Below are 57,179 nucleotides of genomic sequence, written 5' to 3'. Positions count from 1 at the left end.
GATCGACCTCGCGGCGGAGGCCATCCGGCTGACCCGCGCCCTGCACACGCTGCTGCCCAACGACAGCGAATCGGCCGGGCTGCTGGCGTTGATGCTGCTCACCGAGGCACGCGGCCCGGCGCGGACCGGGCCCTCCGGCGAGCTGATCTCACTGGCCGATCAGGATCGCAGCCGCTGGGACGCGGCCGCGATCGCCGAGGGCATCGCACTGGTCACCCGGGCCCTGCCACGTGGACCGGTCGGCCCGTACCAGGTGCAGGCCGCCATCGCCGCCCTGCACGACGAGGCGCCGAGCACCGAACAGACCGACTGGCCGCAGATCCTGGCGCTCTACGAGGTGCTGGAACGCGTGGCCGGCAGCCCGGTGGTGGCCCTCAACCGGGCCGTGGCGACGGCCATGGTGCACGGACCGGCCGCCGGTCTGGCCGCTCTCGACGCGTTGACCCACGACCCGCAGCTGGCCGGACACCACCGGCTGGCCGCCGCCCGCGCCCACCTGCACGAGATGGCCGGTGACCAGGCTCGGGCGGTCGCCGACTACCGGACCGCCGCCGCCCGCACGAGCAGCCGCCCCGAACAGCTCTACCTGACCATGCGAGCGGCCCGACTCGCCTCCGAGCCCGTCGATCTCCCGTAACGACAGGGTTCCCGACTGGTCTTCGCGCGCGGCGCGACCCCGGCGGCTGCTGGCGACGGCGGCGGCGCGGCCCGCAGCGGTGGGCGGGCGGGTGTGCCGGGCTGCCTTTGGAGCTGATGCCGTAAACGATTCATCCACCAGGACTGGTGCCGGAGGCACGGCCGATCCGCTGAGGAAGTCAGATTCGTCGCCACATCCGAATCGTTTGTGGCATCAGCTCCAAAGGCGTTCTGTGACAGATGCCGGGGCCACACGGACGTCACCGACGGCCGCACGGACGCCACGCGACGGTTTGGCTGAACGTCGACCGGAGGCGGGCGGGTCGGCTGGGCGTGGAGACCACCGGCACTAGCCTGGGCAGCGACGGGTTCATCGACCACGAAGGACCGAGGGGACGCATGGCGTACGTGCTGCTGGGGATCGCCATCCTCGCCGAGGTGGTGGCGACCAGCCTGATCAAGAGCACCGCCGGGTTCAGCCGTCTCTGGCCGACGGTGGCGTGCCTCGGCGGCTACGCGCTGGCCTTCCTCCTGCTGGCCCAGGCCGTCAAGGAGATCCCGGTGGGTGTCGCGTACGCCCTCTGGTCGGGTCTGGGCACCGCGGCGATCGTGGCGATCGGGGCGGTGTTCCTGGGTGAGTCGGTGGGGCTCGCCAAGCTCACCGGCATCGCGCTGATCATCGCCGGGGTGGTCGTCGTGAACCTGGCCGGGGAGCACTGACCAGGACGAGCTCCGGTGGCCGGGTCCGACGCGGACCCGACCACCGGGCCGACGGTCAGCTCGCCGTGCAGCTCAGCACGGGCAGGCTGTTGGCGCCGGTCCAACTGCCGAGGAACCCGAAGCTGGCACTGGCCCCGGCGGCCAGCCGCCCGTTGTAGTCGGTGTTGCGTGCGGTCACAGTGATTCCGCTGCTGGTGAGGGCCACATTCCAGGACTGGGTGACGCGCTGGCCGTTGGCGAAGGTCCACCCGGCGGTCCAGCCGGTGATCGCCCTCGCGCCGGCGGTCACCCGCACCTCACCCTGGAAGCCGCCCTGCCACTGGTTGGTGACCGTGTACGTCGCCGTGCACCCACCGTTCGGCGGGGGCGTCGTCGGCGGGGGCGTCGTGGGCGGGGGCGTGGTGGGCGGGGGCGTCGTCGGGGGTGGGGTGCCGCCGAAGACGCTGGCCTCGCGGGCGGTCTGCCGGATGCCGTTGACGCCGTTGAAGAGGCGCTGACCCCAGTCGGTCAGGCTCGCCGGGTTGAAGTTGGTGGCCAGGTCGAGATATTCGACGCCGCCGCCGTTGCCACTCCACGACCAGCCCAGCCAACCGATCCCGTTGGCCTGGCTGTACGCGAGGATGGCGTCCTCGTCGGGGTTGCCGTCGGAGTGGTTGAAGCCGAACTCGCCGACCACGATGGGCAGCCCTGCGGTGCGGAACCGGCCCAGGTAATCGCTGATCTCCGCGGCGGTGTCGAACACCCCGTACATGTGGACGGAGAACACGGTGTTGCGCGCCGGGTCGGCGGCGAAGACCGACGCAGCGTTGTCGCGCATGGTGAACGACCAGTCCTGCCCCCAGTTCGGCGCGTCCACCATGATCGTGTGGGTCAACCCGCCGGCCCGCAGACGCTTGATCGCATCGGCGTTGTCGGTGGCCCACGAGGCGTAGTTCTGGTTGCCGTACGGCTCGTTGCCGATGTTGACGATGACGTACCTCTCCTGGCCGGAGAGGACGTCGGCGAGGCTGAGCCAGTAGTCGACGGCGCGGGCGAGGGTGATCGCGCCGCTCTGCTCGCCGTACCCGGTGGTGTCGTGCACCTCCAGCACGCAGATCAGCCGGTTGGCCTTGCAGAGCGAGATGACGTTGGCGACGTCGGCACCTGTGTTGCGGGTCCACCGGTCGCCGCTGGAGAGCACCACCCGTACGGTGTTCGCGCCGAGCGCCTTGACGTCGGCGAACGAGCTGGTCTGCTGCGGGTACCAGGTGTGCGCGTGGTTGACGCCGCGCATGATGAATTCGGCGCCGTTGGCGTCGTACAACTTGCCGTCGGCGACGGAGAAACCGGCCGCGGCGTGCGCCGGCTGGCCGAACGCCAGCACGGTGACGAGCAACGCGAGCACTGTCGCGCCGGCGGCGGAGAGTCGAGTCTTCATGGCCTTCCTCAGGGAGGACCCCCGGTGCCCGACAGGGGTGGGGACGTGACAGGGAAGGCGGCTGCAGCCCGGCAGCCGCGCCCGGCTCCCGGCGCACGCATCAGCGTAGGACGATGGAATGGTCCTCGCAACCGGTTCAGTTGGCGACCCCGATGCCCGGACAGCCGCAACGGCCCACGCGAACGCGGGCCGTCACGGGGCGGTCATCCCCACCACAGGATGTGCGCCACACCCAGCTCTTAACCGGTTAAGAGCGACGGTAGGCAGGGGACCTCGATCCGTCAAGCGCCGCCGCAGTCGAACCGGACGAGAGGGTTGACCGTCGTGCACCGGGGTATCTCGGGAACGATCCGTCAGTGAGAGGGGATACCAGGATGGTCAGCGTCGGCTACACCCTGATGAGCGAGCAGGCCGGGCCCAAGCAACTGGTGGACCATGCGGTACGGGCCGAGGCGGCTGGTTTCGACCAACTGGTGGTGTCCGATCACTACTACCCCTGGCTGGACTCCCAGGGCCACTCCCCGTACGCCTGGTCCGTGCTCGGCGCGGTCGCGCACGCCACCTCCCGCGCGGAGCTGATGTCCTTCGTGACCTGCCCGATCCGCCGCTACCACCCGGCCGTGGTCGCGCAGAAGGCCAGCACGATCGGGGCGCTCTCGGACGGCCGGTTCACCCTCGGCCTGGGCGCCGGGGAGAACCTGAACGAGCACGTGGTCGGCGGTTGGCCGCACGTCCAGCAGCGGCACGAGATGTTCGAGGAGGCGTTGCAGATCATCCGGCCGTTGCTCAACGGGGAGACGCTGACCTTCTCCGGCAACCACTTCGACGTGCCCGACGCCTACGTCTGGGACCGCCCCGAACGGCCGGTGCCGATGGCCGTCGCCGCGTCCGGTCGACAGTCCGCGACGCTGGCCGCCGAGTACGGCAGCGGCCTCATCTCCACCGAACCCGACCGGCACATCATCGAGATGTACGACGACGCCGGGGGTGCCGGCCAGCCCCGCTACGGCCAGGTGGCCATCTGTTACGGCCCCGACGAGGCGGAGTGCCGCAAGATCGTGCACGACCAGTTCCGCTGGTTCGGGATGGGTTGGAAGGTCAACGCCGACCTGCCCGGCCCGGACTCCTTCGCCGCCGCCACCCAGTTCGTCCGCGAGGAGGACGTCGCCGAGGGCATCTCCTGCGGTCCGGACGTGGACGCGCACGTCGAGGCGTTCCGCAAGTTCGTCGACGCCGGCTTCACCCACGTGGCGATCATCCAGGTCGGTGGGGAGACCCAGCCGATGTTCCTGGACTGGGCGCAGGAGCAACTGCTGCCCCGCCTGCGCCAACTATGAACACGGACAGGTGAACGTCATGCGCTTCGGCAACACGGAGATCCGCCCGCTCGGCGGTGGCCTCGGCTGCCTCCTGACGATCCTCTTCTCGATCGTGGCCTCGGTGGTGCTGACCGTACTGCTGAATCTGGTGCTCTGAGCACTCGGACGGCTCAGCCGGGAGACAAATCCAGCGTGGCGAGCAGTGGATAGTGGTCGGAGGCCGTAGCCGTCGCACCGCCGCGGATCACCCGACAGTCTTGCGTCCGCTGCGCCACCACGGTGCTGCCGAGCAGGTAGTCCAGCCGCATCCCGGCAAACTCGGCCCCGCCGAGTCGGGTGGGCACGGTGTGACCGGCGGCCTCCGGTGCGTCGACGTTGCCCGACGGCCAGAGGTCGACAAGGCCGGCGGCGAGCAGCCGGGCGATCGCGCGGGTGTCCACGGCGTCGCCGGAGCGACGCAGGTGCCGCCGCCGGTAGAGGGTGGGCATGCCAGCCAGGCGCGCGGTGTGGTCGACGGTCGGGTCGAGCGAGTTGAGGTCACCGGTGACCAGCGTCAGCGGCCCCTGGTCGCGGCGCATCGCGGCCACCAGCCAGTCGACCTCCATCCGCCGCCGGCCCCCGGAGTACGGGTACAGGTGGGTGCCCAGCACGGTGAACGGGCCGGCGGACGTGGCCACCACGACACGGGCGGCGGCGTGGTGGAACGGTCGGCGCACCGACCCCGCGTCGACGACCCGGTACGGCGGCCGGACCAGCACCGCCACCGGCTGCCCGAAGCAGGACCGGGCCAGGTGGGGCGTCATCCCCACCCGGCCCGCCACGGTGGCCATCAGCCCGTCCCGGTCGAAGCCGCGCAACTCCTGCAGGGCCAGCACGTCCGGTGCCTGCTCGTCGACGACCTCGACCACCTGATCCAGCCGGTCGGGGCCGCCACGATCCCGACCGCCGGTGCGGATGTTCCAGGTCATCACCCGCAGCACGACGGCGACGCCTAGCCGGCTCGGCCGGCCCGCGCCAGCTCGTCGTCGAGGGTGTCCACGTCCTCCGACTCGATGGCCGGCTGGTTGCCTTCCTTCAGGTCCTCGTTCGGGCGGACCACCAGGTAGAGCAGCCCGATCCAGAGCGCGGAGAGCAGGATCGCGCCCATGAAGTCGGTCGGGTGGTGCATCCCCCGGTACATCCGAGAGGTGGCCACCCCGACCGGCATGAGCACGGCCAGCGCCACGAAGATCCAGCGCCACCACCTGTCGGTACGCGGGAAGACGATCAGGGTGATCGCCAGCCAGACGCAGATGGTGGCCGCGATGTGCCCGGACGGGAACGACGAGGTGGGCATCTGCCCGTCCAGGTTCTCCACCGGTGGACGCGGCCGGTCGATCGCGCGGGCCGACGCGAGGAAGAGGGTCAACTCCCCCACCATCGCCAGCGCCACGAAGAGCACCGGGCGCCAGCGCCGCCACACCGCCAACACCAGCGGGCAGAACACCAGCGAGATCAGCAGGATGGCATGGGTGTCACCGAACTTGCTCCACCACCAGCTGACGTCGGTCAGCACCTCGGTGTGCCGCTCGGCGAACCACTGCGGCACCTTCGTGTCGAGGGTGTCGAAGAAGGTGCCCTTGGCGTGGTAGCTGACGTAGGTGCCGAAGGCGTACAGCGCTCCGAACACGATCACCCAGCCGACCAGCAGCTCGGCCACCGCCGAGCGAGGGTGGGCCAACACGTGTTCCTCGGCCGGGGCGGGGGCGATGTCGTGCCCCGCCTCCGGCTCCAGGCCCTCGGACAGCGGCGGCACCGGCCTCCCCCGCTCCCGCCGCCAGAGTCGGAAGGCGTACGCGGTGACGCCCAGCCAGGCGGCCCCGAGCAGCCAGGCGGCCAGCACGTCGGAGACGAAGTGCACGCCCAGCGCGATCCGGGTCAGGCCGACCAGTGCCACCAGCACACCGACCCCGACGATGGCCGGCTTGCGCCAGCGGGGCGCCATCGCCGGTAGGAACACCAGCAGCAGCGCCCCGTACGCGACGAACGAGCCGAGCGCGTGCCCGCTCGGGAAGCTGTTGCCGGGCGCGCTGGCGATCGGCACGTCCACGACCGGGCGGAGCCGGCCGACAAGCGTCTTCAGGGACGGGTCGAGGATCAGGCCACCGACCCCCGTGATGATCAGGTAGACGGCGAGTCGGGGCTGCCGCCGGATCAGCAGCCCGACCACGGCGATGGTGACCAGCCAGATGAGAATCGGTCGGCCGCCCAGGTCCGTCACCGCCTGGAGCACCGTGACCAGCGCGTGGTGCGGTGCGACGAGGCCGTTGAACCACTCGGCGAGCCCGTGGTCGACATCCTGCAGCGGGCTCCACTGCACCCGGACGAGCAACAACAGCAGCCCGAAGGCCACCCCGGCGCCGATGACGGCCACCAGACCGGCAATGCTCCGCTCGGCGAAATGACCGATCGGACGGCGCGCCACCTCTTTGACCGCGGTCACCCCGCACCTCCCTTGTCTGTCTGGCGAGGCGTTTTACCCGATCCGCGTCCGTCGTACACGCCGCTGGCGTCAGAGCGCCGACATGTCCCCGGTGTCGTACAGCTCGGCGCGGTCCGGGTCGGGCTCCCAGAGGTCCGGTTGGGCGGGCTCCCGCGCACCGATGCGCAGCGCCTCCAGTTGGGCGGCGAAGGCCAGCCCGCCGAAGAGCGCCATCCCGGTCAGGTTGGCCCAGAGCAGCAGCGCCATCATGCCGGTCAGGGCGCCGTAGGTCTGCCCGAAACCGTCACTGAAGCGCACGTACGCGGCGAGCAGCAGGCTGGCCAGCCACCACAGCGCCGTGGCGATGCCGGCGCCGAACAACAGCCAGGACAGGCCGGGCTGGTTGCGGCGTGGCGCGTGTCGGAACAGCACGGCGACGGCGACGACGGTCAGCCCGAGGCTCAGCGGAAAGCGGATCACGTCCCAGATGCCGTTGGCGAGCGCGCCCCACTCGTAGTGTTTGTGGACCGAGTCGCCGATCGCCCCGCCGCCGACCAGGATCAGGAAGCCGGCGAGCGCGGGCAGACCGGCGGTGACGGCCAGGACGGCGGCACGCAGATATTTCCGCAGCGCCGGGCGGTCCCGCTCGACGCCGTAGATGCGGTTGGCGCCCCGCTCGATCTGGGCCATCGTGGTGGTGAGCGTGAACAGGCCGGTGAGCAGACCGAGGGTGAGCGCCAGCTCTCCCGCGTCCTCGACGCGTTCGCCCTCCCCGAGCAGCTCGGCGACCATCTGCGCGCTCTGGCCGGGGGTGAGCGCCAGGACGGTGTCGGCGACCACCTGGCCGCCCTCCTCGACGCCCAGCTCGCTGATCAGGCCGGTGAGGGCGATCAGGAACGGCACCACGGCGAGGCAGAGTTGCAGCGCGAAGGCGCGGGAGTGGCTGAACCCGTCGCCGTAGCGGAACCGGATGAACGCGTCCCGCAGCAGGTGCCAGCCACCCTGCCGGCGCAGTGTGTGCCAGGCGTCGTCGGCGGACAACTCCTCGTCGGCCATGAGCCGGGTCTCCGGCACGATCCGGGTGCTACTCACGGCGTGCTTCCTCGATCAGCTGCTCGCCCCGCTCCCCGACACTCTGCGCGTCGACGGCCAGGTCGGGGGCGTCCTGGGGCTGGGGGACGCAGAGCCAGAGCGCCTGGGGTCGGACCTCCGCCCGCAGCTGCCGGCCCGGGGAGATCAGGTCGCCGTCCAACTCCCGGGGCTGCGCCCGGTTGCTGGTGACCACGACCCGCCGCCCCCGGAACACCTCCAGCTGTGGCACCTGGCCGCTGCGGCGGATCACCGCCCAGCCGAGCGCGAGCCAGTGCCGCAGGTTGCGCGGGGTGAGCACTGCGACGTCGAGCCAGCCGTCGTCCGGCTCGGCCTCGGTCAGCAGGGTCACGCCGCCCTGCAGCCGGCCGACGTTGGCGATCAGGACCGAGCGGGCCCGGCGGCGCAACGGCGGGCGGTCGTCGACGCGGATCTGCACCCGCATCGGCCGGTCCCGTAGGTGACGGGCGGCACCCACCACGTACGCCGGCCAGCCGATGCGGGCCTTGGTGGTCTCGTTTGTGGCTTCGAGCATCTGGGCGTCGAAGCCCATGCCGGCCATCACTGTGAAGTATCGATCCTCGACGGCGCCGACGTCGAGCAGCCGTCGACCGCGTTCGACGGCGACCTGCAGCCCGGCGGCCAGGTCGGTGGAGAGCCCCAGGTTGGCGGCGAGCAGGTTGCCGGTGCCCTGCGGCAGCACGGCGAGGGCCACGTCGGTGCCGACCAGCCCGCTGACGCAGGACATCACGGTGCCGTCGCCCCCGCAGGCGAAGACCAGGTCGACGCCGGCCTTGACGGCCTGCTCGGTCTGACCGCGACCCGGGTCGTCGACTGTCGTCTCGTACCACTGCGGCGCGGGCCAGCCGGCCGCGGTCAGGGCGTCGTCGACGGTACGGCGCAACTCGTCGAGATCGTCGATCTTGACCGGGTTGACCACCACGGCGGAGCGCAACCCGCCGTTACCGCCCGAGGGCCGCCTGTCCTGTCCAGCATCCACGGCGCCAGTGTGCAGCACCCGGACGGCTTCAGCGACCCGGCGACCGGCACGCGTCGGAAGTGCCACAGACAGGTTTCAAGACGGCCCACCCGTCAGGCCGCCGCCCGCAGCGCGAGCTCCACCCGCCGGCGCAGATCGTCGAGGTCGACACCGGACTCGGTGAGCACCAAGGCCCCCAGTCCGTTCCCCTCGCGGAGCACCCCGAGCAGGATGTGCTCGGTGCCGATGTGGCGGTGGCGCAGGCGCAGGGCCTCCCGCAGGGACAGCTCCAGCGCCTTCTTCGAGCGGGGCGAGAACGGGCCGCCGAGGTAGCGCTTACGCCCCCAGCGGCGGCGCGGCGCCGGGACCGCCTCCCGTAGCGCGTCCGGGCCGAAGGACTGCTCGATGCGGGCCACGATCGCGGCCAGGTCGATGCCGATCTCCCGCAGGGCCGCCGCGTCCGCGTCGCCGAGGCCGGCGCCGCCGCTGGCGGTGTGCCGGCGGACGCGTTCGCGGAGGTCGTCGGCGCGTACCCCCGCGTCGGCGAGCACGCGGCTGGCCAGCCCGGCGTCGTCGGCGAGCAGGGCGAGCAGCAGGTGCTCGGTGCCGACCGGCCGCTGGCCCTCGACCCGCGCCTCCTCCAGCGCCCGGCGCACCACGTCGCGCGCCCGGTCGGTGAACCGTTCGAACATCACGCCTCCCAGGATGAGTTGACCGCCGGTCGCCCGGCGTGCTTCTTGTGCACTGCCTGCCGACTGACCTCGAGCGCGTCGGCGATCTCCTGCCAGGACCAGCCCTGTCGTCGGGCGTTGTCCACCTGGACCACCTCGAGCCGCTCGAGCAGCCGGCGTAGCGCTCGGACGGCGCGCAGCCCGACCCGGGGGTCGGTGCTGCCGGCTGCCGCCGCGAGTTCTGTCGCCTGACTCATGCCGTCAACATACGTTGACAGCACCTCTCCTGTCAACCCTGGTTGACGAGGGCCGACCGCAGCCGATCGCACCCGCCATCGTGCTCATCCGACTACCCTCGGTCAGGGACAGCTTGGTCGTGCCGGGCGCGACGCCCGGGAGGTGATATCGGATGGCCGCAGCCGCCGACGCAGCGGTGCTGGTCGGCCTCGGGTCGGAACTCGACCTCCCGGTCGTCGAACAGGCCGCGCAGGAGGCGGCCGGACACGGCCGGCCACTGCACCTGTTGCACATGTTCGACTGGCGGGCGGCCTTCGCCGCGGACACCGTCGCCGCACCCCGCGACCAGGCCGAGGAGCTGATCACCCGCGCCGCCCAGCTCGCCCACCAGACCGAGCCGGGCCTGACCGTACGCGGCGAGATCGTCGAAGGCGCCACGCTGCCCACCCTCATCCGCCGCTCGGAGGGCACCTTCCTGTTGGCCGTCGGTGACAGCGGCATGGCGGGCAGCGGCCAGTGCGTCCCGGCCGAGACGACCGCCGTGCAGTTGGCCGCGCGGGCCGGCTGCCCTCTGTTGGTGGTCCGGCGTGAGCCCCCGCCGCAGGGCCCGGTGCTTGTGGGCGTGGACGGTTCGCCCAGCTCACACCTCGCCCTGCAGTGGGCCGTGGAGTGCGCGGCCCGCCGGGGCGCCCGACTGCTGGTCCTGCGCGTGGTCGAGCACGACGAGGACACCGACGCGGTCGCCGAGCAGCTCAGCGAAGCACTGGCCCGGCACACCGGCCGACACGGCGCGGTGCCGACCGAGTGTCGAGTCGTTCGCGGCGATCCCGCCGACGTGCTGATCGACACGTCCCGCGACGCGCAGGTGGCGCTGGTCGCCGCCCGCGGTGACGAACCGGGCCGGGCCATGCTCGGCGCGGTCGCCCAGTCCCTGCTCTACCACTCCCCGGCCCCGGTGGTCGTCGTCCGCGGCCTGGCCGAGGCGCCGCTGACCGGGCCTGGTGCCCGCCCGGCGCGGGACCAACGGCCCTGACCCCGGGGCGTCCGCAGCGGCCAGGCTGGACACCGGACGCCCCACTCCTACCCGCGAGAGGCAGCATGATGGACACCGCTCTCGACGTGCACAGCGCCCTCACCGACGACGAGCTGCGCCGGCTGGACGCCTACTGGCGCGCCGCGAACTACCTCACCGTCGGGCAGATCTACCTTCTGGACAATCCGCTGCTGCGCGAGCCGCTGACCCCCGACGACATCAAACCTCGACTGCTCGGGCACTGGGGCACCAGCCCCGGCCTCAACCTGATCTACGCCCACCTCAACCGGATGATCGTGGCACGCGACCTCAACGCCATGCTGGTCACCGGCCCCGGCCACGGAGGCCCGGCCATCGTGGCCAACACCTGGCTGGAGGGCACCTGGTCGGAGCGCTACCACGACGTGGCGCGCGACGAGGCCGGGATGTCCCGGCTCTTCCGCCAGTTCTCCTTCCCGGGCGGCATCCCCAGCCATGTGGCGGCGGACGTCCCGGGTTCAATCCACGAGGGCGGCGAGCTGGGGTACGCGTTGAGCCACGCCTACGGCGCCGCGTTCGACAACCCGGACCTGCTGGTGGCCTGCGTGATCGGCGACGGTGAGGCGGAGACCGGGCCGCTGGCCGGCAGTTGGCTCTCCAACGTGTTCCTCAACCCGGCGCGCGACGGCGCGGTGCTGCCCATCCTGCACCTCAACGGCTACAAGATCGCCAACCCGACCGTGCTGGCCCGGATCCCCGAGAGCGACCTGCTCGACCTCCTGCGCGGGTCGGGCTACCAGCCGTACGTGGTGGCCGGCGACGACCCCGCCCAGGTCCATCGGACCCTCGCGGCGACGCTGGACCGCGTGTTGGACGAGATCGCCGAGATCCAGCGGCGGGCCCGCTCCGGGGGCGTCGTCGAACGTCCCCGCTGGCCGATGATCATTCTGCGGACGCCGAAGGGCTGGACCGGCCCGCGTGAGGTCGACGGCACCCAGGTGGAGGGCACCTACCGCGCCCACCAGGTGCCGCTGTCGGGCGTCCGCGACAACCCGGCGCACCGGGCCGAGTTGGAGCACTGGCTGCGCAGCTACCGGCCGGAGGAGCTGTTCGACGCGACCGGCGCGCCGGTCGACGAGCTCCTGACGCTGCCGCCGCGCGGTGACCGACGGATGAGTGCCAACCCGGTCACCAACGGCGGCGTGGTGCTGCGCGACCTGACCCTGCCGGACTTCCGCGACTACGGCGTGGAGGTTCCCGAACCGGGTACGCCGATCGCCGGCGCGACAGGGGTGCTCGGCCCGTGGATCCGTGACGTCATCAGCGCCAACCCGCAGACGTTCCGGCTGTTCGGCCCGGACGAGGTCGCGTCCAACCGGCTGGGCGCCGCGTTCGAGGTGACCGACCGGGTCTGGGTGGCCGCCACCGTGCCCGGCGACGACCACCTCTCCCCGGACGGGCGGGTCATGGAGGTGCTCTCCGAGCACCTCTGCCAGGGCTGGCTGGAGGGCTACCTGTTGACCGGCCGGCACGGTGTGTTCACCAGCTACGAGGCGTTCATCCACATCGTCGACTCGATGCTCAACCAGCACGCCAAATGGCTGAAGGTGACGCGGGCCATCCCCTGGCGGCAGCCGATCGCCTCGCTGAACTACCTGCTCTCCAGCCACGTCTGGCGGCAGGACCACAACGGCTTCTCCCACCAGGACCCGGGCTTCATCGACCACGTCGTGAACAAGAAGGCCGAGGTGGTGCGGGTCTATCTGCCACCGGACGCGAACACGCTGCTCGCCACGATGGACCACTGCCTGCGCAGCCGGCACTACATCAACGTGGTGGTGGCCGGTAAGCAGGCGGCGCCGAACTGGCTGACGATGACCGAGGCGATCCAGCACACCCGGCGTGGCCTGGGCATCTGGGAGTGGGCCAGCAACGACGGCGGCACCGAGCCGGACGTGGTGCTCGCCTGCTGCGGAGACGTGCCCACGCTGGAGACGTTGGGCGCCGTCGAGCTGCTGCGCCAGAACATCCCGGAGCTGAAGGTGCGGCTGGTCAACGTGGTCGACCTGATGCGACTCCAGCCGGACACCGAGCATCCACACGGCCTCACCGACAACGAGTTCGACACCATTTTCACCGAGGACCGGCCGATCATCTTCGCGTACCACGGTTACCCGTGGCTGATCCACCGACTCACCTACCGGCGCACCAACCACGAGAACCTGCACGTGCGCGGTTACAAAGAGGAGGGCACCACCACCACCCCGTTCGACATGGTGATGCTCAACGACCTGGACCGTTTCCACCTGGTCATCGACGTCATCGACCGGGTGCCCGGTCTGGCCTCCCGCGCCGCGCACCTGCGCCAACGGATGGCCGACGCCCGGCAGGCGGCCCGCGACTACACCCGCCAGTACGGCGAGGACGACCCCCAGGTCGCCGAATGGCGCTGGGTCCGCGACACCGACCCGACCGCCCCCTGAAGGAGGACGACGTGCGCGACGCGGAGATCCTGGTCGGCTACGACGGCTCCACCGACGCCTCGGTGGCCCTGGACTGGGCGGTGGAGGAGGCGCGGCACAGCGGCCAGCCGGTGCGGCTGGCGTACGTCTTCGAATGGCTGACAGTGGCCAGTTGGGTCGGCCCGGGCGTGGCACCCGGCGTGTGGCCGGACGACACCGCCCGCCGGCAGGTCGACGACCTGGTCCGCAAGGCCGCGGCGGACGCCGCCGCGGCCAACCCCGGGCTGCGGATCACCGGCGAGGTGTACGACGGGCCGCCCGCTCTGGTGTTGCAGGAACGCTCCGCCGAGGCCGGGATGCTGGTGCTCGGCAGCCGAGGCCACGGCGGATTCGGCGGCCTGCTGGCCGGGTCGACTGCGGTGTCGGTCGCCGCGCACGCCCACTGCCCGGTCGTGGTGGTCCGGGACGGGGTCGGCAGCACCGCGACCGACACGTCGAACCGCCCGGTGGCGGTAGGGGTGGACGGCTCGGACCCGTCGCTGGTGGCGCTCGGCTTCGCCGCCGAACGGGCGGCGCAGCGGCAGCTGCCACTGCGCGTCCTGCACGCCTGGACACCGGGCCCCGGCGGGGCGGCCGGGGTGCCCGACGAGCGGGCCGCCGTGGAGCAGGCGCTGGAGCCGTGGCGGCGAACGTTCCCCGAGCTGGCGGTGACCGTCGACCTGGAGTCGACAAGCCCGTCGGCGATGCTGATCGAGGCGAGTCGGGACGCGAAGCTGGTCGTGGTGGGCAGCCGGGGCCGGGGCGGGCTGGCCGGCATGCTGCTCGGCTCGGTCAGCCAACAGCTCATCCAACATGCCAACTGCCTGGTAGCGGTGGTCCGCGAACGCTGACCACCGCAGGCACAACGACCCAACGGGGTCGGGACCTGTGGCCCTGCGGACACAGCGCCGGAGGCCACAGGATGAGGCGGCGAGCCGCTGTACGGCTCGCCGAGCAGAGACGGAAAGGTCGTGACCATGAGTCAGGAAAGCCAGCCGACCACCGCGCTGGCGGAGGCCGCCGCCACCGCCGGCCACGCCCCCTCGGTGCACAACACCCAGCCGTGGCGCTGGCGGGTGCTGCCCGACGCGTTGGAGCTGCGCTCCGTCGCCGACCGGCAGCTCGCCGCCAGCGACCCCGAGGGGCGACTGCTCGCGATCAGCTGCGGCACCGCCCTGCACCACGCCCGGTTGGCGTTGGCCGCCCAGGGGTGGCGCGTCGTGGTGGAACGGCTGCCCGACCCGGACGACACCGAGCTGTTGGCCCGGCTGACCGACCTGAGCCACACCTCGGCCGACCCGGACGCCATGCGGATGGTGCAGTGCATGCAGGTGCGGCACACCGACCGGCGGCCGGTCAGCGACGAGCCGGTTCCGCCCACGGCGATCGAGGAGATCACCCGGGCGGTCGGCGCGGAGGGCTGCCGGTTGCAGGTCCTCGACCGCGACCAGGTGCTGGAGCTGGCCGCCACCGCCGGGCACGCCGACACGGTCGAGGCCGAAGATCCGGAGCTGCGCACCGAGCTGGCGTACTGGACCAGCCGGGCCGGCTCGGGCACCGGCCTGCCGGCGGAGGTGCTGCCCGAGCAGCCTGCGCAGACCACGGTCCCGGGCCGCGACTTCGGCCGTCCCGGCAGCCTGCCGGTGGGTCCCGGCCACGACCGGATGGCGGTGTACGCGATGCTGCACGGCGACGAGGACGAACGGGACAGCTGGTTGCGTGCCGGCGAGGCGCTCTCCGCGGGTTGGCTGACCGCCACCCGGCTCGGCGTGTCCGTGGTGCCGCTCAGCGCGGTGGTGGAGGTGCCGGGCACCCGGCAGACCCTGCGGCAACTGCTCTCGGGGATCGGCTTCCCGTACCTCGTGCTGCGGTTGGGCATCGCGGACCCGGCGCACTCCGGCCCGCCGCACACGCCGCGGCTGACCACTGCGCAGGTGGTGGACACCTCCGCCGTCCGTTGACGGGTCGGGCGACGAGCGGCACCGGCGCTACCATGCCCCGGTGACCAGCAGCGCGCCGTCGCCCCGCCAGGAACCTTCCCCGGCACCGTCGCTCGGGCTGACGCCGCTGTCCCGGGTCCGTCTCGACGAGCTGTTGCAGGAGATGCTGGTCCGGGTCGGTGAGGTGGTGACCAGCCGGGAGCGCCTGCGGGCCCTGCTCGACGCGGTCGTCGGCATCGGCACCAACCTGGATCTGCGCACCACCCTGCAACGCATCGTGCAGGCGGCCTGCGAGCTGGTCGGCGCCCGGTACGGCGCGCTCGGCGTGGTCGGCCCGGACCGGCTGCTGCACGACTTCATCGTCCACGGCATCACGCCCGAGCAGCATGAGCAGATCGGCGACCTGCCGCACGGGCGGGGCGTGCTCGGCCTGCTCATCGCCGATCCCCGGCCGCTGCGGATGCCGGACATCACCCAGCACCCCCGCTCCTACGGCTTCCCGGCCAACCACCCGCCCATGCACAGCTTCCTGGGCGTGCCGGTCCTCATCCGCGACCAGATCTTCGGCAATCTCTACCTGGCGGAGAAGCAGGGCGGCGCGGAGTTCACCGAGGACGACGAGGAAATCGTCGTCGCGCTCGCCGCCGCGGCCGGCGTGGCCATCGAGAACGCCCGCCTGTACGCCCTGGCACACCGGCGGGAACGCTGGCTCGCCGCAACCGCCGAGATCACCACGGTGCTGCTCGGCGAGGTACGCCGTACCGACGCGTTGGCGTTGGTGGCCCGCCGGGCCCGGGAGGTCGCCGAGGCCGACCTGGCGCTGGTGCTGCTCTACGACAGCGACACCGAGGAGTTCACCGTGGAGGTGGTCGACGGCGCCGACGGGACGGCCCGCGCGCTCGTCGGCGTGGTCCTGCCCGCCGTCGACACCAGCTTCGGCGCGGCGGTCGCCGAGGGTCGGCACGACCAGGTCGACGATCTGGCGCACGCCGCGCCGTGGCCGGCGTTGCTGCACACCGGCCCGGCGATGATCTCACCGCTCACCACCGCCGAGACCCTGCACGGCGTGCTGATCGTGGCACACCCGCCGGAGCGCGGTGGTGGCGCCAGTGAGGAGGACCTGGCGCTGTTGGGCAGCTTCGCCGGGCAGGCCGCGCTGGCCATGGAACGGGCGCGCGGCCAGGAGGAACGGGAACTGCTGGTGGTCCTGGAGGACCGCGAGCGGATCGCCCGCGACCTGCACGACGTGGTGATCCAACGGCTCTTCGCCACCGGCCTGCAACTACAGAGCGCCGCACCGATGGCCCGCCCGGAGGTGGCCAAGCGGATCAACGCGGCCGTCGACGATCTGGACGCCACCATCCGCGACATCCGCCGGACCATCTTCGAGCTGCGCACGCCGATGACCTCGGCGCTGCGTACCGAGATCCGCGCGGCGGTCGAGGCGGCCGCCGAATCGCTGGGTTTCAAGCCGCACCTGGAGCTGACCGGGCCGGTGGACAGCGCCGTGCCGGACGCCATCCGCCCGGACCTCACCGCCGTGCTGCGCGAGGCCCTGTCGAACGTGGTCCGCCACGCGCAGTGCACCCGCGTCGACGTCGCCGTACGCGTCGACGCCAGCCAGGTCGCCGTGACCGTCACCGACGACGGGGTGGGCTGCGACCCGGCCGCCGCCCGGGGTGGTCTCGTCAACCTGCGCGAACGCGCCAGTCGCCTCGACGGCACCTTCACGATCGTCGCGGCCGAGCCGCACGGCACCGAGGTGCGTTGGGCCGTGCCGCTGCGCGACTGACCCCGGCGACCCGGGTCAGGGCGTTTTGCCGAGCAGCCGCGTGGCCAGGACGGCGGCCTGCGTGCGGCGCTCCAGGCCCAGCTTTGCCAGCACGCTGGACACGTAGTTCTTCACGGTCTTCTCCGCCAGGAACATCCGCCCGGCGATCTCCCGGTTGGTCAGCCCCTCCGCCACGTACTCCAGGATCCGCCGCTCCTGCTCGGTGAGCGACCTCAGTTCGCGCGGCTGCTCGACGCCGTTGCGGATGCGCTCCAGCACGCGGGCGGTGATCGCCGGGTCGAGCAGCGACTGCCCGGCCGCGACGCGGCGCACCGCGTCCACCAGGTCGGTGCCACGGATCTGCTTGAGCACGTACCCGGCGGCGCCCGCCATGATCGCCGCGAACAGCGCCTCGTCGTCCTCGTACGAGGTGAGGATCAGTCCCTTGATGGACGAGTCGACGGCGCGCACGTCACGGCACACGTCGATGCCGTTGCCGTCGGGCAGCCGCGCGTCGAGGATCGCCACGTCGGGCCGCAACGCCGGGATGCGGCGGGCCGCCTCCTGCGCCGAGCCGGACTCGCCGACCACCTCGATGTCGCCGCTGCTCTGCAACAGGTCGGCCAGGCCACGGCGGACGACCTCATGGTCGTCGAGGAGGAACACACGGATCATCCTTCGTTTCTACCCGGTGCACACGGCCCGCCGCACGGGCCGAAGGTCCCGACCGGCACGCGGCGAGCGGGCGTTCGGACCCGACTGGTCGGGACGTCCGGCCCTGCGCGACGGGCCATCGAACGATGGATCGTGATGGTGCGCCGGGCGCCGCGGCACCACCCGCGACCGGCCCCAGCGGGAGAGGAGCACCGCCATGGACATCGGCTACACCGCAGCCCAGCTGCGGGCCGCCGCCGTGGACGCGGTCCGGGCACCGTCGTTGCACAACACCCAGCCGTGGCGGCTACGGCTGCGCGCCGGCGGCATCGAGGTGCTGGCCGACCCCGGCCGTCGGCTGCCGGCGACCGACCCGAGCGGGTGGGGTGTCCGGATCGCCTGCGGCGCGGCGCTGTTCAACCTGCGGATCGCCCTGGCCGTCGCCGGTCTCCCGCCCCGGGTGCGACTACGCCCCGACCCGGCCGAGCCGGACCTGCTGGCCCGGCTGGTGCCGGACACCCCGCGCCGGCCCACCCCCACCGAACAGAGCCTGTACGCGGCCATCCCCCGCCGGTTCAGCAACCGCCTGCCGTTCTGGCCGGACCCGGTGCCGGCCGACGCCCGGTGGCTCCTCGGCGAGGCGGCCCGTATCGAGCAGTGCTGGTTGGAGCTGCTGATCGGGGTGAGCGCGGTCTCGGCGTTCGGCGAGATCGCCCGCAGCGCGCACCGGGTGCTGGAGCGGGACCCCGCGTACCGGGCCGAACGGGAAGGCTGGCTGCGCCGGGAGTTCACCCCGGACGGCGTACCCGCGTCGGCCGGGGGTCCGCAGGGCGAGCCGCAGGATGTCCTCCCGACCCGCGGCTACGGTGGGCGCGACCGTGCCCCCGGGCGGGACTTCGAACCGGAACCCCTGGTGGGGGTGCTGGGCTCGGTGGGCAACACCGCAGTGGACCAGGTGATCGCCGGGCAGGCCCTGCAACGGCTGCTGCTCACCGCAACGGACGCCGGTCTCAGCGTGTCGATGCTCTCCCAGCCGATCGAGGTGGCCCCGGCGCGGGAGCAACTGCGGCTGTCGCTGGGGCGATTCGGCACACCGCAGATGGTGTTGCGGATCGGGTACGGCCAACCGGGCCGACCGACCCCCCGACGCAGCGTCGACGAGGTGCTGGACCTGCCGGTGGTGCCCGCCTGACCGGGTCGCCGGCGGGCCCGCTCAGGCGGCGAGCACGGCGGCCTCCACGGTCGGGTGGCAGAACTCCGGGGGTCCGGTGGTCGGGAGTTTCCCGCCAGGTCCTCACCAGCGGGCCCTTGTCCAGGATGCAGGAAAGCCGCCCAGGGCATGGTCAACTGAGCCGCCGATTGCGAAACTGCTTCAATCTGCGTGGGCCCGACCACTACCCGAGGCTGGCTCGACGTCGGCACGACCCGGACGGAGAAGGGGATGACCAGCACACCGCTTTCCCTGCCACAGCCATCCGCGCGGGCGCCCGAGTTCGGCCGGGACGCGCTCATCGTCTGCGAGAACCTGGTGCGGATCTACCAGACCGGTTCGATCGAGGTGCAGGCACTGCAGGGACTGGACCTGGCCGTGGAGAGCGGTGAACTGGTCGCCGTCGTCGGCGCCTCCGGGTCGGGCAAGTCGACGCTGCTCTCCATCCTGGCCGGCATCGACGCCCCCACCGCCGGGCGGGTCCGGGTCGACAGGTGGAATCTGCTGGCGATGTCCCGCGCGGACCGGGTGAACTACCGGCGGCACACCGTCGGGTTCGTGCGGCAGCAGACGGCGAGCAACCTGATCCCCTACCTGACCGCACGGGAGATGGTGGACCTGCCGATGACGGCGGCCCGGACCGCGAAGGAGGAGCGCCGGGAACGCGCGGCCGAGCTGCTGGACAGCCTCGGTGTCGCCGACTGCGCCGATCGGCGCCCCGGGCAACTCTCCGGAGGGCAGCAGATGCGGGTCGCGATCGCTGTGGCGCTGGCCAACCAGCCGCGCGTCCTGCTCGCCGACGAGCCGACCGGCGAGCTGGACGCCGCCACGTCCGCGGAGGTCTTCGGCGTGCTGCGGGACGTCAACCGGCGGTACGGCGTCACGGTTGTCGTGGTGACCCACGATCCGGAGGTCAGCGGCCAGGTCGAACGGACCGTCGCGATCCGGGATGGGCGCACCAGCAGCGAGGTGCTGCGCCGCGCCACCACCGACGCGGAGGGCGACACGCACATGATCGCCGAGGAGTACGCCGTGATGGACCGGGCCGGGCGGGTCCAGGTGCCCCGCGAGTTCCGCCAGGCGCTGGCGCTGACCCGACGGGTCCGGCTGGCCCTGGAACCCGACCACATCACGATCCGCCCCGACTCGGGAAGCGGCGAATGACCAGCGAGCCGCTGCTCAGCGTGCGCGGCCTACACCGGCGCTTCCGCACTGGGCCGACCGTCGTACACGCCCTGCGCGGCGTGTCGTTCGATGTGGCCGCCGGTTCGATGGTGGCGCTCGTCGGCCGGTCCGGCTCGGGCAAGACCACACTGCTCAACGTCATCGGCGGCCTGGACCGCCCGGACGCCGGCACCGTGCACGTCGACGGCACCGACGTCACCGCGCTCGACGAGGACGGCCTGTCCCGGCTGCGGCGCGAGAAGGTGTCGTACGTCTTCCAGAGCTTCGGGTTGATCCCGGTGCTGTCGGCCGCGGAGAACGTCGCGGCCCCGCTGCGGATGGCCCGGGTCGCCCCGACCGAGCGTGAACGGCGGGTCGAGTTGCTGCTGGAGCTGATCGGCCTGGCCGACCACGCCCGGCAGCGGCCGGCCGAGCTGTCCGGCGGCCAGCAGCAGCGGGTGGCGATCGCCCGCGCGCTGGCCGCCTCGCCCCAGCTTCTGCTCGCCGACGAGCCCACCGGGCAACTGGACGCCGAGACGGGGCTGTCGGTGATGGCCCTGCTGCGCGGGATAGTGGAATCCGAGGGCGTCACAGTGGTGGTGTCGACGCACGACGCGGTGATGATGGCCCTGGCCGACCGGGTGATCCGCATCCACGACGGGCACCTCGACGAACAGGTGGCCGGGCAGCCGTACGCGCCCGTGCCGGACGCCGGGTGACGCGACGATGAGGCTGGTCAGCCGGCGCGCCCGCGCGCAGTGGCCGTTGCTGGCAACCCTCCTCGGGGTCGTCACGATCGGCGCGACAGTGCTGGGTACCTGCACCCTGCTGGTCACCCGCACCGCCGAGCGGGCGCTCGAGGTCGCCATGGCCCACGCCGCCCCCGCCGCCGTCGACGTGACCGTCTACACCGGCGCCGTCGAGGGCCGGGACACGCCGTCCGTCGCCGCCGACACCCGCAGCGTGGTGACCTCCGCCCTCGTACCCTTTCCGGCGACGACAACCGCGCGGGCGTCGACGGTGCTGCGGGCGCTGCCGCCCGCGCTCGCCAAGGGCACCACCGTCGGAGCCCAGGCGTACCTGTCGGGGCTGGACGACCTGCCGACCCGAGGCGAGCTGGTCACCGGACGCTGGCCACAGGACCCCGGCGACGCGGTGCTGCTGGAGTCCACCGCACAACTGCTCGGCCTCACCCCCGGTCGCCGGGTGCGCCTCGGCGCCGAGCTGGCCCACGCGCCCGTCCCGGCCATCGACGTGCTCGTCGTCGGTGTGGTACGCCCGCTGCCGGCGCGCGGCTGGGACCGCGACCCGCTGGCCGCGGCGGGCTCCGCCACCGGCTACCGGGACGGCCGCTTCATGCAGCCGGTCAACGCCTACGGCCCGTTCCTCGTCGACCTCGCCGACCTGGTCACCACAGGTGCCACCGTCGACCGGATGGAGGTCACCGCCCATCCGGACCTGTCCCACCCCAACCGTCACGACCTGGAGACCGTGGCCGGGGCCGTCCGCAACGCCGACCGCCGGCTGGCCGGCACCCTCGGCGACCGCGTCCAACTCGCACGTGTCTCCTCCGAGCTGCCGGCGACCCTGCGGTCCGCCGACGACCAACGGCACGTCACCGCCGCCGTCGTGCTCGCCATCGCCGTGCTCGGCGGTGTCCTGGCCGCGACGGCACTCGTCCTCGCCGGCCGGCTGACCACGGGCATCCGCGCCGACGAGACCGCCCTGCGGTCCGCCCTGGGTACCAGCCGTCGTCAACTCGCCTCCACCGCGACACTCGAGGCCGGGCTCCTCGCCGCCGTCGCGGCCGCGCTCGCGATACCGGCCTCGTCGGCCCTGCACGCCGGCCTGACCCACCTGCCACCGCTGGACGGCGCCGGCCTGACCGTCCGGCCAGCCGTCACCGGTGCCCAGGTCCTCGCGGTCGTCGGCGGCGCGCTGGTGCTCGCCGCCGTACTCACCGTCCTGGCGATCCGACCCGTCCCGGCAGCCGGCGACCAGCGCACCCGCCGCGAACTGCTGGCCCGTTCCGGCACCGACCTGCTGCTCGCGGCATTCGCCGCCGCCGGATGGTGGCAGCTGTACGCGCAGCCCACCGCCGCCAGCCCACGCGCCGACGCGGTCCGGGTGCTCGCGCCGGCGCTGCTGCTCACCGCGGGCGCCGCCCTGGCTCTCCGGGTGGTACTGCCGGCCCTTCGCGGCGCGGACCGGCTGGCGTACCGCGCCCGCGGGCTGGCACTTCCGCTGGCGGTCTCCGAGGCCGCCCGCCGGCCCCAGGCGGTCGCCGCCGGGCTGCTCGTCGGCCTGGCCTGCGCGGCCGGAACCTTCGGCCTCGCCTTCGACAACACGTGGCACCAGTCGCAGCGCGACCAGGCCGCGCTCTCCGTCGGCACCGACCTGGCACTCACCGTCAGCACGGCGCCGGTGGCCGGAGAGGGCGCGGTCGTCAGCGCGGCCACCGCGGGGACCGTGAGCCCGGTCCTCCACCGCGGTACCGCCGTCGGTCAGTGGCTCGGCAACGCCGGCGATGCGCCGCGCCTGATCGCCGTCGACACCACCCGCGCCGACGCGCTGCTGCGCGGGCGGCTGGACAGCGACCGCGGATGGGCGGACGTGGGCGCCGCGCTGGCGCCACGCACCCGGGTCACCGGCCTCGCCATTCCGGCCGGCGCCCCGCTCGTCCTGAGCGGGACCGCCGCCGGCGACACCCCGCTCGCCGTGACGCCCCGGCTGCTGCTGCAGGACGCCAGCGGCCTACGCACGTCCTGCACCGGTCCCGCCGTACCGCTCGACGGCCAGGAGTTTCGGCTGCCCGCCTGCGCGACCGCTGACGGGCTGCGCCTCGTCGCGGTCGCCCTGCCGGTCACCACCGACGAGGTCGGCGGACCCGTCGCCGTAGCCGTCACACTCACCGTGCCGCCCGCCGGATCGGCGGAGAGGCCGACTGACGGATCCGATTGGACCGCCACGTCGGCGCCGCCGATCCCGAGCAAGTTGAGCGACCTGACCGTCGGGGTGTCCGCCACACCGTCGGGAACCGCGCTGCGGATGGCCGCGACCGTCGAGCTCAGTGGCGCCGAGGACGCCGCCCGGACCCTCGTCGCCACCGCCTTCCCGGACCCCGGCCCGGTGCCCGTAGCCGTCTCCGCCCGCTTTGCCAGCGAGGTCGGTGCCGAGAGCGGCAGCCAGCTCAGCGTCACCGTCGGCATCACGCCCGTCCCGGTCGTCGTCACCGAGGTCGTGCCGTCCGTGCCGTCCGCCCCCGGCGCCGTCGCCGTCCTGGCCGACCTGGACACGCTGTCCCGCGCGCGCGCCGTCACCGGCGACCTGACGTTCCCGGTCGACGCCTGGTGGGTCGGCCACCCAGCCGGTCCCGATGCCGCCGAGCGGGCCACCGCCCTGCACCTGGGCACCGTCGCGACCCGGGAGGCGGAGACCGCCCGCCTCATCGGCGGTCCGCTGAGCGCCGGGCTGCCGGCCGCGCTCCGGCTCATCGTCCCGGCCGCGGCCCTGCTGCTGCTCGCCGGCGTCGTCCTGCACGTCACCTGTGATCTACAGGTCCGCGCCGTCGAGGTGGCGCGGCTGCGCGGCCTGGGAATGTCCCGGCGCGACATCCGGGCCGTGCTGCTCGGCCAGCACGCCGGCGTTCTGCTGCCCCTACTCGCGTCGGGCGCGGCCGTCGGCGCGCTCGCCACCCGCATCGTCGCCCCCCTGCTCGTGCGCTCCGACACCGGCGCCACACCCGTCCCCGCCACCCAGCCACACTGGCCGTGGCCAGCCGAGGCGGCACTCCTCGCCGTACTGCTGGCCGGATGCGTGCTGGCGGTCACCGTTGTGGTCACCGTCCAGGTCCGCCGGGCCGACGCCGCGCACCTGCGGGTGGCGCCGTGAACCGGTGGCTGACCCGCCGGCTGCCGGCGCTGCACTGGCCCAGCATCCGCGGCCGTGGCCGTACCGACTCCGGACCGCTGCTGCTCACCGCCGCCGTCATCGCGGCCGTCGCGCTGCTCGCCGGGGCCGCGCCGGTGCTGCTCCGCGCCGCCGCCGACAACGCCGTCCAGGACACGGTCCGCCGCGCCGGCACCGACTCGAACGTCCTCGTAGACGCCAACTGGGAACGCGACGACGGGCCGACCGGCGGGCGGGTCCGGATGCCCAGCCTCGCCGAGGCCCTCGACACCTTCCGTGCCCGGGCGACCGACGCGCTCGGGCCCGACCTGGACGCCGCGCTGCTCCCGCCCATCGCCGCTGTCAACGGCCCGATCCTCAACATCACCGACGGCAGCGTGCCGCGTACCTTCCAGTTCACCTACCTGGCCGGCGACCTCGGCGGCCCGGACGTGGCCTGGATCGCCGGCAGCCCGCCCGGCCCCGCCGTCTCCGACGAGTACGTCGAGACCCCCTACGACGGACCGCCCTGGCCGGTGCAGGTCGGCCTCTCCGAGGCGGACGCCGCCGCGCTCAACCTCGGCCCCGGCGATCGAATCTCGGTCAAGGACGGCCACGGTCGTGACCGAGACGTCCGGATCAGCGGGATCTACCGACCCGCGGACAGCGCCGACCCGGCCTGGCGACTCGCCCCGGCGCTACTGCGCCCCGTGCCCGGCGCCGACGGCGTGGGAACCACCCGGTTCGCCGGCCTGCTGTCGCGCGAGTCGTTACCGGACGCCCGGCTCGCCGTCGACGAGGACGAACTGCGACGCACCGTCCACTTCGCACCCGTTCCCGACGCGCTCACCTGGGACGCCACCGCCGCGCTCGCCAGCCAGGTGGTCAAGCTCAAGGCAGCCTCCGGCTCCTCGATCGACCGCGACGAGTCCCTGAAGTGGGAGTCGCAGCTCGACACCGTTCTGCGCGACGCCAGTACACGGAACAGCGCCGCTTTCGCACAGGCCGCCGTCCTGCTCGCCGGGGTGCTGACCGCCACGGTACTGGTCCTGCTGCTCGCCGCCTACCTGCTGGTCGGCCGCCGCACCCCGGCGCTGAGCGCCGCCCGGCAGCGTGGGGCGGCGCTCCCCGACCTCGGTGCGGAACTGATCATCGAGTCCACACTCGTGTCCCTGTCGGCCGCCGCCGTCGGGCTCGCGCTCGCCCGCGCGGCCGCTCCGGGCGTCTCCTGGACCTGGGCCGTCCCCGTGGTCCTGGCCGGTGCCGTCGCCGGGCCGGCGTTCGGCACCCTCGCCGCCGCCCGCGCCAGCCGCGACCGGCGCCAACCCGCCAACCAGGCCGCTCGGCGCTGGATCCGGGCCACCGGCCAGCTGCGCCGCGCCGCAGTGGAGGCCGCTGTCCTGATCGCCGCGGTCGCCGCCTTCGTCACACTGCACCAGCGCGGGCTCCTGCCCGTCGCCTCCGACGGCGACACCGGTGAGCTGAGCGGCGACCTGATCCTGCCGATCAGCGCCGTCGCCCTGGGCGCGCTCGTCGGCGCGCTCGTCCTGCTCCGGCTGGTGCCCCTCGGGGCACGGTTCGCACTCCGACAGGCCCTGCGCTCGCGCCGCCCGCTGGCCGTGTTCGGTGCCGCCCAGGCGGCCACGACTGCCGGGCGCGCGCTGCCGCTGCTGGTTCTGGTCAGCACCACGGCGCTCGCGTCGTTCGCGCTCATCCTCGGCGCCACCGTCACCCGGGGTATGGCCGACGGCGCGTGGAGCACCGTCGGCGCCGACGCCCGCCTCGACGTCGGCGCCGACGCCGACACCGCCACGCCCGCACTCGCCGAGCGCATCGCCGCCGCACCCGGGGTAGGGCAGGTCGTCGTCGCGCAGGTGACAGACTCGGCCCGCGTCTTCAGCGAAACGACACTGCTCACCCCGCGCCTGGTCATCGTGGACACTGCCGCGTTCCAGCGCCTGCTGGCCAGCACTCCGCTGCCCGACGCGCCGGCGCTGGCCCGGCTCACGGCACCCGGTCCCGGCACCGGGGACGTCCCAGCGCTGGTCCGATCGGGCGACGGCGAACTGCGCACCGGCACGCGGCTGCAGCTACCCCGGGAGGACGCCCCGGCGATCCGTCTCGCCGCGGTCGGTACCGCTCCCTCCGTCGACGGCGCCACCGACGTCGTCATCGTGGACGCCGCGGCCCTCGCCGACGCCGGGCTGCCCACCGTTCCGAACACCGTCTGGGTGACCGGCCCCGGCGCGGCGCGGGCCGTGGCGAACACCGGTGTCGCCGCCGACGTCGTGCTGCGGGCGGACGTCCTGCGGGCGCAGCGAGTGGCTCCGCTGACCGCAGGGCTCCTACGGCTGGCGTGGACGGCCGCCGCGGTGCTGCTGGCGCTGGGGTTGCTCGGCCTCACGCTCGCCGCCGCCGCCGGTGCGTCGCAACGGTGGCAGACCCTGACCCGGCTGCGGACCCTCGGCCTGCGGCCACGCGACGTCCGCTGGGTCGCCGCCGGAGAGCTGCTGCCGCCGGTAGTGGTCGCCGCGGTGTGCGGCCCGCTACTCGGTGCCCTGCTCGCACGCCTGACGCTCGGCCCGCTCGACCTGCGGCTGCTCACCGGCCAAGCCGCCGACCCGACGGCGGTCCTGCCGTGGTGGCTGCTGGGCCTGGTGAGCGTGGCGCTGCTGGCGGTGGCCGCCACGGTCGTACCTGTCGAGTCGGCGCTGCGGCGACGCGACCGGCTGAGCGAGGTACTCCGCGCCGGGGAGTAACCGGCTACTGGCAGGTGCCTGGCGACCAGGTCGCGCTCGGCCGAATCACCTCGGACGAAGCAGAAACATCGAGACCCGTTACCGATTTCCGGTAACGGGTCCGCTGATCTGTGGATGAAGCTGGTGGGCGATACTGGGTTTGAACCAGTGACCTCTTCCGTGTCAAGGAAGCGCGCTCCCACTGCGCCAATCGCCCGTGGCGGCCCCGTGGGGCACATCGCGAGCGGACGACGGGATTCGAACCCGCGACCCTCACCTTGGCAAGGTGATGCGCTACCAGCTGCGCTACGTCCGCACGTCCCCGACAACCGCCGGCGACAGGTGAACTCTACCCGATGCCAAGATCGCTTGGCGCGGCACCCTTGGGCGGTCGCGATTGCAGCGGTCGGCAGTGGGGTACTAAAGACCCTCGACAGCGCACCACACCCCCTTAAGGAGGCTGTCGTGGGTATCGGCACCAGCATCTTTCTGATCGCGCTCGGCGCGATCCTCACCTTCGCCCTCGACGCCAGCGTCGGCGGCATCAACCTCGACGTGGTCGGCTGGATCCTGATGGGCGCCGGCGTGCTCGGCCTGATCATGACCACGCTGATCTGGAGTCGCCGCCGCCAGGTCGTCACCACCACCGAGCAGCCGGTGGAGTACCAGCGGGTCGAGGAGCGGCGGGACATCGCGCCTCCGATGTGACCCGACCATTTTTCACCGCTGGCGGAGCCGGCACATCAACGTGGTTCCGGGCCGGCCGCCGCGCCAGAGGCGGCCGGCCCGTCCGCTCGAGCCGTTTCCGCTGGCCGAGAGGGGTGCTGGCCCCGCGTTACGATCCGGATCATGGAGTCTCTCGACACGGTGCTGGCCGCGCACCGCGCGTACCTGCTCGGCTGGAACATCGGCGTCGCCGGAGGGCCGGACCTCCCGACCTACCGCAGCGAGGTGCCGCACGCACCCCTCAACGGCGTGTTGCGGGTGGTCGGGCGCACACCGCAGGACGCGCTGGCCGAGGCCCGGGAGCGGCTGCACGGCGTACCCCGGATCTGGTGGGTTGGCCCGGACAGCGACGCCGGCACCGCGGCCGGCCTGACCTCCCTCGGCGCGGTGGAGGTCGCCCGCATGCCGATCATGACGGTGGGGATCGGGGAGGCGGCCGATGTTCCGGCTCCCGCCGGCGTGCACATCGCCGAGACCACCGACCTCGCCGCGTTCGTTCCGGCCTATGCCCGGGTGTCCGGAATCCCGGCGGACGGCGTGGCGGCGACGATCGAACGGGAGAAGGCGTTCACCGGCGACGGCACCGTGCTCCGGCTGGTCGGCCGCCTCGACGACGGTCGGGGCATCGCAACGGCCGTCGCCTGGATCAGCCACGGTCTGGTGACGCTCTACTTCGTCGGCACCCAGCCCGAACAGCGCCGCAGGGGCATCGGCGCGGCCATGACCAGGGCCGCCCTCGATCTGGCCTGCGAGCGGGGTGCCCGCACCGCCGCCCTCACCTCGTCGACGGTCGGCGAGTCGGTCTACCGCGGCCTCGGTTTCCGGCCGGTGGGCGAGTTCCGCCTGTTGACCTTCTGAGAGCGAGTGCGCGCGGCCCCATTGACTACGGAGTTCAGACAGCGTTGTCTTTTACTGGCGCCTGGGGAGGTACGACAGTGATCGACGATGTGTCCCTCGTGTTCTGCGTGACCGCTGACGTGTCGGTGCGCGAGCGGATGGTCCGGCGCCTGGACGGCCTCGGCACCCTGGTGATCTGCACCGACCTCGCGGAGTTGCAGGCGATGATCGGCGGGCCGATCATCAGCGGGACGGCGCGGGTCGCCACCGCCCCCACCGCGTCCGCGACCGCCCCGGCTCCGGTCGCCGTCGACCCTGCCACAGTCGCCCCAGCCGTCGGCGTGGCCGGCCGGATCAGCCTGGGTGACCTCACCATCGACCCGCTCGACCACCGGGTGACGTGGCGCGGAGAACCTCTGGCCCTGACCCGACTCGAACGCAACCTGCTCACCCAACTCGCCACCGCACCGGTCGGAGTCTGGACGTACGAGAGGCTCTTCGAATCGGTCTGGGGCTGCGCGTTCCTCGGCGACACGTCGATCCTGCACTCGGCAGTGAAGCGGTTACGTCGCAAACTGCGCGACGCCGACGACACCCTGCGCGTGCACACCGTGCGGAGCATCGGCTACCGGCTCAGCGTCGACTGATGACGTGGCACCACAAGCGAAACGGCTCGTCACCGGGTCTTCCGGTAACGAGCCGTTCTCCTCTGGTGGGCGATACTGGGTTTGAACCAGTGACCTCTTCCGTGTCAAGGAAGCGCGCTCCCACTGCGCCAATCGCCCGTGCTTGTTGCCGAGGTGGGGACGGGATTTGAACCCGCGTACACGGCTTTGCAGGCCGTTGCCTCGCCTCTCGGCCACCCCACCGAGGTTGCCCCCGTCATACGTGGCGGCAGCTCCGAGCGGACGACGGGATTCGAACCCGCGACCCTCACCTTGGCAAGGTGATGCGCTACCAGCTGCGCTACGTCCGCACGCCCCCGGACGTTCCCGGGTGACGGATGAGAACTTTAGCCGAGCCGGTGTTTGACTGCCAACTCGGGGTCGCCTCGGCGCGTCTCGGGTGGCCGGGGCTGGGCCGGGGCTGGACCGGAGCCACTCCCGGCGAGCTTCCTAGGGGGCTGATCCGCTGCCCGAATGCGGCGCCGATCGTTACCCTCCGACATCACTAGGCAATGATCGTCATCATCACGTCGCATGGCCGACCATCGACGTCTCCGCTCCCTGGCACCGGGCAGCGGACCTCGACGAACACTCCCCCTGGAACGACCGACGGCACCCGGAGGAAGTGTCCGGCTTCCGACTCTCACTGCGCGGATCGGCGCGTGGTGGTAACTGTTCGTGTTCAGTCGGATGGGCTACGGTAACGGTCGTGACGAGACGTGCGGCCGAGATCCGCCTGGATGCCCTGCTGCGCACCGCCTGTGACGTGATCGTGGAGCGCGGTCTGGCCAACACCCGGACGGCGGACGTGGCGAATGCCGCGGGCGTGAGTCAGGCGTTGGTTTTCTACCACTTCGCCACCAAGGAGCGGCTGCTCGCGCAAGCCTTCGCGTACGCGGTCGAACAGGACCTGGCCCGACTGGACGTGGTGACCCGCTCCTCGGCCCCACCGCTGACCAAGCTCCGCCGGATCCTCAAGCTCTACACCCCGGCCGGGCGGGCGACCTCCTGGTCGATGTGGATCGACGGCTGGTCCGAGTCGCTGCGTACCCCCGAGTTGGAGAAGGTCTCCCGCCGGCTCGACCTGCGCTGGCGGCAGGACCTGGCGGCGGTGATCACCGCCGGGGTGGCCGACGGCACCTTCCAGTGCGCCGACCCCGACGGGGCCGCCTGGCGGATCAGCGCGGTGATGGACGGCCTTGCCGTCCAACTCGCCGTGCACGACCGGGTGATCTCCCGCCGGCAGTTCGGCGAGTGGGTCCGGCTGGTCACCGCCCGAGAGCTCGGCCTGGACCTGACCGATCTGGACTGAGCTGGGTGACCAGCGCCGATCCCCCGCACCAGGCCGGGCAAAACGGGCTCGGCCCGCCCCGCCGACCGGAACAATCGGCAGCATGGATCTCCTGGACGCGTACCGCCGGAGCCTGGCCGAATTCGTCGACCGGGTGGACCAGATCGAGCCCGACCAGTGGTCCGATCCGACGCCCTGCTCGGACTGGGACGTCCGCACGCTTGTCAACCACGTGGTGACCGAGGACCGGTGGAGCGTTCCGCTGCTCGCCGGCCGGACCATCGACGAGGTCGGCAACCGGCTCGACGGTGACCAGCTCGGCGCCGACCCGATCGCGACGGCGCGGGAGGCCGCCGCGCAGGCCGAGATCGCCGCCACCCACCCCGGCACGATCGACCGCACCGTGCACCTCTCCGGTGGCGACACCCCGGCCACCGAGTACCTCCAGCAACTCCTCGCCGAGCACCTCGTGCACGGCTGGGACGTGGCGGTGGCGATCGGCGCGCAGCCGCGGCTCGACCCGGACGCGGTGCACGCCGCCGCCCAGTGGTTCGCCGGCCAGCTCGACACCTACCGGCGCAACAACCTGGTCCACACCGGCGTACGGGTGCCCGACGAAGCCGACGAGCAGGACCACCTGCTGGCCGCGTTCGGTCGCGACCCCGACTGGGCGCCAAGCCCCTGAGCAATCTCGATCTGTTGGTGCGGTAGCGGCTCAGGACCTTGCCGTGACCTTGGGAGACTGATATCCACAGATGCGCATGCGTCATCGCGCAGCTGTGGTCGGCGACTCGCCGGCCATCTCGCTCCCACGAGGAGGTCCCGTGCCACAACCGGAGTGGTCACCCCCGATGAGCCGGCGTCGACGCCGGCTCATCGCCATCCTGGCGACGACGGCGACGGTCGCCGCGCTGCTCCCCACCGGCGTGAGCACCGCGGCCCCCACCGGCGGCGCGGCGTCCGCCGAGCGCCGGTCAGGGCCGTTCGCCGAGGGGCACGCGCCCGCCGACGCCGACAACCGCACCGGTACGGCGGCACCCGACGCCCGCCAACGCGGCCTGGCCCGCGCCGTCGACCCCGACGTCCGGTGGAACCGGCTCGGCACCCCGCAGGCGCTCGGCCCCGGTCGCACCCCGCTCGCCAGCGGACTGCCCGCCGACCCGGAGGCCGCCGCCCGCGCGTACCTGGCCTCCAACCGCGACCTGTTCGGTATGGACGCCGCCGCGGTGGCCAGCATGGAACGGGTGCTGGTCCGGCCGATCGGCAGTGGCACAGTGGTCACCCTCCGGCAACGCTTCGGCGACCTGCCCGCCGGGCCGGACGGCCTCGTCACCCTCGCGGTCGCCGGCGGTACTGGGCTCTCGGTCAGCTCCTCGTTGGCCCGGAACACCGGCGCGCCAGCGCCGGCCACCCGCACCGCAGAGCAGGCGTACGCTGCCGCGCTCGCCGACGCCAGGCTGACCGCCAGCGCGGTGGCCAGCCACACCATCCGATCGGTGGCCGTGCCCACCCCGCTGGACGGACCCCGGGCCGCCTACGAGGTGACCATGATCGGCGCGGACACCGAGCATCCGGCAGCGTTCACCAGCTACGTCGATGGCGGCACCGGGCAGGTGCTGGTCCGTGAGGACCTCGTCGACTTCGACTCCGACAACCCGAGCTGGGCGGTCTTCCCGGCCAGCCCGCCCCGCGACCTCGGGCCCGGGCAGGATCCCCGGGTGCGCTGGTGCGGCGACCCGACCCCCGGTTGCCAGGCGGCCTTCCGCGACCCGGCCACCGGCCAACCGTGGGACGTCGACGCGGCCACCGGCACGCCGACCTTCACCTCGCGCGGCAATTCGGCCAACACGGTGTTGTCCTGGGGCGCGAGCACCCCTGTCGTTCCGGCACCCACCAGCCCGGAACGCCGCTACGAGTACCCCTTCACCGACCAGTGGCACCAGGCCCGGTGCAACCCGGGGGTGTTCACCTCCGCCCAGCGCAACGACGCGGACGCGTCGATCGCCAACCTCTTCGCCATGCACAACCGGATGCACGACTGGTCGTACCAGTTGGGCTTCACCGAGTCGGCGTGGAACCTCCAGGCGGTCAACCTCACCCCGTCCGGGCTCGGCGGTGACGCCGAGCAGGGCCGTGCCCAGCAGGGCGCGCTGAGCGGCAACCGGAACAACGCCAACCAGGGCACCCCGCGCGACGGGCTGCCGCCGACCACGAACATGTACCTCTGGCAGCCGCAGGCCGGCGGGCCGTACCCGCCGTGCGTGGACGGCGACTACGACATGACGGTGATCGGCCACGAGTACACCCACGCGATCACCAACCGGATGATCGCCGGCCCGGACAGCGGGATCGGCGGCCACCAGGGCGGTGCGATGGGTGAGTCGTGGGGCGACCTGCTTGCCGCCGAGTACCTCTTCCAGCACGGTCTGCGCGCGCCCGGCGAGTCGCCCTTCGTCACCGGCGGCTACGTCACCGGCAACCTGGTCAGCGGCATCCGCAACTACGACCTGAGCCGCAGCCCGCTCAACTACTCGGACATCGGCTACAACACAGCAGGTCCCGCCGTGCACGCCGACGGGGAGATCTGGGGCGCCACCAACTTCCGGGTCCGCTCCGCCCTGGTCAAGCGGTACGGCCTCGGCACCCCGCAACGGCAGCTCGACTGCGCGCAGGGCAAGGTAGCGGCGGATCAGTGCCCGGGTAACCGGCGCTGGTCACAGCTGGTCTTCGACTCGTTCCTGCTGCAGGCCGCCAGCCAGGTCAGCATGCTCGACATGCGGGACAACATGCTCACCGCCGACCTGCTCCGTTTCGGCGGCGCGAACCAGGACCTGATCTGGGCCGAGTTCGCCCGCTCCGGCATGGGCCGGGACGCCGCCACCTTCGGCGCCGGCGACACCGACCCGACGCCGAGTTTCGCCTCGCCGCGCGGTGGCAACGCGACGCTCACCCTGCGCCCGCGCGGGGACAGCGCCGACGCGCCGATCCGGGTGTACGTGGGGGCGTACGAGGCGCGGGCCGTGCCGGTGGCCGACACCGACCCGGCGACGCCGATCCCGGACACCGTGGAGATGGTGGCCGGCACGTACGACCTGCTCGCCGTGGCTTCCGGCTTCGGGCACCAGCGGCTCAGCGTGGTCGCCAAGGCCGGTCAGGACGGGTACGTCGACCTGCGGATGAGCCGCAACCTGGCCTCCACCGCGTCCGGCGCCACAGTGACCGGCGACGGGGTCAACCTGGACCGGGTCGTCGACGACACCGAGGCGACGAACTGGGCCTCCCTGGACGGGGTGGCCGGCCGGCAGCTCACCGTGGCGCTGCCGGGCGACGCCCCGCAGACGGTCAAGCGGGTGAACGTCAGCGCGATGCTGCGCCCGGCGATCACCGGCGACGCCGACACGGGCGCCCAGAACGCGCTCAGTGCCCTGCGCTCGTTCGCGGTGTCGGCCTGCAACGCGACGACCACCGACTGTGCGGATCCGACGCGGTGGCAGCGCATCTACACCAGCGCGGGGGACGCGTTCCCCGGCGGGGCGTACCGGGCGTACAGCCGCGACATCAACCTCCGGACGTTCGCGGTACCCACCACCCTCGCCACCCACCTGCGGCTCGAGGTGCTGGCGAGCCAGTGCACCGGCGGCCCGAACTACGCGGGTGAGCAGGACGACGACCCGGCCACGACGACGGACTGCGCGACCGCCAGTCCGGCCCGGAGCCAGGTCAGGATCGCCGAGTTCCAGGCGTTCGCGAAGTGACACCGTGGGGCCGGCGGTTGTCCGCCGGCCCCACGGTCCCGACCAGCGGTCCGGACGGTAGCCGGAGTCGGCCACCACCGGACCGTTCCCAGCGCGGCCCTCGATCAGCGGTGCGCCCGCCGCCAGGGGTCGGCGACGGCCGGGCGCTCCCAGCGCCGGTCCACCGGGGTCTCGTCGGCGTCCCCGGCCCCGGCCCGGGTCAGGTGCCGCAGTCGCAGCAGCAGCCCCATCCCGAGGAAGAGCAGCAGCCCGCCGAGCAGGAACGCGACCTGCACCACGCCGAACGCGCCGGACTGCGAGACCGGGCGGCTGGCCGCCGGTGGCGCGGCGTCGGCCGGGTACTCCTCGACCGGCTCCTCGGTCGCCGTACTCTCGCCCTCGGTCGGCGTACTCGCGGATTCGGTGGGCTCCGGCGGGGTCGCCGGCGGCTTCGGTGTGGCGGTCGGGGCGCCGCCCACCCCCACCACCGAGCGGGTGGCGGTCTGCCGGGCCAGCAGGCGCAGGTTGGCGTCGTACGCCTCAGCGGCGAGGGTGACCCGCCCCTGGGTGACGTCCTCGTCGAAGGCCACCCGGTAGCGGGCCGTGACAGTGCGGCCTGGGCAGAGCGTGCCCGGGTCGAGCTGCCGGTCGGTCAGCCGGGCCACGTCACCCTCGGTACGGATCTCCAGCGGGAAGTCGCCGGCCTCCTCCACCCGGTCCATCTTCACCTGGTCGAGCCGGAGGCCCCCCTGCACGCTGAGCACCATCGACCAGCGCACCTTCGCGCACCTGGCCCGCCGGTCCGTCTGCGAGACCACCGCGGAGATCGTCCGCACCTGCTCACCGGCGGTGAACCGACCCGGCAGGCCGCTCATCTCGGTGGTGAAGGCCGCCTGTGCCGGGGCGGCCACGGTCAGCACCACCCCGGTCACGCCGGCAACCAACGCCCCGACCCGTAGCGCGTACCGCCACACGATCACCACCACCTCGCCTCTTCTCGTCGCTCCGGGGAAACGCTAGGAGGAAACGGGCGGGCCGGACAGAGGGGTGTCTTCGCAGCGGACGCCAAGGACAACTGGTGATTTCACCCAGAGTGGTGAACCGCTAACCCGTAGCGGCACACCGCAGCCTCGGACCCTCAGTGGGTCGCTGGCCCAGTCCACGAGATGAACCGTTCGAACATCTCGGCAGGCCCCGGTCCAGGGTTCGGGTTGAGTGCCAACAGATCAGCGGTCGCGTCGAACAACATCCCCGCCATGTAGACCGCGAGCCCTGCCCGATCACCCCGGTACTCCAAGCCGAGCAGTAGCCGCGCCGGCTGGCATGGCCAAGGGGCAGCGCACACCCGGCACAGCCAAATGGGCCGCATCGGGCGGTGCGGGCTGCCCAGCCAGCGCCGATCTTGCAGTTTCGGTCGTCGATATGCACGGAATGCCCTCTTTTGTCGCGACAGTAAACGCAAGATCGCGGAGCAGGGCAGGTCGCTCGCCCTAACGCGGCGTCCGTACATGCCGCGCGCCCGCGCAACGGTGCCTCCTCGACGCACCTCCGTGCGCCGTCGGGGACTGCCGGTGCGCGAGAATCGCCAGGTGTCCGAGCTCTCCAGCACGTTCGTCCGGCTGCACGCCCGACTGGCCCCGGTTCCCTTCGTTCCCGAGGTGCTGTTGCACCAGGCGGACGAGCCGATCGGGCTGTGGGAGCTGACCGAGGGCGAGTTCTCCAGCGACCGGCCGCCGCCGTTCTGGGCGTTCGCCTGGGCCGGCGGGCAGGCCCTCGCCCGCTACGTGACCGACCACCCGGAGCTGGTCGCCGGCCGCCGGGTGCTCGACCTCGCCTCCGGCTCCGGCCTGGTGGCCATCGCCGCCGCCCGCGCCGGCGCGGCGTCGGTGCGGGCCGTCGAGGTGGACGAGTTGGCGGTCGCGGCGGTCGCCCTCAACGCCGAGGCCAACGGGGTACGCGTCGACGCCGAGTTCGGCGACATCCTCGACGGCGACGCCGGGGACGCCGAGGTGGTGCTCGCCGGGGACGTCTTCTACAGCGATGCGATGGCCCGCCGGGTCCTGCGGTTCCTGCTGCGCGCCGCCCGGGCCGGCGCGCCGGCGCTCGTCGGCGACCCCGGCCGGGCGTTCCTGCCCCGGGACCGCTTCGACGAGGTGGCCGCGTACGACGTGCCGGTGCCGGAGGCGCTGGAGAGTGTGCGGGTGAAGCGCACCACCGTCTGGCGGCTGCGGGCCGGGCTGCCGGGGGCCTCCGGCTAGCGTGTCCGGGTGCTGTTCCGCAGCTGGGCGCAGGTTGCCGACCCCGCATGGCCGGACGTGGCCCGGGTGCCGGACCACGTCGGCGGCACCCACCTGGTCGTGACCCGGCACGCGCTGGTCCGCCAGGTCCTCGCCGACCCGGTCACCTACCGGCCGGACAACGCGCTGGACTCTGTGACACCGATGCCGGTGACCGCGCTGCGGGTGCTCGCCGGGCACCGGTTCCGGCTGCCGCCGACCCTGGCGAACAACTCGGGCGTCAGCCATCCGCAGATCCGGGCGATCGTCGCGGAGGCGTTGCATCCCGCCCGGGTCGCCGCGCAGCGGCAGTGGCTCACCGAGCTGGTCCGGGACCGGGTCGCCCGGATCGGCGCCACGCTCGACACCGGTACGCCGGTCGACCTGTACGCGGACCTCGCCGCCGACCTGCCGCTGCTGGTGTTGGCCCGGCTGGTGGAGTTGCCGGACGCACCGGTCGGCGCCGTCAAGGACTTCGCCCGCGCCGCGCTGGAGTTGTTCTGGGCACCACTGGACGCCGACCGGCAGGTGGCGCTCGCCGCCGAGGTGGGCCGCTTCCACCGCGTACTGCGTGACTTCGCGGCCGTCGGTGGCGGGTTGGCCGCCGAACTGCGCGCGGCCGGGCACGCGCCGGACGTGGTGGTCGGCGCGCTCTTCTTCCTGTTGGTCGCCGGGCAGGAGACCACCTCACAGTTCCTCACCCTGCTGCTGCACCGGCTGGCCGGCGAACACGCGGTACGGGCCGGCCTGCGCACCGGCGAGATCGCGGTGGCCGACGTGGTGGAGGAGGGACTGCGGCTGGAACCACCGATCGTCACCTGGCGGCGGGTGGCGACGACGGAGAGCACGCTCGGTGGCACGGCGGTGCCGGCGGGCAGCAGCCTCGTGCTGTGGCTGGGCCGCGCCGGTCGGGACCCGGCGGTCGTGGAGTCGCCGGACGAGTTCCGTCCGGGCCAGCCTGGATCACGCCGACACCTGGCGTTCGGGGCGGGCGCGCACCGCTGCGTCGGGGACGTGCTGGCCCGCATGGAGGCGGCCGTGGTGGTGGCCGAGGCCGCGCCGCTGCTGGACGGGGTGACGGTCCTCCGCCCGCCCTGGTGCCCGGACAATCTCACCTTCCGGATGCCGGACGCGTTCGTGGTCCGCCGCTCCCCCCGGGACACCGGGCTGACCGGATCCTGACATCAGCTCGGTATGTTTCCGGGCGTGTCAGCCATCCCCACCCGTCGGATCCCTGTCGTCGTAACGCTTCTGGCCCTGCTGGCGTTGACTGCCTGCACAGTCGGTCCCAGTCACCCGGCACACGCTCGGCAGGTCACAGTGGCCCAACCGACTCCGTCCGCCCCGGCGCCGACCCCCTCGGCCTCGCCGTCGGCGACCGCGAAACCGGCATTCAAGAGCCTGGCCTGGTACGTGTCGCAGGTGCCGACGTTTCCCGAGGCACCGCAGCCGCAACCGGTGGCGCTGCCCACCACCGGTTCGGCGGCGTTCTGGCATCGCCTGCCGACCGACCAGAAGGTCGCCTTCATCACCATCGACGACGGTGGTCTGGCCCGCCCGCCGGGAGTGATCGACTTCATCTGGGAGGCGCGTATCCCGGTGACGATGTTCCTCAACTCGCCGGCGGCGGCGGAGCACACCGACTACTTCCGGCAGATCGAGGCGGTGGGCGGGGTCGTGGAGAACCACACCATCTCGCACAACTCGCTGGCCGGCAGGTCGTACGACTACCAGAAGCAGGAGATCTGCGGCGCCGCCGACAGGCTGGAGGGGCTGTTCGGCAAGCGGCCCACCCTGTTCCGGCCACCGTTCGGCGAGCATGACAGCACCACGCTGAAGGCCGCCCACGACTGCGGCGCGAAGGCGGTCTTCCACTGGACGGAGACCGTCCACGAGGGGAAGGTTCGCTACCAGACCCCGGAGAAGGTGGTCCAGCCCGGCGACGTGCTGCTCATGCACTTCCGCCCGGCGCTGATGGACGACCTTCTCGCGGCGTTGAAGGCGATCCACCGGGCCGGGCTCACCCCGGCGCTGCTGGAGCAGTACGTGCAGTGATCACCCCGCCACCGACCTGACGAAAGTCAGGGGTGGGTGGTGCCGTTCGGGCGGGGCGGGATGGCAGGTCGCGCGCCTAGCGTCAGCGCATGATCACATTACGTGGGTTGACGAAACGGTTCGGCTCGACCGTCGCCGTCGACGCCCTGACCGTCGACATCGCCCCCGGCCGGGTCACCGGCTTCCTCGGCCCCAACGGCGCCGGCAAGTCCACCACCATGCGGATGATCCTCGGGCTGGACCGTCCCACCGCCGGGCAGGCCCTGGTCGGCGGGCGCGCGTACCGGGAGTTACGCCGGCCGCTGCGCGAGGTGGGCGCGCTACTCGACGCCCGGGCCATCCACCCGGCCCGGTCCGGCCGGGCGCACCTGCGGGCCATGGCGCACAGCAACGGCATCCCGACCCGCCGGGTCGACGAGGTCCTGGACACCGTCGGGCTGGACGGGCGGGCCGCCGGTAAGCCGGGGCGGACGCTCTCGCTCGGCATGGGCCAACGGCTCGGCATCGCCGGCGCGCTGCTCGGCGACCCGCCGGTGCTGATGTTCGACGAGCCGGTGAACGGCCTCGACCCGGACGGGGTGCGCTGGGTGCGGCAGCTGACACGCTCGTTGGCCGACGAGGGGCGGACTGTCTTCGTCTCCAGCCACCTGATGAGCGAGATGCAGCTCACCGCCGACCAGCTCGTGGTGATCGGTCGGGGACGGCTGCTCGCCGACGCGCCGATCGGCGAGGTGATCGCCCGCGGCACTGTCGCGGTCCGGGTCCGCAGCCCGCACCCCGACGGGCTGGCCGCGCTCGCCGCGCGCCTCACCGCCGGCGGGGCGACAGTCGAGGCGGCCGACCGGAACGAGCTGACCGTCACCGGCGTCACCGCGGACCGGGTCGGGGACCTGGCCCACGAGCTGGGGGTACGACTGCACGAGCTGAGCGCGCACGCCGCGTCGTTGGAGCAGGCGTTCATGGAGCTGACCGCCGACAGCGTCGAGTACGCCGGCGGTCCGACCGAGGGTGGGCAACGATGAGCACGCAGACCGACGCGGGCACGCGGTCCGCCAGCACGCCGGCCGCAGGTGCGCCGGCCACCTTCCGGGGGGCGGTGGCCGCCGAGTGGACCAAGCTCTCCTCGGTGCGGAGCACCTGGTGGACGACACTGGCCGGGCTGCTGGTGATGGCCGCGAGCGCCGGCCAACTGGCCATCTACGCGGCGAACGACAACACAAACGACGACCCCACCGACGACCGGGGGATCGTCACCGTCGGCAGCGTGCTGATCGACTCGGTCGAGCTGACCCAGTACGTGGTGCTGGCGCTGGGCCTGCTCGCGATCACCGCCGAGTTCACCAGTGGCACCATCCGGACCACGTTGCAGTGCACCCCGTCGCGCGGTCGCGTGCTGCTGGCCAAGGCCGCCGTCACGGGGGCGGTCACCTTCGCGCTCGGGCTGCTGCTCGGCGGCGTCGGTGCCCTGGTCGCCCGGCCGGTACTCGGCGAGTGGGGCAGCGCCCCGGCCGCCGGCACGATCGGCGACATCGTGGCGGTGGCGACCTACCTCGCGCTGGTCGGTGTGCTCGCCCTGGGCCTCGGCGCCGCGTTGCGCAGCGCGGTGCTCACCCTCACAGTGCTCCTCGCCACCCTGATGATCGTGCCGCTCTCCCTTCAGGAGCCGGACATCGACGTGCTGAACCGGATCGCCGACGTGTTCCCCGGCGTGGCCGGCGGGCACTTCCTGGCCGGCGACACCGAGCCGTACCCGAGCCTGGTCGGGCTGCTCCTGCTCGCCGGGTGGGCCGCCGCCGCGCTGCTGCTGGGCCGGGCCGCGCTGCGCCGCCGCGACGCGTAGGACGTGCGGTTGAGCGGGGGCCTTCCCGGCCCCCGCTCAGCCGTCGACAAGCCCCGCCTCGTACGCGAGGATCGCCGCCTGCACCCGGTTGCGCACATCCAGCCGGGTGAAGATGCTGGTCAGGTAGCTCTTCACGGTGCCCTCCACGAGGTGCAGCCGGCGGGCGATCTCGGCGTTGGAGAGGCCCGCCCCGACCAGGGCCAGCACCTCCCGTTCCCGCTCGGTCAGCCCGGCCGTCCGGTCCCGGGCGGCGGGTCGGCGGGCCAGCCGGCCAGCCCCCAGCTCGATCACCCGGCGGGCCACCCTCGGCGACAGGTACGCACCACCGTCGGCGACGGCGTGCACGCCCGCGATCAGCTCACGTGGGTCGCCGGCCTTGAGCAGGAACCCGCTGGCGCCGTGCCCGAGCGCCCTGGCCACGTGGTCGTCCTCGCCGAAGGTGGTCAGCATGATCGTCGCGGTGTCCGGCACGACCCGGCGGATCTCGGCGGCGGCGGCCAACCCGTCCAGCCGCGGCATCCGGATGTCCAGCAGCGCGACCCGGGGTCGGTGGGCACGGACCAACTCCACCGCCGCGTGCCCGTCGCCGGCCTCGGCGACCACCTCGATGCCGGGATCGCTGGCCAGGATGGCCCGGACACCGGCCCGGATCATCGCCTCGTCGTCGGCCAGCACCACCCGGATCGGCGGTCCCCCGGTCGTGTCGGTGTCCACTACGCGATCCACTCCTTGCTGACCAGCCGGCCATCGGTGAAACAGAGTCGCCAGGTCGGTGCCGCGAGGGGGAAGTTGCCGTCGGTGTAGTACTCGCAGCCGGCCCGGTTGATCGGTGTTTGGCGATCCAACTGCCGCCGGGGTAGCCCGACCAACTCGGACCGGGCCGCGCCGACGCGCATCTGGTCGAAGGTGGCCCGGTCCAGCACCGTCCCGGCGGTCGCCACCGGGTAGTAGACGAACGAGAGCACCAGGGCGAAACCGACCGGGGCGACGAGCGCCACCAGCAGGCTGCGCCGAACCCGCCGCCGGGCGTCGTGCAGCCGCCGCTCGGCGTCCACCGGCCGCTCCACCGCGCCGGGCCGCTCGTCGGACCAGGACGCAAGCCCGGCCTCGGCCGCCGACCCGATCGCCTCGGACGCCGCCGCGGTGGCCGGCAACACCGCCCGTACGGCGAACCCGCCGTCGGCCCGGTGGCCGGCGTCGAGCGTCCCGCCGGCGAGGCGGACCCGCTCGGCGAGGGCGAGCAGCCCACTGCCCTGCGAGGGCGGAGCGGGCAGCGGCCCGGCCGGCGGAGCCTCGTTGACGACTGTCACCTCGACCCGGTCGCCGTCGCGGCTCAGCCGCACGTCGACCGGGGCGCCCGGCGCGTACCGGGCGGCGTTGGTCAGCGCCTCCCGGACGATCCGGTGCGCCGCGTGACCGGTCATCGCCGGTAGGTCCGCGACCGCCGGGGCGGCGTCCAGCCGTACCGCCATGCCGGCCTCCCGGGCGCCCTCGACCAGGTCGGCCACGGTCTCCCCGCTCGGACGCAGCGACGCGCCAGCCTCCTCGCGGAGCACCCCGATGATCTCGTGAAGTCGTTCGGTGGCGGCGGAGACGCTGGCCCGCAACTCCCCCGCCGCGGCCCGGTGCCGGTCGTCCAGGTCGGCGGCGACCTCCAGGGCTGCGGCGCGCAACGCGATCAGGCTGAGGTCGTGACCGAGCGAGTCGTGCATCTCCCCGGCGATCCGGGCCCGCTCCCGCAGCCGGATCCGTTCGGCGGTACCCCGCTGCTCACGGGTCAGCGCGTCGACGTGCCGACGACCGGCGTCGGTCAGCTCCTGCTGTTGGCGGCGGTACCGACCGACCAACCAGGGGAACACCGCGGCGAAGAGCAGCACCGAGGCGAGCAGGAACCAGGTGGCCGCGCCCGCGCCGAGCAGCCCCAGGTTGAGCGCCGTGCCACCGGCTGTGATCAGCACCAAGACCATGATCGCCGGACCCACTGTGGCGCTACGCCGCCCGGCGAGATAGCTGAAGACCGGAATGGCGAACACGAAGTTGCCATCGACCAGCGACCCGAGCACCGCCAGCACCAGGGCGACCAACGGCTGACGTCGACTCGCCACCACCGCCACACCGAGCAGCAGCAGCTTGCCGACCAGCAGCGGCAACGTGTACCGCGAGTGGGGCGGGCTGGCCTCGGCGTAGCCGACCGGGGCGGCCACCACCGCCCAGAGCAGCACGTCCAGCAGCAAACGGCGCCGCCGGTGCAGCCAACCCGGCGGCGGGGAGTCGAGGATCCGCACGGCGGTCAGGCTACCCACGCCCGACCTACGCGGACACCGACGAAAGTCAGGTGTTCAGCCGCTCTCCTCGGCCCAGACCCGCCAGTCGTCGAGCACCCCGTGCAGCGCCGGGGTGAGCCAGCCCGGCGCGGAACGCCGGAACACACCCGGGTCCATCGCGCCCGCGCCGTCGGGCAGCGCGCCGAGCAGGTTCGGCACCAGGTCGGTGAGGTTCGTCCAGTGCACCAACTCCGGCCTGGCCGGCCAGGCACCGATCACCACACCGGCCGGCACCGCCCGACGGTCCAACGCCTCCAGGGTCAACGCGGTGTGGTTGAGCGTGCCCAACCCGGCGCGGGTGACCACCACCGCGGGCGCTCCCAGCGACACCGCCAGGTCCGCCATCGTCCACGGCTCACCCGACGGCCGCAGCCCCATCGGAACCAGCAACCCACCCGCGCCCTCGATCAACACGAGGTCGTGCTTGTCGGCCTCCGCACGCACGGCGTCCACCGCCGCGTACAACTCCAACGGCGGCAGATCGGCGACCCGCGCCGCAGCCAACGGGGCGAGCGGATCCGGATAGCTGGCCAGGGTCCGACCGGTCAGCGGCGCGGCCAGCCGGTTCACCGCGTCCACGTCGCCCGGTTCGCCGCTGGCCGTGCCGGTCTGACCTGGTTTGACCACCGCCACCCGCAGCCCGGCAGCCTGCGCGGCGGCCGCGATCGCCGCGGTCACCACCGTCTTACCGACCTCGGTGTCCGTCCCGGTAACCAGAACCGGCCCCGCCCACCCGGTCACAGCAATACCTCGGTTCGCGACTGCGGGGCTCGCAAACCCGGCTCACTCCTCGCGCTCACGGCGTCACCTCGGTTCGCGACTGCGGGGCTCGCAAACCCGGCTCACTCCTCACGCTCACGGCGTCACCTCGGTTCGCGACTGCGGGGCTCGCAAACCCGGCTCACTCCTCACGCTCACGGCGTCACCTCGGTTCGCGACTGCGGGGCTCGCAAACCCGGCTCACTCCTCGCGCTCACGGTGCACAGTCCACGATGACGTCCAGCGCCCGCTCGAACGCCGCCCGGGGCACCCCCGCGCTGACAGTGAGGCGCAGGCGGGAGCGGCTGTCCGGGGTGGATGGCGGCCGGAAACAGCCCACCGCGACGCCCCGGTCCCGGCAGTCCGCGGCCCAGGCGGTCGCCGCCTCCGGCCCGGGGGCGGTCACCGAGATCACCGCCGCGTCCGGGGCGGAGACGGTCAGCCCGGCCGACCGCAGTCGACCAACCGCCAGCCCCACCCGGTCGGACAGCTCGGCGCGCATGTCGTCGCCGGCCTGGGCGAGCCACAGCGCGGCGTGCACACCGGCGGCGACCGCCGGCGGCAGTGCCGTGTCGAAGATGAACGTGCGCCCGGTCTCGACCAGGTGCCGAACGAACTCGGCCGGGCCGGCGACAACGCCACCCGCGCCACCGAGCGCCTTGGACAGGGTGGCGGTGACCACCACGTCCGGCTCGCCGGCCAGCCCGGTCGCAGCCACCGCGCCCGCGCCGGCCGGGCCGGTCAGGCCCAGCGCGTGCGCGTCGTCGACCAGCAGCAGCGCGCCGTACCGGCGGGCCACCGCATGCAGCCGAGCCAGCGGGGCGAGGTCGCCGTCGACCGAGAAGACCGACTCGGTCACCACCACCGCCGGGCGGCCCGGAGCGGCAGCGAGCGCGGCGGCTACCGCGTCGACGTCGGCGTGCGGGGTGACCACCGTCTCCGCACCGGACAGGCGGCAGCCGTCGATCAGCGACGCGTGGTTGTGCGCGTCGGAGACGAGCAGCGTCCGAGGTTGGACGAGCGCCCGCAGCGCACCGAGGTTGGCCAGGTAGCCGGAGGAGAAGACCAGGGCGCCGTCGGTGCCCAGCCAGCGGGCCAGGTCCTCCTCCAGCGCCCGGTGCGCTTCGGTGGAGCCCCGCACCAGGCGCGAACCGGTCGCCCCCAGCCCGTATGCCGAGAGGGCCGCTGTGGCCGCAGCGGTGACCTCCGGGTGGGTGGCCAGGCCGAGGTAGTCGTTGCCGGCCAGATCGGTCATCTGATCGTCGGCGGGACGCGGGTGCAGTCGCCGGGTGAGCCCGGCCTTCGCCCGCAGCTGGGCGCGGCGGTCGAGCGCCGCCAGCCAGTCCGCCACCGTCACCCTCCCCCGCTGTGCGTGCCGGTCAGCCCGACACCCGCCGGGCGAAATTACCACCCGCCACCACCGGTCCGACGAATCCACTCGGTGTGAGCTGTCCACCAACTGCCAGGGCATTCCAGCTGATCGGGGGGCCTTGTAGGGTACGAGCCATGCCAGAGATCCTCGACCAGGCCCGGACCCAGGTCCTGGGTGACGGTGTCGGCCTCGATCAGGCCGGCGTCCTCGCCGTGTTGAACCTGCCCGACGAGCACCTACCCGCCGCCCTCCAGCTCGCTCACGACGTGCGGATGCGCTGGTGCGGCCCGGAGGTCGAGGTCGAGGGGATCGTCTCGCTCAAGACCGGCGGTTGTCCGGAAGACTGCCACTTCTGCTCGCAGTCGGGTCTCTTCACCTCGCCGGTGCGCTCGGTCTGGCTGGACATCCCGTCGCTGGTCGAGGCGGCGAAGCAGACCGCCGCGACCGGGGCGACCGAGTTCTGCATCGTCGCCGCGGTACGCGGCCCGGACGCCCGGCTGATGAAGCAGATGCGCGAGGGCGTCGCCGCCATCAAGGCGGCTGTCGACATCCAGGTCGCCGCGTCGCTGGGCATGCTCACCAAGGAGCAGGTCGACGACCTGGTCGACATGGGCGTACACCGTTACAACCACAACCTGGAGACCTGCCGGTCGTACTTCCCCAACGTGGTCACCACGCACTCGTGGGAGGAGCGCTGGGAGACGCTGCGGATGGTGCGCGACTCCGGCATGGAGGTGTGCTGCGGTGGCATCCTCGGCCTCGGTGAGACCGTCGAGCAGCGGGCCGAGTTCGCCGCGCAGCTCGCCGAGTTGAACCCGCACGAGGTGCCGCTCAACTTCCTCAACCCGCGCCCCGGCACCCCGCTCGGTGACCGACCGGTGGTGGAGGGCAAGGACGCGTTGCGGGCAATCGCCGCGTTCCGGCTGGCCATGCCGCGCACCATCCTGCGGTACGCCGGCGGTCGCGAGATCACCCTCGGTGACCTTGGCACCCGCGATGGTCTGCTCGGCGGCATCAACGCGGTGATCGTCGGCAACTACCTGACCACGTTGGGTCGACCGGCGACGGCCGACCTGGAGCTGCTGGACGAGCTGAAGATGCCGGTCAAGGCTCTCTCTGCCACGCTGTGACGACCATGACGACGACCCGGGTGTGGTGCGACAGGTGCGGTGAGCCGGAGACCGACGGCGCCCATCCGGGCTGCGCGTCGGCCCGCCGGTTGGAGCCGCCACGGTTCTGCCATTCCTGCCGCCGTCGGATGAAGGTGCAGGTGCTGCCTGTGGGCTGGTCGGCGATCTGCGTCGAGCACGGCGAGATCCGGGGCTGAGCCGATGCTGCGTGGGCGGGCGGTGACCCTGCGACCGGCGACGGTCGCGGACGTGGCGGCCCTCGCGGCGATCCGGGCCGACCCGGAGGTACGCCGGTGGTGGCGGGGTGGCGACGACCTGGCCGATTCCGTGCGCGCCGACCTCGCCGACGACGACCTGCACGTCTACGCCATCGAGCACGACGGCCGGGTGATCGGCGCGATCCAGTGGTACGCCGAGTCGGACCCGGACTACCGGCACGCCAGCCTCGACGTCTTTCTCGACCCGGCGGAGCGCGGCGCGGGCCTCGGCGGTGACGCCATCCGCACCCTGGCCCGACACCTGATCGACGAGTACGGCCACCACCGCTTCACCATCGACCCGGCCGCGGCCAACAGCGCCGCCATCCGGGCGTACGCGAAGGTTGGTTTTCGCCCGGTGGGGGTGCTGCGCCGTTACGAGCGCGGCGCGGACGGGCGCTGGCACGACGGCCTACTGATGGACCTGCTCGCCGACGACCTCACCGGCTGACCCGCCGGCTCGACGGCGCCCACCGCGGACGTCGCCGCAGATCTTGGACAGTTTCCGTTCGCGCGGAACGGAAACTGTCCAAGATCTCGAACGACCGCCGGGTCAGGCGATGGCGCAGGTGGTGTTGTTGACGGTGAAGGCCGTCGGTTTCGGGTTGGAACCGGTGTGGGTGCCGTTGAAGCCGAAGCTCACCGAGGCGCCCGGCGCGATCGTGCCGTTGTAGGACAGGTTCGTGGCGGTGACCGCCGCGCCGCTCTGGCTGATCGCCGCCGACCAGCCCTGGCTGACGCTCTGCCCGGCGGCGAAGGAGAACCGCAGCGACCAGCCGTTGATCGCGGTGGTGCCGGTGTTGGTGATCGACACGTTGGCGGTGAAGCCGGTGCTCCAGTCGGTGGTGGCGTACCCCACCGAGCACGTGCCGCCGACCGGCGGGGCCGCGGTGGTCACCGCGACCGGCGCGGACGCCGCGGAGGTGTTGCCCGCCGCGTCCACTGCCACCACGTAGAACTGGTACGCCGTCGAGGCGGTCAACCCGGACACCGCCTGGGTGGTGCCGGTCGGGGAGCCGACCAGCACGTCGGTGGCGCCGGCCTCACGGTAGACCCGGTAACCGGTGACGCCCACGTTGTCGGTCGACGGGGTCCAGGCCAGGGTGAGCCCGGTGGCGGTGACCGCCGAGGCGACAGGTGTGCCGGGTGTGCTCGGCGGTGTGGTGTCGGCGGTGCCGGCCGGTGGCGTGGTCACGCTGAGCACCGGTGAGGCGGCCGACGTGTTGCCGGCACCGTCGCGGGCCACGACGCTGAACTGGTACGTCTGCGCGGGCAGCAGCGTCGAGATGGTGAGCGTGGTGCCGGTGACGGGCCGGTTCACCACCGTGTCGCCGCCGACCAGGATTTCGCGGACGTCGTAGCCGGCCAGGCCGCTGCCGCCGCTGTCCGTGGACTGTGCCCAGGTCAGGGTGACAGTGCGGGGGCCGAGGTTGGACGCCACCGGCGTACCGGGGACGGTCGGCGGGGTGGTGTCCGGGACGGCCGGGCCCGGCTCCTCGCCCCAGACCCGGGTGGCGCCGGAGTAGAGCGGCACCTTCCGGTTGGGCCCGGCGGTGGCCTGGTACGACGGGTCGTTGGTCGGGTCCCAGGTGCCGCCCTCCGGCACGCCGACCTTGAACTGGACCTCCATCCGGTGCTGAGACTGACCCGCCGGGGCGATGGTGTACCCGGCGCAGTCCACCTCGACGTACCAGATGTCGCCGCTGAACTGCTTGGCAGTGGTCGGGGACGGGCAGCCCTGGGTGTAGCCGGCGGTGACCTGCACCGGGCCGGTGCCGTCAGGCCGGAAGTAGTACCGGAACCGGCCGTCGGTCAGCGCGCGGGCCGGGAACGCGGACTTGTTGTAGACCATCACCTTGAGCCCGGTGGCCCGAGGTTCGGCCTGCGTCACAGTGGTCTCCACGGTCAGCTCGTCGATGTCCGGCGTCTCGGCGACCGGGAAGTTCGCGAGCGGTGTGCCACCGTACTCGGAGGTCAGCCGGACCAGCGCGGACGTGAAGCCGGCGTTGTAGTCGGTGGCCACCTCGTTCATCACGTAGTCCGACCGGCTGTCGCTGTACGCGTCGTTGGCCGAGGACGGGCCGCCGACCAGCGCGCCGTAGAGGGTGTGCCGGGTCTCGACGGGCACGGTCTGGCTGTCCCACCAGGAGCCGTGTGCGGTGCGGTGGTGCGGGTTCTTCGGCGAGTTGGCGCCGAACCCGATGACGTAGCTGGAGTTGCGCGGGTTGTCACCGAGCGCGTAGTTGATCTGCCGGACGGCGAAGTCGTGGTAGCGCGCCTTGCGGGTGGTGTCGGTGGTCTTGTCGCTGTAGACGAGCGCGGCGAAGGAGGTGTTCGCGGCGTAACGCAGCGCGCCCCAGGAGTCGAGCACCGCCATCCCGCCGGGCGAGTACGGAACCCGCTGCCCGTTCACCCCGACCGTCCAGTAGTCCAGCCACCGGTTGGCGTCGTCGACGTACTTCTGCTTGCCGGTCAGGTTGGCCAGCAGCACGTACGCGCCGAACTGCTTGTTGTCCCAGGCGATCGTCCACTTGTAGGAGCGGGTGGTGGACTGGTTCTCGGTGCCGAGCTTGTCGTACTCACTCTCGGCCTTGGTCAGGTAGCTGGCCTCGCCGGTGGCCCGGTGCAGCCAGATCGCGGCCCAGACCAGCTCGTCCTGCCAGCCGCTCCACGAGCGGTAGAAGCTCGTGGCGTCGGTGATGCACTCGTGGTAGGACTTCCGCACCGTGTCGGCGAAGGTGTAGAGCTGCCGGGCGTGCCCGAGCAGCTTGTCGGCGTAGGTCGCGTCGGTGGGCCGGAACACCATCGAGGAGGCGGCCATCGCGGCCGCCGTCTCCCCGGCCAGGTCCGCGCCGCCACAGCTCGCATCGATCTTGTACGCGGGTCGCGCCATCTGCATCACCTCGGCCGGACCCCACCACTTGTGGTCGTCGTCGCCCTTGCCGACCTGTCCGTAGAGGACGTTTGCCGACGGGTGCGCCTTGATGAAGTAGTCGTTGACGAAGCGCAGGTTGTTGAGCAGGTGCGGCAGTTGCCCGGACGCGGTGTAGCCGCTGCGGTACTCGACAGCTCCCCAGGCGAGCATGGTGGCGCTGAACGCCATCGGGAAGCCGAACTTGACGTGGTCGCCGGCGTCGTACCAACCGCCGGTGAGGTCCACACCCGCGCCGGCGCCGTCGGTGAGCGCGCTGTCTCCGCGCCAGGAGACCCGGTTCCAGTCGGGCAGTCGACCGGACTGCTGCGCCTCGTAGAAGAGCAGCGACTTCTGCAACGCCTCGGCGTAGTTGTAGGTCGCCGCCGGCGCGGCGGAGGCGGGCCCGGGCGGTGGCGCGGTCACCGCGAGGGACGCGCCGGTGAGCAGCGCGACGCCGATGGTCAGCAGCCGCCGCGGCCAGGGCTGGTCGGCGGCCGGTGACCGGCCAGGCTGGCCGCTGAACGGCCGGGTCAGGTGGCGCATGGCGGGCTCCTGTCGGAGGCGCCGCCGGTGGTCGCACCGACGCGGGACGGCGTACGGGCGGCACGGCCACCGGCGACAGCGGGGTGGCGGTGTGACCCACGGGCCGTGGAAGCGCTCCCATGGATAACCGACAATGTAATGGGCCGGCCGACGATTGGGAAGCGCCTTCGAACCGTTCACTGGTCGGGGTGTCTCCTGGAGGGCGGGACCCTCGCTACGCCCGAGGCGTCAGCACCGTGCCCGTTCTTTCCGCCGCAGCGGGGACGGCGAGTGGCACGGTGACGGTGAGCAGGGCACCGTCGCGCTCGACAACGTTCGGCCGGCCCAGTCGGCGCAGTGTGCGCAGCATCGGGTCGTTGCTGGCCTGGACGTGCAGCACCAGGGCCGCGTACCCGGACCGGTCGGCATGCCGAACCAGCCGGCGCAGCAACGCCGAGCCGAGCCCGCGCCGCTGCCAGTCGTCCCGCACCAGCAGCGCCACCTCGGCCTCGTCGCCCTCGCCGAGCAGGTTCGCCATGGCGACCACCGACTCGGCAGTGCCGTCGGAGCCGGTGCTGGTGGCGATCAGCGTCAACCCTCGGCTCGGCTCCAGCAGCCGACGCAGTCGGGCCGGCTGCGGCAACGCCGCCCCGCCCAGATAACGCCGCTGCCGGCTGCGCGGCGCGCACGCCTCGTGCAGCTCCACGACGCCGGACAGGTCGTGGGCGTTGGCCGGCCGGACGGCCACCTCCGCGCCGTCGGGCAGCACCACTGTGACCTGTTCGGCGGCCCGGCGCGCCACAGTGGCGGCCAGCTCCACCAGGGCCTGCGCCCGCGCGTACTCCGCCGGGGTGAAGTCGGGCGCGGCCCGGCGCAGCGCGAACGAACCGCCCGCCGGATCGGCCAGTAGCATGCTGGCCCCGGTGATCCCCCGTTCGACGCCGACCTGCGCCGGTCGCCAGCTGACGACGTCCGCCGCGAGCAGGGTCCGCAACGCCTCGCCCGTCGCGTCCGGGTCACGGACCAGCCGGTTGGCCAGCCCGAGCACCCGGGTGGGCTGGTCGGCCAGGCCACGCGCCTCGCTGCGCGTCACCCAGCAGTCCCGGCCCCGACCCCGCTCGACGGCGGCGATCAGCTCGGCCTCGTCGAGCGCGTCCGGCGCGTCGACCAGGAAGTCGTCCACCGCGCCCCGCTCGGTGGGCTGCACCTGCACGGTAAGGATGTTGACCCCGCGCAGCGCAAGGCTCGCCGTGAGCACCGACAGGTAACCCGGCCGGTCGTCCACCGTCGCTCGGATCCGCCACAACGTCATGGTTGGCTCCCTTCCCCGGTAAGAGCCTCACCCCGGCCTGTTGCCACCCGGTTGCCCGGTGGTGTCGACCAGGGAACTCCTCGGGCCGCTCAGGGGCCGGCGACCACCGGCGGCGCGCCGACGAGATCGAGTCGGTCACCGAGGATCACCGCGCAGGCGCGGACGAGCTGGGTGAGCCGATCCACCTCGGTGCTGTGGAAGTTGGCGGCGCAGAGGGTGTCGCTGTATTCCCGGGCTACCACCAGCACCAGGCCCGCCCGGCCGAACGGGGCGATCGCATGGTGGGTGCCGTCGGGCGTGGTCGTCGACCGACCGCGCAGCGGGGTCACCTCCGGCAACCGCGGGGGTACGGGGGCACGCCAGCTCGCGTGCCCCACGGTCGCCCCGCCACCCCCGGTCCGCGAGGCCCAGTCGACCGGAACCACTGCCGCGACGGCCCAGTCGGCGGCCAACAACCCGGGCACCGCGTCGACCAGGGTGGCCAACCCGTCGGCCGGGTTGGCCGCGACCTGGGCCAGCAGCTCCGCGTCCTGGCCGGTGGTGGTGGGCGCGCCGATCGCCCGCCACACACCGTCCACCCGCACCCCGGGTATCGCCGCGAGGCCGGCCAGCAGCCGCTCCACCCGCGCCGCGCCCGGCCAGACGACAGTGAAGTCGTCCACCGCGCGCCCGCCGAGCCGTTCGAGGACCACTACCTGGACGATGTCCGCCCCGGAGACGCCCAACGTGCGGGCGACCTGACCGAGGGTGCCCGGACGGTCCGGCAGGGTGACCCGAACTCGCAGCAACATGTCTGTCCCTCCGCTCGGCGGGCCGGCAAAAGAGCGGCCGGCAGGCTGCTCACAGCCTGGTAGTTGACCATTTCGTCCCTGTTGCAGTGGCATGTCCCGAGGGGAAATTCTGACCTTGACAACGTGAGCGGGCTGCCATCAACTAGTCGGATGAGCGATCCGGCCGTTGATGCGCCACGGCCGGAGGCCGTCTCCGCCTCCCCAGCGGGGCTGGCCCTGGACCGTCTCGCCGACTATCTGGCGGAGCACCGACCCGAGCTGGCCGTCGGGCCGCTGCGGGCCCAGCTGATCGCGGGCGGCAAGTCCAACCTCACCTACCTGTTGCGCCTCGGCGACCGCGAGGTCGTGCTGCGCCGTCCGCCGCTGGGGCACGTGCTGGCGACCGCGCACGACATGGCACGCGAGTTCCGGGTCATCTCCGCGCTGGCACCGACCGAGGTGCCGGTCCCCGGGGCGCTGCTGCTCTGCGGGGATCCCGAGGTGATCGGCGCGCCGTTCTACCTGATGGAGCGGATGCCCGGCGAGGTGTTCCGCACCCGCGCGCAGACCGACCCGTTGGGCGACGAGCGCCGTCGAGCCCTCGCCATGGCGATGATGGACACGCTCGCCGCGCTGCACAGCGTCGAGCCGACCACTGTCGGGCTGGGTGACTTCGGCCGTCCCGAGGGCTACCTGGCCCGGCAGGTGCGCCGCTGGGCCGGGCAGCTCGACCGCTCCCGCAGCCGCCCACTGCCCGGCATCGACGAGCTGCGCGACCTGCTCGCGGCCACCGCCCCGGAGGGCGCGAACGCCGGCCGGATCGTGCACGGCGACTACCGACTGGACAACCTCCTCGCCTCGGCCGACCCGGTCGCCGTGCACGCGGTGCTCGACTGGGAGATGGCCACCCTCGGCGACCCCCTCGCCGACCTGGGGCTCCTACTGACCTACTGGGACGTGCTGGGCGACAGCGACACCGCCGCGGGCAACCCCGTCGCCGACGGGCTCGGCCCGCGCGCCGGCTTCCCCACCGGCGGCGAGCTGATCGACAGGTACGCCGGGCGTGCCGACGTGGACGTCGGGCCGCTGCACTGGCATGTCGCGCTGGGCTGTTTCAAGCTCGCGGTCATCTGCGAGGGCATTCACTACCGTCACACGCTCGGGCAGACGCTCGGCGAGGGCTTCGACCGGATCGGCGAGATGGTGGCACCGCTGGTCGCGCACGGGCTGACCGCCGCCAGGGAGCGGTGATGGACTTCTCATTCGACAGCCGGACCGAGGAGCTGCGCGACGAGCTGACCCGGTTCCTGACCGAGCACGTCTACCCGGCCGAGGCCGTGCACGCCGAGCAGGTGGCCACCGGGGACCCGTGGTCGCGTACCCCGGTGTTGGCCGAACTGAAGGCGGAGGCCCGCAGGCGCGGCCTGTGGAACCTCTTCCTGCCCGACCCGCGCTACGGCGCCGGCCTGACCAACCTCCAGTACGCTCCCCTGGCCGAGCTGACCGGGCGCAGCCCGCATCTCGCGCCGGAGGCGGTCAACTGCGCGGCACCGGACACCGGCAACATGGAGTTGCTGGCCGAGTTCGGCTCGGAGGCGCAGCAGAAGCGGTGGCTGATGCCGCTGCTGGAGGGTGAGATCCGCTCGGCGTTCTGTATGACCGAGCCGGACGTCGCGTCCTCCGACGCCACAAACATCGCCACCCGGATCACCCGCGACGGCGACGAGTACGTGATCAACGGACGGAAGTGGTGGTCGTCCGGGGCCATGGACCCGCGCTGCGAGATCTTCATCGTGATGGGCAAGACCGACCCCACCGCCGACCGGCACCGCCAGCAGAGCATGGTGCTGGTCCCCCGGGACACCCCCGGGGTGACAGTGCGCCGGGGTATGACCGTCTTCGGCTACACCGACGGTTCGCACGGCGGGCACGCCGAGATCGACTTCACCGACGTCCGGGTGCCCGCGGAGAACCTGATCGGCGCCGAGGGCACCGGCTTCGCCATCGCCCAGGCCCGGCTGGGTCCGGGCCGGATCCACCACTGCATGCGATTGATCGGAATGGCTGAGCGGGCATTGGAGCTGCTCTGCAGGCGGGCGCTAGGGCGGATCGCCTTCGGCCGACCGTTGGCAGAGCAGGGCGTGGTCCGGGAGTGGATCGCCGAGTCCCGGGTCCGCATCGAGCAGGCCCGGCTGCTGGTGCTCAAGACGGCCTGGCTGATGGACACCGTCGGCAACAAGGGCGCGCACACCGAGATCCAAGCCATCAAGATCGGCACGCCGGCGATGGCGGAGTGGGTGATCGACAAGGCCATCCAGGGGTACGGCGGCGCCGGCGTCAGCCAGGACACCCCACTGGCCGCCCTCTGGGCGCAGACCCGCACCCTGCGCCTCGCCGACGGCCCCGACGAGGTCCACCGCAACTCCCTGGCCAAGCGCGAACTCCGCCGCTGGACCCACTGACCACGGGGGGTGGGTTAGGCGGAGGCTCGGTGGACCAGTTGGGTGTCCAGGAGGATGTGGGAGGCGGGTAGCTCCTCGCCACGGATCCGGGCCACCAGCAGGCGGGCCATCTGCCGGCCCATCTCCTCCACCGGCTGGAAGACAGTGGTCAGCGGCGGCTCCGCCCGCAGGGCGATCGTGGCGTCGTCGAAGCCGATCACCGCGACGTCCTGCGGCACGCGCCGGCCGGCCTCGCGCAGGGTACGCAGCGCACCGAACGCCATGAGGTCGGAGGCGACGAAGACCGCGTCCAGGTCCGGGCAGGCGTCCAGCAGCCGACCCATGGCGGCCGCGCCGCTGCCCTCGCTGAAGTCGCCGTACGCGATCAGGTCGGGGTTGACGCCGGCCCCGGTGGCCTTGACCGCCTCGGTGTAGCCGGTCAACCGGGCCAGGCCCACGCCCATGTCCTGCGTTCCGGCGATGGTGGCGATCCGTCGCCGCCCCTGCCTCGCCAGGTACTCCACCGCCTGCCGGGCTCCGCCAACGTTGTCCACGTCGACAAACCAGGCCGGTTGGGCGCCCGGTTGCAGCATTCGGGCGGGCCGACCGCCGAGCACGGCGGGCAGGCCGCGCTCCTCCAGCAGCGTCGGCAGCGGGTCGGAGTCGTGCAACGACAGCAGTAGCACGCCGTCGACGTGCTGGTTGGTGAGGTGGTGCTCGACCCGCTCCCGTTCCACCGGCGACTGTGCCATGGCCAGCCAGAGCTGCATCGGCGTCTCCAGCAGCCCCGAGCTGATCCCCCGTACGATCGCGGCGAAGAACGGCTCGGTGAAGACCCGCTCGCCGGATTCGGACACCACGAGCGCGACGGAGTCGGTCCGCTGGGTGACGAGCGCACGGGCGGCCCGGTTCGGCACGTAGCCCAGCTCCGCGATGGCCTGTTGGACCGCGGCCCGGGCCTCCGGGCTGACCTGGGGCGAGCCGTTGACCACGCGGGAGACCGTGCCCCGACCGACGCCGGCACGCGCCGCGACCGCGTCGAGGGTCGGGCGCCCGAGCGACCGGGTGCGCTGCGTTGTCATCGTCTGCTCCTCCGACGGCGGGCGGACCCGGCGCCACCTGCGGGAGGTGGACGCCGGGGCCGTCCTGATGGCTGGCCCGAGCCTATTGTGCGGCCAGACCGTTGCGCCGGATCACCGAGGCGTACCACTTGGCGCTGGACTTGGGGGTGCGGACCTGGCTGTCATAGTCGACGTGGATCATGCCGAACCGCTTGGTGTAGCCCCAGGCCCACTCGAAATTATCCATCAACGACCAGGCAAAGTATCCCCGCAGGGGCACTCCCGCGTCGATCGCCTCGTGGGCGGCTCGCAGGTGGGCGTCGAAGTAGGCCAGCCGGTCGACGTCGTCGACCTGCCCGTCGACAAGCGAGTCGACGAACGCGGAACCGTTTTCGGTGACGTACAGGGGCAGATCGGTGTACTCGTGCACCCGGCGCAGCGTCTCGGTCAGACCCGGGGCGTCGATCTCCCAGCCCATGTCGGTGACCGGGACGCCACGGGTGACGAACCGGACGTCCTCGCTGCCCGGCCAGCACGACGGGGCCGGGTCGGCCTCGACGCCCTCGACCGGTGCGGCGACCACGTGCCGGCTGTAGTAGTTGACCCCGACCAGGTCCAGCGGCGTGGAGATGGTCGCCAGGTCGCCGTCGCGCACATGGTCGAAGTCGGTCACCCTGCTGAGGTCGGCCACCAGGTCCTCCGGGTACGACCCGCGCAGCAGCGGGTCCAGGAAGAACCGGTTGGCCAACCCGTCGATCCGCCGGGCGGCGTCCCGGTCGGCGGGGGTGTCGCTGGCCGGGTCGACCGGGTAGAGGTTGACGGTCACGCCCACCTCGGCGGTCGGCCGGACGGCCCGCAGTGCCTGCACGGCCAGGCCATGACCGAGCATCAGGTGGTGTCCGGCGCGCACCGAGTCCGCTCCGTTGGTGCGGCCGGGGGCGTGTACGCCGGAGCCGTAGCCGAGGAACGCGGAGCACCACGGCTCGTTCAGCGTGGTCCAGTAGCGCACCCGGTCACCGAGCGCGTCGGCCACCAGGGTCGTGTAGTCGGCGAAGCGGGCCGCGGTGTCCCGGGCCGGCCAGCCGCCGGCGTCTTCCAACGGCTGCGGCAGATCCCAGTGGTAGAGGGTGAGCCACGGCTCGATACCGTTGGCCAACAACTCGTCGACGAGTCGCCGGTAGAAATCCAGACCCTGCGGGTTGGCCGCGCCGGTGCCGCCGGGCTGCACCCGGGACCAGGAGACCGAGAAACGGTACGACTTCAGGCCCAGCTCGGCCATCAGCGCGACGTCGTCGCCGAGACGGTGGTAGTGGTCGCAGGCCACGTCCCCGGTGTGCCCGAGGAGGACTCGACCATCGGTGTGGCTGAAGGTGTCCCAGATCGACGGGGTACGGCCGTCCACGGCCGCCGCCCCCTCGATCTGGTACGCCGCCGTCGCGGCCCCCCAGAGGAATCCGGGTGGAAAGGTCAGCCCGGGGCGCTCGTCGAGGACGTCGACGGCGGGTGGGCTGGCGGGGTTGCTCACGACTTGACGGCACCTTCCATGATCCCGCCGATGATCTGGCGGCCGAACACGAGAAAGACGATTACCAGGGGGATGGTCCCCACCACGGTGGCGGCGAACACCTGGGAGTAGTCGGTGTAGTAGGCGTACGAGAGGAAGGAGAGCGAGACCTGCAGGGTCGGGTTCTCCGGAGAGAGGATGGCGTACGGCCAGATGAACGAGTTCCAGGTTTCCATGAAGGTCAGCAGGCCGAGGACGCCGGCGGCGGGGCGCAGCGCGGGCAGCACGATGCTCCAGTAGATCCGGAACGTGCTCGCCCCGTCGACGCGACCGGCCTCGATCAGCTCGTCGGAGATGGCCTGGCTGGCGTACTGCCGCATCATGAATACGCCGAAGGCGCTGACCAGGAACGGCACGGTGACCGCGTAGAGAGTGTCGCCCCACTTCAGGTCCTGCATCATGGACCAGAGCGGGATGAGGCCCATCTGGGTCGGGATCATCATGGTGACGATGATCGAGAGCAGGAGGGCGTTACTGCCCCGGAACTTCAGCTTGGCGAAGGCGAACCCGGCCAGTGAACCGGTGAGCACCACCGACACGGTGACCACCGAGGAGACGATGATCGAGTTCATCATGCCGGTGAGGAAGTTGGCGGCGTCGTTGTCGAGCACCCGCCCGAAGTTGTCACCGAACGCGCCGGCGGGGGTTACCGGTGGCGGCACGTCGTTGATGGAGTCCAGGCTGCGAGTGCCGATCACCAGCATGTAGTAGAACGGGTAGATCGACAGCAGCGCCGCCAGGACGAGCGCCAGGTAGGTCAGCGGGCTGGTGCGCCACAGGCGCTGGGAAGCCGAGATCATCGATCTCTCCTCACTTCGCCGAGCGGCGGACGAGTAGGAAGTTGAACAGCGACACCACGATGATGATCATGAAGATCGCCCAGGCGACCGCGGCTCCGTAGCCGGCGGTGTTCAGGTTCACG

The 57,179-nt window shown here is 72.5% G+C and carries 49 protein-coding genes and 5 tRNA genes (2 of these 54 running past the window's edge); 29 read left to right on the top strand and 25 right to left on the bottom strand.

The genetic code is table 11. The features are described from left to right. A protein-coding gene (locus KBX71_RS01535; RefSeq protein ID WP_210816254.1) for an RNA polymerase sigma factor crosses the window boundary here: on the top strand, nt 1–637 show its 3' portion. Its footprint begins 626 nt before the window's first position; the window shows 637 of its 1,263 coding nt (coding positions 627–1,263); its start codon lies off the left edge, out of view; its stop codon occupies nt 635–637. A gap of 398 nt (nt 638–1,035) precedes the next feature. After that, the gene (locus tag KBX71_RS01530; RefSeq protein WP_112620797.1) at nt 1,036–1,356 is read left to right on the top strand and encodes a multidrug efflux SMR transporter; all 321 of its coding nucleotides are present in this window, start codon (nt 1,036–1,038) and stop codon (nt 1,354–1,356) included. A gap of 55 nt (nt 1,357–1,411) precedes the next feature. On the opposite strand, the gene KBX71_RS01525 is transcribed toward KBX71_RS01530, so the two are convergent. Then, entirely contained in the window at nt 1,412–2,773 is a 1,362-nt protein-coding gene (locus tag KBX71_RS01525; protein ID WP_210816134.1) for a cellulase family glycosylhydrolase, read from the bottom strand. Nucleotides 2,774–3,147: 374 nt separating this feature from the next. Here KBX71_RS01525 and KBX71_RS01520 point away from each other — a divergent pair, with 374 nt between their 5' ends. Further along, entirely contained in the window at nt 3,148–4,110 is a 963-nt protein-coding gene (locus KBX71_RS01520; RefSeq protein WP_210816133.1) for a TIGR03557 family F420-dependent LLM class oxidoreductase, read from the top strand. A 152-nt stretch (nt 4,111–4,262) separates the two neighbouring features. Here KBX71_RS01520 and KBX71_RS01515 read toward each other — a convergent pair whose 3' ends face one another. The 6 genes from KBX71_RS01515 to KBX71_RS01490 all read right to left on the bottom strand — a co-directional run bounded on the left by KBX71_RS01515 (nt 4,263) and on the right by KBX71_RS01490 (nt 9,549). Continuing rightward, nucleotides 4,263–5,072 carry an endonuclease/exonuclease/phosphatase family protein gene (locus tag KBX71_RS01515; RefSeq protein ID WP_210816132.1) on the bottom strand — a complete coding sequence of 270 codons (810 nt, stop codon included), beginning with the start codon at nt 5,070–5,072 and terminating at the stop codon, nt 4,263–4,265. Between the two features lie 11 nt (nt 5,073–5,083). Next, a complete protein-coding gene (locus tag KBX71_RS01510) occupies nt 5,084–6,574 on the bottom strand; it encodes a phosphatase PAP2 family protein (protein WP_210816131.1) in 1,491 nt (496 codons plus the stop codon). Nucleotides 6,575–6,643: 69 nt separating this feature from the next. After that, entirely contained in the window at nt 6,644–7,645 is a 1,002-nt protein-coding gene (locus KBX71_RS01505; RefSeq protein WP_210816130.1) for a YihY/virulence factor BrkB family protein, read from the bottom strand. Beyond that, entirely contained in the window at nt 7,638–8,642 is a 1,005-nt protein-coding gene (locus KBX71_RS01500) for a diacylglycerol kinase family protein (RefSeq protein WP_210816129.1), read from the bottom strand. Before KBX71_RS01500 ends, KBX71_RS01505 begins: the two co-directional genes overlap by 8 nt. Nucleotides 8,643–8,734: 92 nt before the next feature. Continuing rightward, nucleotides 8,735–9,313 (bottom strand): Clp protease N-terminal domain-containing protein, encoded by a 579-nt coding sequence (locus tag KBX71_RS01495; protein ID WP_124822848.1) that lies wholly within the window; start codon nt 9,311–9,313, stop codon nt 8,735–8,737. After that, complete coding sequence (locus KBX71_RS01490) at nt 9,313–9,549, bottom strand: HTH domain-containing protein (protein WP_007457155.1); 237 nt, start codon at nt 9,547–9,549, stop codon at nt 9,313–9,315. The genes KBX71_RS01495 and KBX71_RS01490 overlap by 1 nt, the downstream gene beginning before the upstream one ends. Nucleotides 9,550–9,701: 152 nt before the next feature. Between KBX71_RS01490 and KBX71_RS01485 the strand changes: the two genes are divergently transcribed. The 5 genes from KBX71_RS01485 (at nt 9,702) to KBX71_RS01465 (ending at nt 16,774) form a co-directional block, all read left to right on the top strand. Beyond that, on the top strand, nt 9,702–10,562 hold the full coding sequence (locus KBX71_RS01485) for a universal stress protein (RefSeq protein ID WP_210816128.1): 861 nt from the start codon (nt 9,702–9,704) through the stop codon (nt 10,560–10,562). Nucleotides 10,563–10,630: 68 nt separating this feature from the next. Continuing rightward, the gene (locus KBX71_RS01480; RefSeq protein ID WP_210816253.1) at nt 10,631–13,024 is read left to right on the top strand and encodes a phosphoketolase; all 2,394 of its coding nucleotides are present in this window, start codon (nt 10,631–10,633) and stop codon (nt 13,022–13,024) included. Continuing rightward, nucleotides 12,985–13,893, top strand: coding sequence for a universal stress protein (locus tag KBX71_RS01475; protein WP_247682714.1), 909 nt, complete (start codon nt 12,985–12,987; stop codon nt 13,891–13,893). Before KBX71_RS01480 ends, KBX71_RS01475 begins: the two co-directional genes overlap by 40 nt. 126 nt (nt 13,894–14,019) lie before the next feature. Then, entirely contained in the window at nt 14,020–15,003 is a 984-nt protein-coding gene (locus tag KBX71_RS01470; protein WP_210816126.1) for a nitroreductase, read from the top strand. A 97-nt stretch (nt 15,004–15,100) separates the two neighbouring features. Then, on the top strand, nt 15,101–16,774 hold the full coding sequence (locus KBX71_RS01465; protein WP_210816252.1) for a GAF domain-containing sensor histidine kinase: 1,674 nt from the start codon (nt 15,101–15,103) through the stop codon (nt 16,772–16,774). A 15-nt stretch (nt 16,775–16,789) separates the two neighbouring features. On the opposite strand, the gene KBX71_RS01460 is transcribed toward KBX71_RS01465, so the two are convergent. Then, nucleotides 16,790–17,428: a response regulator transcription factor gene (locus KBX71_RS01460; RefSeq protein ID WP_196927750.1), complete on the bottom strand. Its 639-nt coding sequence runs from the start codon at nt 17,426–17,428 to the stop codon at nt 16,790–16,792. Nucleotides 17,429–17,624: 196 nt separating this feature from the next. Between KBX71_RS01460 and KBX71_RS01455 the strand changes: the two genes are divergently transcribed. The 5 genes from KBX71_RS01455 to KBX71_RS01435 all read left to right on the top strand — a co-directional run bounded on the left by KBX71_RS01455 (nt 17,625) and on the right by KBX71_RS01435 (nt 26,428). Continuing rightward, nucleotides 17,625–18,599: a nitroreductase gene (locus KBX71_RS01455; protein ID WP_210816125.1), complete on the top strand. Its 975-nt coding sequence runs from the start codon at nt 17,625–17,627 to the stop codon at nt 18,597–18,599. Nucleotides 18,600–18,848: 249 nt separating this feature from the next. Continuing rightward, the gene (locus KBX71_RS01450) at nt 18,849–19,781 is read left to right on the top strand and encodes an ABC transporter ATP-binding protein (protein ID WP_210816124.1); all 933 of its coding nucleotides are present in this window, start codon (nt 18,849–18,851) and stop codon (nt 19,779–19,781) included. Further along, a complete protein-coding gene (locus KBX71_RS01445) occupies nt 19,778–20,500 on the top strand; it encodes an ABC transporter ATP-binding protein (protein ID WP_210816123.1) in 723 nt (240 codons plus the stop codon). The genes KBX71_RS01450 and KBX71_RS01445 overlap by 4 nt, the downstream gene beginning before the upstream one ends. A gap of 7 nt (nt 20,501–20,507) precedes the next feature. Next, nucleotides 20,508–23,672, top strand: a complete 3,165-nt coding sequence (locus KBX71_RS01440; RefSeq protein ID WP_210816122.1) for an FtsX-like permease family protein — start codon at nt 20,508–20,510, stop codon at nt 23,670–23,672. Beyond that, entirely contained in the window at nt 23,669–26,428 is a 2,760-nt protein-coding gene (locus KBX71_RS01435; protein ID WP_210816121.1) for an ABC transporter permease, read from the top strand. Before KBX71_RS01440 ends, KBX71_RS01435 begins: the two co-directional genes overlap by 4 nt. 121 nt (nt 26,429–26,549) lie before the next feature. On the opposite strand, the gene KBX71_RS01430 is transcribed toward KBX71_RS01435, so the two are convergent. After that, a tRNA-Val gene (locus tag KBX71_RS01430) sits at nt 26,550–26,624 on the bottom strand. Nucleotides 26,625–26,650: 26 nt separating this feature from the next. Further along, nucleotides 26,651–26,723 (bottom strand) — tRNA-Gly (locus KBX71_RS01425). A gap of 149 nt (nt 26,724–26,872) precedes the next feature. Between KBX71_RS01425 and KBX71_RS01420 the strand changes: the two genes are divergently transcribed. From KBX71_RS01420 to KBX71_RS01410, 3 genes are all read left to right on the top strand, one after another. After that, nucleotides 26,873–27,115 carry a DUF6458 family protein gene (locus KBX71_RS01420; protein WP_210816120.1) on the top strand — a complete coding sequence of 81 codons (243 nt, stop codon included), beginning with the start codon at nt 26,873–26,875 and terminating at the stop codon, nt 27,113–27,115. Between the two features lie 141 nt (nt 27,116–27,256). Next, a complete protein-coding gene (locus KBX71_RS01415; RefSeq protein ID WP_210816119.1) occupies nt 27,257–27,991 on the top strand; it encodes an N-acetyltransferase in 735 nt (244 codons plus the stop codon). A 119-nt stretch (nt 27,992–28,110) separates the two neighbouring features. After that, a complete protein-coding gene (locus KBX71_RS01410) occupies nt 28,111–28,617 on the top strand; it encodes a winged helix-turn-helix domain-containing protein (RefSeq protein WP_307846925.1) in 507 nt (168 codons plus the stop codon). Nucleotides 28,618–28,680: 63 nt separating this feature from the next. Here KBX71_RS01410 and KBX71_RS01405 read toward each other — a convergent pair. From KBX71_RS01405 to KBX71_RS01395, 3 genes are all read right to left on the bottom strand, one after another. Next, nucleotides 28,681–28,755: transfer RNA gene (locus KBX71_RS01405), tRNA-Val, on the bottom strand. A 13-nt stretch (nt 28,756–28,768) separates the two neighbouring features. Next, nucleotides 28,769–28,839: transfer RNA gene (locus tag KBX71_RS01400), tRNA-Cys, on the bottom strand. A 34-nt stretch (nt 28,840–28,873) separates the two neighbouring features. Further along, nucleotides 28,874–28,946, bottom strand: a tRNA-Gly gene (locus KBX71_RS01395). 398 nt (nt 28,947–29,344) lie between these two features. On the opposite strand from KBX71_RS01395, the gene KBX71_RS01390 reads away from it, so the two are divergent. The 3 genes from KBX71_RS01390 to KBX71_RS01380 all read left to right on the top strand — a co-directional run bounded on the left by KBX71_RS01390 (nt 29,345) and on the right by KBX71_RS01380 (nt 33,681). Beyond that, entirely contained in the window at nt 29,345–29,947 is a 603-nt protein-coding gene (locus KBX71_RS01390; protein WP_124819829.1) for a TetR/AcrR family transcriptional regulator, read from the top strand. Between the two features lie 82 nt (nt 29,948–30,029). Then, the gene (locus KBX71_RS01385) at nt 30,030–30,611 is read left to right on the top strand and encodes a TIGR03086 family metal-binding protein (RefSeq protein WP_210816118.1); all 582 of its coding nucleotides are present in this window, start codon (nt 30,030–30,032) and stop codon (nt 30,609–30,611) included. A gap of 139 nt (nt 30,612–30,750) precedes the next feature. Next, nucleotides 30,751–33,681 (top strand): M36 family metallopeptidase, encoded by a 2,931-nt coding sequence (locus tag KBX71_RS01380; RefSeq protein WP_210816117.1) that lies wholly within the window; start codon nt 30,751–30,753, stop codon nt 33,679–33,681. Between the two features lie 104 nt (nt 33,682–33,785). Here KBX71_RS01380 and KBX71_RS01375 read toward each other — a convergent pair whose 3' ends face one another. After that, nucleotides 33,786–34,646, bottom strand: a complete 861-nt coding sequence (locus tag KBX71_RS01375; RefSeq protein ID WP_210816116.1) for a hypothetical protein — start codon at nt 34,644–34,646, stop codon at nt 33,786–33,788. Between the two features lie 603 nt (nt 34,647–35,249). Between KBX71_RS01375 and KBX71_RS01370 the strand changes: the two genes are divergently transcribed. The 5 genes from KBX71_RS01370 to KBX71_RS01350 all read left to right on the top strand — a co-directional run bounded on the left by KBX71_RS01370 (nt 35,250) and on the right by KBX71_RS01350 (nt 39,831). Then, entirely contained in the window at nt 35,250–35,918 is a 669-nt protein-coding gene (locus KBX71_RS01370) for a methyltransferase (protein WP_196927761.1), read from the top strand. Nucleotides 35,919–35,927: 9 nt separating this feature from the next. Next, entirely contained in the window at nt 35,928–37,118 is a 1,191-nt protein-coding gene (locus KBX71_RS01365; RefSeq protein WP_210816115.1) for a cytochrome P450, read from the top strand. Between the two features lie 24 nt (nt 37,119–37,142). Next, entirely contained in the window at nt 37,143–37,991 is an 849-nt protein-coding gene (locus KBX71_RS01360; protein ID WP_307846907.1) for a polysaccharide deacetylase family protein, read from the top strand. 89 nt (nt 37,992–38,080) lie between these two features. Beyond that, entirely contained in the window at nt 38,081–39,013 is a 933-nt protein-coding gene (locus KBX71_RS01355; RefSeq protein WP_210816112.1) for an ABC transporter ATP-binding protein, read from the top strand. Then, complete coding sequence (locus KBX71_RS01350; protein WP_210816111.1) at nt 39,010–39,831, top strand: ABC transporter permease subunit; 822 nt, start codon at nt 39,010–39,012, stop codon at nt 39,829–39,831. Before KBX71_RS01355 ends, KBX71_RS01350 begins: the two co-directional genes overlap by 4 nt. 36 nt (nt 39,832–39,867) lie before the next feature. Here the strand turns inward: KBX71_RS01350 and KBX71_RS01345 are convergent, their stop codons facing one another. The 4 genes from KBX71_RS01345 to KBX71_RS01330 form a co-directional block, all read right to left on the bottom strand. After that, on the bottom strand, nt 39,868–40,485 hold the full coding sequence (locus KBX71_RS01345) for a response regulator transcription factor (RefSeq protein WP_238658164.1): 618 nt from the start codon (nt 40,483–40,485) through the stop codon (nt 39,868–39,870). A gap of 59 nt (nt 40,486–40,544) precedes the next feature. After that, nucleotides 40,545–42,116, bottom strand: a complete 1,572-nt coding sequence (locus tag KBX71_RS01340) for a histidine kinase (protein WP_307846906.1) — start codon at nt 42,114–42,116, stop codon at nt 40,545–40,547. 54 nt (nt 42,117–42,170) lie between these two features. After that, on the bottom strand, nt 42,171–42,902 hold the full coding sequence (gene bioD, locus KBX71_RS01335) for a dethiobiotin synthase (protein WP_210816250.1): 732 nt from the start codon (nt 42,900–42,902) through the stop codon (nt 42,171–42,173). A gap of 226 nt (nt 42,903–43,128) precedes the next feature. Next, nucleotides 43,129–44,265 (bottom strand): 8-amino-7-oxononanoate synthase, encoded by a 1,137-nt coding sequence (locus tag KBX71_RS01330; RefSeq protein ID WP_210816108.1) that lies wholly within the window; start codon nt 44,263–44,265, stop codon nt 43,129–43,131. Between the two features lie 155 nt (nt 44,266–44,420). Here KBX71_RS01330 and bioB point away from each other — a divergent pair, with 155 nt between their 5' ends. The 3 genes from bioB to KBX71_RS01315 are packed head-to-tail and all read left to right on the top strand — an operon-like array spanning nt 44,421 to nt 46,124. Continuing rightward, nucleotides 44,421–45,416, top strand: a complete 996-nt coding sequence (bioB, locus tag KBX71_RS01325; protein ID WP_196927769.1) for a biotin synthase BioB — start codon at nt 44,421–44,423, stop codon at nt 45,414–45,416. Nucleotides 45,417–45,421: 5 nt separating this feature from the next. After that, nucleotides 45,422–45,613: a hypothetical protein gene (locus KBX71_RS01320; RefSeq protein WP_124819841.1), complete on the top strand. Its 192-nt coding sequence runs from the start codon at nt 45,422–45,424 to the stop codon at nt 45,611–45,613. 4 nt (nt 45,614–45,617) lie between these two features. Beyond that, a complete protein-coding gene (locus KBX71_RS01315; RefSeq protein WP_124819842.1) occupies nt 45,618–46,124 on the top strand; it encodes a GNAT family N-acetyltransferase in 507 nt (168 codons plus the stop codon). 102 nt (nt 46,125–46,226) lie between these two features. Here KBX71_RS01315 and KBX71_RS01310 read toward each other — a convergent pair whose 3' ends face one another. The 3 genes from KBX71_RS01310 to KBX71_RS01300 form a co-directional block, all read right to left on the bottom strand. Next, nucleotides 46,227–49,130 (bottom strand): glycoside hydrolase family 9 protein, encoded by a 2,904-nt coding sequence (locus KBX71_RS01310; protein ID WP_210816106.1) that lies wholly within the window; start codon nt 49,128–49,130, stop codon nt 46,227–46,229. 214 nt (nt 49,131–49,344) lie between these two features. Beyond that, the gene (locus KBX71_RS01305) at nt 49,345–50,421 is read right to left on the bottom strand and encodes a GNAT family N-acetyltransferase (protein ID WP_210816105.1); all 1,077 of its coding nucleotides are present in this window, start codon (nt 50,419–50,421) and stop codon (nt 49,345–49,347) included. 89 nt (nt 50,422–50,510) lie between these two features. After that, complete coding sequence (locus KBX71_RS01300; protein WP_124819844.1) at nt 50,511–51,212, bottom strand: amino acid-binding protein; 702 nt, start codon at nt 51,210–51,212, stop codon at nt 50,511–50,513. Nucleotides 51,213–51,362: 150 nt separating this feature from the next. Between KBX71_RS01300 and KBX71_RS01295 the strand changes: the two genes are divergently transcribed. Further along, the gene (locus tag KBX71_RS01295; RefSeq protein WP_210816103.1) at nt 51,363–52,442 is read left to right on the top strand and encodes a phosphotransferase family protein; all 1,080 of its coding nucleotides are present in this window, start codon (nt 51,363–51,365) and stop codon (nt 52,440–52,442) included. Then, nucleotides 52,442–53,653, top strand: a complete 1,212-nt coding sequence (locus tag KBX71_RS01290; RefSeq protein ID WP_210816101.1) for an acyl-CoA dehydrogenase family protein — start codon at nt 52,442–52,444, stop codon at nt 53,651–53,653. The genes KBX71_RS01295 and KBX71_RS01290 overlap by 1 nt, the downstream gene beginning before the upstream one ends. Nucleotides 53,654–53,667: 14 nt before the next feature. Here the strand turns inward: KBX71_RS01290 and KBX71_RS01285 are convergent, their stop codons facing one another. The 4 genes from KBX71_RS01285 to KBX71_RS01270 all read right to left on the bottom strand — a co-directional run. Then, complete coding sequence (locus KBX71_RS01285) at nt 53,668–54,714, bottom strand: LacI family DNA-binding transcriptional regulator (RefSeq protein WP_124819847.1); 1,047 nt, start codon at nt 54,712–54,714, stop codon at nt 53,668–53,670. Nucleotides 54,715–54,796: 82 nt separating this feature from the next. Beyond that, on the bottom strand, nt 54,797–56,218 hold the full coding sequence (locus tag KBX71_RS01280) for a GH1 family beta-glucosidase (protein ID WP_210816099.1): 1,422 nt from the start codon (nt 56,216–56,218) through the stop codon (nt 54,797–54,799). Further along, nucleotides 56,215–57,057 (bottom strand): carbohydrate ABC transporter permease, encoded by an 843-nt coding sequence (locus tag KBX71_RS01275; RefSeq protein WP_210816097.1) that lies wholly within the window; start codon nt 57,055–57,057, stop codon nt 56,215–56,217. Before KBX71_RS01275 ends, KBX71_RS01280 begins: the two co-directional genes overlap by 4 nt. A gap of 10 nt (nt 57,058–57,067) precedes the next feature. After that, nucleotides 57,068–57,179, bottom strand: partial view of a carbohydrate ABC transporter permease gene (locus KBX71_RS01270; protein WP_210816096.1) — the end only. The gene runs 860 nt beyond the window's last position; only the last 112 of its 972 coding nucleotides appear in the window; its start codon lies off the right edge, out of view; its stop codon occupies nt 57,068–57,070.

This window comes from Micromonospora sp. D93 (genome assembly GCF_018070365.1).
GTDB lineage: Bacteria > Actinomycetota > Actinomycetes > Mycobacteriales > Micromonosporaceae > Micromonospora > Micromonospora ureilytica.
This window is presented reverse-complemented; position numbering and strand designations above follow the sequence as displayed.

What these genes read in the sequence shown, in the direction of transcription:
- KBX71_RS01530 (WP_112620797.1), top strand. Translation starts at nt 1,036, where the DNA reads ATGGCGTACGTGCTGCTGGGGATCGCCATCCTCGCCGAGGTGGTGGCG.
- KBX71_RS01525 (WP_210816134.1), bottom strand. Translation starts at nt 2,773, where the DNA reads ATGAAGACTCGACTCTCCGCCGCCGGCGCGACAGTGCTCGCGTTGCTC.
- KBX71_RS01520 (WP_210816133.1), top strand. Translation starts at nt 3,148, where the DNA reads ATGGTCAGCGTCGGCTACACCCTGATGAGCGAGCAGGCCGGGCCCAAG.
- KBX71_RS01495 (WP_124822848.1), bottom strand. Translation starts at nt 9,313, where the DNA reads ATGTTCGAACGGTTCACCGACCGGGCGCGCGACGTGGTGCGCCGGGCG.
- KBX71_RS01490 (WP_007457155.1), bottom strand. Translation starts at nt 9,549, where the DNA reads ATGAGTCAGGCGACAGAACTCGCGGCGGCAGCCGGCAGCACCGACCCC.
- KBX71_RS01485 (WP_210816128.1), top strand. Translation starts at nt 9,702, where the DNA reads ATGGCCGCAGCCGCCGACGCAGCGGTGCTGGTCGGCCTCGGGTCGGAA.
- KBX71_RS01480 (WP_210816253.1), top strand. Translation starts at nt 10,631, where the DNA reads ATGGACACCGCTCTCGACGTGCACAGCGCCCTCACCGACGACGAGCTG.
- KBX71_RS01475 (WP_247682714.1), top strand. Translation starts at nt 12,985, where the DNA reads ATGGCGCTGGGTCCGCGACACCGACCCGACCGCCCCCTGAAGGAGGAC.
- KBX71_RS01470 (WP_210816126.1), top strand. Translation starts at nt 14,020, where the DNA reads ATGAGTCAGGAAAGCCAGCCGACCACCGCGCTGGCGGAGGCCGCCGCC.
- KBX71_RS01460 (WP_196927750.1), bottom strand. Translation starts at nt 17,428, where the DNA reads ATGATCCGTGTGTTCCTCCTCGACGACCATGAGGTCGTCCGCCGTGGC.
- KBX71_RS01455 (WP_210816125.1), top strand. Translation starts at nt 17,625, where the DNA reads ATGGACATCGGCTACACCGCAGCCCAGCTGCGGGCCGCCGCCGTGGAC.
- KBX71_RS01450 (WP_210816124.1), top strand. Translation starts at nt 18,849, where the DNA reads ATGACCAGCACACCGCTTTCCCTGCCACAGCCATCCGCGCGGGCGCCC.
- KBX71_RS01445 (WP_210816123.1), top strand. Translation starts at nt 19,778, where the DNA reads ATGACCAGCGAGCCGCTGCTCAGCGTGCGCGGCCTACACCGGCGCTTC.
- KBX71_RS01440 (WP_210816122.1), top strand. Translation starts at nt 20,508, where the DNA reads ATGAGGCTGGTCAGCCGGCGCGCCCGCGCGCAGTGGCCGTTGCTGGCA.
- KBX71_RS01415 (WP_210816119.1), top strand. Translation starts at nt 27,257, where the DNA reads ATGGAGTCTCTCGACACGGTGCTGGCCGCGCACCGCGCGTACCTGCTC.
- KBX71_RS01385 (WP_210816118.1), top strand. Translation starts at nt 30,030, where the DNA reads ATGGATCTCCTGGACGCGTACCGCCGGAGCCTGGCCGAATTCGTCGAC.
- KBX71_RS01355 (WP_210816112.1), top strand. Translation starts at nt 38,081, where the DNA reads ATGATCACATTACGTGGGTTGACGAAACGGTTCGGCTCGACCGTCGCC.
- KBX71_RS01350 (WP_210816111.1), top strand. Translation starts at nt 39,010, where the DNA reads ATGAGCACGCAGACCGACGCGGGCACGCGGTCCGCCAGCACGCCGGCC.
- KBX71_RS01345 (WP_238658164.1), bottom strand. Translation starts at nt 40,485, where the DNA reads ATGATCCGGGCCGGTGTCCGGGCCATCCTGGCCAGCGATCCCGGCATC.
- bioB (WP_196927769.1), top strand. Translation starts at nt 44,421, where the DNA reads ATGCCAGAGATCCTCGACCAGGCCCGGACCCAGGTCCTGGGTGACGGT.
- KBX71_RS01320 (WP_124819841.1), top strand. Translation starts at nt 45,422, where the DNA reads ATGACGACGACCCGGGTGTGGTGCGACAGGTGCGGTGAGCCGGAGACC.
- KBX71_RS01315 (WP_124819842.1), top strand. Translation starts at nt 45,618, where the DNA reads ATGCTGCGTGGGCGGGCGGTGACCCTGCGACCGGCGACGGTCGCGGAC.
- KBX71_RS01310 (WP_210816106.1), bottom strand. Translation starts at nt 49,130, where the DNA reads ATGCGCCACCTGACCCGGCCGTTCAGCGGCCAGCCTGGCCGGTCACCG.
- KBX71_RS01305 (WP_210816105.1), bottom strand. Translation starts at nt 50,421, where the DNA reads ATGACGTTGTGGCGGATCCGAGCGACGGTGGACGACCGGCCGGGTTAC.
- KBX71_RS01300 (WP_124819844.1), bottom strand. Translation starts at nt 51,212, where the DNA reads ATGTTGCTGCGAGTTCGGGTCACCCTGCCGGACCGTCCGGGCACCCTC.
- KBX71_RS01295 (WP_210816103.1), top strand. Translation starts at nt 51,363, where the DNA reads ATGAGCGATCCGGCCGTTGATGCGCCACGGCCGGAGGCCGTCTCCGCC.
- KBX71_RS01290 (WP_210816101.1), top strand. Translation starts at nt 52,442, where the DNA reads ATGGACTTCTCATTCGACAGCCGGACCGAGGAGCTGCGCGACGAGCTG.
- KBX71_RS01285 (WP_124819847.1), bottom strand. Translation starts at nt 54,714, where the DNA reads ATGACAACGCAGCGCACCCGGTCGCTCGGGCGCCCGACCCTCGACGCG.
- KBX71_RS01275 (WP_210816097.1), bottom strand. Translation starts at nt 57,057, where the DNA reads ATGATCTCGGCTTCCCAGCGCCTGTGGCGCACCAGCCCGCTGACCTAC.